We start from the raw sequence: 55,426 nt of genomic DNA on the forward strand, positions 1-55,426 counted from the left end.
AAGTTGGTAATACATTGCCACTTGCTAATATTCCGCTAGGTTCGATCATCCACAACATTGAATTGAACCCAGGTCAAGGAGGTTCAATTGCACGTTCTGCAGGAACATATGCGCAATTGTCAGCTCGTGACGGTAAGTATGCCATCATCAAATTGCCTTCAGGTGAGACTCGTATGATTTTATTGACTTGTGTTGCTACAATAGGTTCAGTATCTAATGCTGAGAAAGCAAACCAAGTATTAGGTAAAGCGGGTCGTAAACGTCACTTAGGTCGTCGTCCTCGCGTTCGTGGTGTTGCGATGAACCCAGTAGATCACCCTATGGGTGGTGGTGAAGGTCGTACTTCGGGAGGTCACCCACGCTCACGTACAGGTGTGTTAGCTAAAGGCTTTAAAACACGTTACAAGAAGAAAACATCGAATCGTTACATCATTGAGAGAAGGAAAAAATAATGGCTCGTTCAATTAAAAAAGGTCCTTATATCGATCACAACTTAGAAAGAAAAGTTCTTTCTATGAATGAAACAAACAAAAAATCAGTAATCAAAACTTGGTCTCGTAGATCAATGATTTCTCCTGATTTTGTTGGCCATACCTTCGCAGTGCACAACGGGAACAAATTTATTCCTGTGTATGTAACAGAAAATATGGTAGGTCACAAGCTTGGTGAATTTGCGCCTACGCGTACATTTAAAGGCCACGCAGAAAAGAAAAAATAATTAGGTAATGGAAGCAACAAAGAAACTTAAGAAGTCTGTCCTTATCAGACAGCGCAAAGAGCAGGAAAAAGCTCAAGTAGGAGGAGCTTCTACTGCCAAGTTATTGAACTGCCCTACTTCACCGCGTAAAATGCGGTTGGTGGTAGATCTTATCCGTGGTGAAAAAGTAGAGAACGCTCTTTATATCTTGAAACATTCAAGTAAAGAAGCTGCTGCACGTGTTGAAAAATTATTATTATCAGCTATTAAAAACTGGGAAGCTAGCAATGAAGGAGCTTCTTTAGAAGGCAGTGCTTTATTTGTAAAAGAGATATCTGTAGGTGGAGGCCGTCAATTGAAAAGATTACGTCCAGCGCCTCAAGGTCGCGGTTATAGAATTCGCAAGCGTTCAAATCACGTGACTTTGGTCGTAGATAGTTTAAACAACGTTAACAACTAATTTAGTATAAGAATGGGACAAAAGGCAAATCCAATAGGTAGCAGATTAGGTATCATCAAAGGATGGGATTCTAATTGGTTCGGAGGCAACAACTATTCTGATAAGTTAGTTGAGGACGAAAAAATCAGAAAATATCTTTCTGTACGTATCGCAAAAGGTGGCGTAGCAAAAGTTGTTATCGAAAGAACTTTAAAACGTATCACTGTTACTATCCATACTGCACGTCCAGGAATCGTTATCGGTAAAGGTGGTCAAGAGGTTGACAAGATTAAAGAAGAGTTGAAGAAATTGACGAAGAAAGACGTTCAAATCAATATCTTCGAGATCAAACGCCCTGAGTTAGATGCGAAATTGGTGGCAGAAGGCATTGCTAAACAACTTGAAGCTCGTATTTCATTCCGTCGCGCAATGAAAACAACAATTGCTTCAACAATGCGTATGGGTGCTGAAGGTATTAAAGTAATGTGTTCTGGTCGTTTAGGTGGTGCTGAAATGGCTCGTACTGAACAGTATAAAGAAGGAAGAACTCCTCTTCACACATTGCGTGCAGATATCGATTACGCATTAGCAGAAGCATTGACTACTTACGGTAAAATTGGTGTTAAGGTTTGGATATGTAAAGGTGAAGTTTACGGCAAACGTGACTTATCGCCTAATATCGGCCAAACATCTAACACAAAAACACGTACTGGCAACGAAGGCGGTGAACGTCGCGAACGCGATAATCGTAAAGGTGGTCGTGGTGGAAATAACCGTGGTGGAAATAATAACCGTGGTGGAAATAACCGTGGTGGTGCAAATAGAGGTTAATTAAGTTTAATAGATTACAACAAATGTCCGCCAACGGGCGGATTAAATAAAATACGAACATGTTACAGCCAAAAAGAACGAAGTTCAGAAAGATGCAGAAAGGCCGCATGAAAGGTAACGCTTCTCGTGGAGCGGAATTAGCTTTCGGTTCTTTCGGTATCAAATCGCTGGAGTCAGCATGGATCACTAGCCGTCAGATAGAGGCTGCACGTATCGCCGTTACACGTTTTATGAAACGTGAAGGTCAAGTGTGGATCCGTATCTTCCCTGATAAACCTGTTACGAAAAAACCTGCAGAGGTACGTATGGGTAAAGGTAAGGGTGCTCCAGAATACTGGGTAGCGGTAGTACGCCCAGGCCGTATGTTATTTGAAGCAGAAGGTGTGCCTTTGGAAGTTGCCAAAGAAGCATTACGTTTAGCTGCTCAAAAGCTGCCGGTTCAAACTAAGTTTGTTTTACGTAGAGATTACGTAGAAGCATAAAAATCGTTGGTAATGTCAATAGTTTAGCCTTGTGGCCGTTACCCACAAGGCTTCATATAAACAAAATTGATAACCCAGCACAAACTGAAATCAAATGAAAAATTCAGAAATCATCGAATTATCACAAGAGGAACTTACAGCTCGTCTTAAAGAAGAGAAAGCTGCTCTTAACAAGTTGAAATTTGCCCATGCTGTTTCTGCTATTGAGAACCCTAACGTAATCAAAGCTGCACGCAGAAATATCGCTCGTATCTCTACTGAGATTTCGAAACGTAAGGTCGCTGCAAAATCTGAAACAGCCGCTGAGGCACAATAAGTAAAGTCGAAATGGAAAGAAAATTAAGAAAAACAAGAATCGGCTTAGTAGTTAGCAACAAAATGGACAAATCTATTGTAGTGGCTGTTGAACGTAAAGTAAAGCACCCTATTTACGGTAAGTTTGTGAAAAAAACTACTAAATTTAAAGCTCATGACGAAACAAATACCTGCGGTATCGGCGATACGGTATTAATTATGGAAACTCGTCCGCTGAGTAAAACAAAGAACTGGAGATTAGTTGAAATTTTAGAAAGGGCTAAATAATGGTACAACAGGAATCAAGATTAAATGTAGCCGACAACTCAGGTGCTAAAGAAGTTTTAGTTATCCGTGTATTGGGCGGTACGCGTAAGCGTTATGCATCTATCGGTGATAAAATTGTTGTTACCGTAAAGAGCGCTTTACCTTCAGGAAACGTGAAAAAAGGTTCCGTTTCTAAAGCAGTAGTAGTTCGCACGAAAAAAGAAATTCGTCGTAAAGATGGTTCATATATTCGTTTCGACGATAATGCTGCAGTATTGTTAAATAATAACGATGAACCACGTGGAACACGTATTTTTGGCCCTGTGGCTCGTGAATTACGTGAAAAGCAGTTCATGAAAATCGTATCACTAGCACCGGAGGTTTTATAATTATGGCACAAAAAACAAAAACAACTCACAAAATCAAAATTAAAAAAGGTGATTTAGTGAAAGTTATCGCTGGTAACTCTAAAGGTAAGCAAGGAAAAGTATTGCAAGTTTTAGTGGACGCAAACAGAGCTGTCGTTGAAGGCGCTAACATCGTTAAAAAACACACTAAACCTAGCGCAGCTAATCCTAATGGAGGTATCATTGAGAAAGAAGCTGCTATCAACATTTCTAATTTGGCTTTAATCGACGCTAAAACAGGAGAAACTACTCGTATTGGTCGTAAAGTTAATGCAGAAGGAAAAATTGTTCGTTACGCAAAAAAATCAGGGGAGGAAATTAAATAATGACTTACGTACCAAGATTGAAAGCGAAATATGCGGAAGAAATCCGTACAGCGCTTAAAGAAAAATTCCAGTATAAAAGCGTTATGCAAGTTCCTAAACTGGAGAAAATTGTAGTATCCCAAGGTGTTGGTGCAGCTACTTCAGATAAAAAATTGATTGATAACTCTGTGTCTGAATTGACATTGATTACTGGTCAACAAGCTGTGCCTACAAAATCTAAAAAGGATATCTCTAACTTCAAATTGCGTAAAGGTATGCCAATTGGTGCGCGAGTAACATTGCGTGACAATAATATGTATGAGTTTTTAGATCGTTTGATTGCTGTTTCTTTACCTCGTATTCGTGACTTCCGTGGTATAAATGATAAAGGTTTCGACGGTAGAGGTAACTATAACCTAGGTATTACTGAACAGATTATTTTCCCGGAGATTAATATTGATAGAATCAATAAAATCCAAGGGATGGATATTACATTTGTAACTTCGGCTGGTACTGATGTTGAAGCGTTGGAATTATTGAAACAATTCGGTTTACCATTCAAAAATCAAAATTCAAACAACAATGGCTAAAGAAGGATTAAAAGCACGCGAAGTAAAGCGTCAGAAATTGGTAGCTAAATATGCGGATAAACGTGCGGCTCTAAAAGCTGCTGGTGATTATGCTGCATTAGATAAATTGCCAAAGAATGCTTCACCTGTACGTTTGCACAATCGTTGTAAGTTGACAGGTCGTCCTAAAGGATATATGCGTCAATTTGGTATCTCTCGTGTAACTTTCCGTGAGATGGCATTAGATGGTAAAATCCCGGGAGTGAAAAAAGCTTCTTGGTAATCAGAAAAAAAACTTTTACTTTTGCCCGGATAAACCCATAATAGGGTTTATCGGGTTTTTTCGTGTTGAAAAATTTTATACACAGACAATAGGTCCATTCTTAGGTTAGAAAAGGAAACCATTGTCATAATTTTATATATAATGAATACAGATCCAATAGCGGATTACCTTACACGAGTAAGGAATGCCATTAAGGCCAACCATAGGGTTGTTGAGATTCCTGCATCGAACCTAAAAAAAGAGATCACAAAAGTTCTTTTTGATAAAGGTTACATTGCTAATTACAAATTTGAGGAGACTGGTGTTCAAGGCTCTATTAAGGTAGCTTTGAAATATCATCCTATTAGCAAAATTCCGGCTATTCGCACATTGACACGTGTGAGTAAACCTGGTTTAAGAAAGTATGCAAGTGTTGATAATCTTCCTCGCGTTTTGAACGGTTTGGGTATAGCTATCTTGTCAACTTCTAAGGGAGTAATGACAGATAAGGAGGCCCGCCTACAAAATGTAGGTGGTGAGGTTTTATGTTACGTTTATTAATCTAGGTAAAAACACAAAGAAAAGATGTCAAGAATTGGAAAAGCGCCTATCGCTATTCCCTCGGGAGTATCGATAACTGTATCAGATAAAAATCTGGTAACAGTTAAAGGACCAAAAGGCGAATTAACACAGCAAGTAGATCGCGACATTACCGTTAAACAAGAAGAAGGTAATATCGTTGTAACACGTCCTACTGAACAAAAGAAACACAAAGCATTACACGGCCTATACCGTGCTTTAATCAATAACATGGTTGTTGGTGTTACAGAAGGTTATAAAACTACACAAGAATTAGTCGGTGTTGGTTATCGTGCTAGTAATACAGGTAACACACTTGAGTTAACTTTAGGTTTCTCTCACCAGATTGTTTTCGTATTGCCACAGGAAATTAAAGTAACTACAACTGCTGAAAAAGGTAAAAACCCAACGATCATTTTAGAATCTGCTGATAAGCAATTGATCGGTCAAGTTGCCGCAAAAATCCGTAGCTTCCGTAAGCCTGAGCCTTACAAAGGAAAAGGTGTTAAGTTTGCAGGTGAAGTATTAAGAAGAAAAGCAGGTAAATCAGCTAAAAAATAATAACCATGGCAGGAAATAAATCATCTCGCAGAGAGCGAATCAAAAAAGGAATAAGAAAAAACCTGACTGGATCAGTTGAGCGTCCACGGTTATCAGTTTTTAGAAGTAACAAAGGTATCTACGCACAAATTATCGATGATACAACTGGCAAAACTTTAGTTTCTGCTTCTTCAATTTCGAAAGAATTTGCTGCTTCTGGAACTAAAATCGAGCAGTCGAAAGCAGTGGGTAAATTGGTTGCAGAGAAAGCTGTAGCAGCAGGTATTAGCAAAGTAGTTTTTGACCGTAATGGGTACTTATACCATGGCCGTGTTCAATCATTGGCTGAAGGTGCTCGCGAAGGCGGTTTGGACTTTTAATCAATAAGAAGATGGCATTAAGCAATATAAAAAGAGTAAAATCAAGCGAAATTGAATTGAAAGATCGCTTAGTAAGCATCCAGCGTGTAGCTAAAGTTACTAAAGGTGGTCGTACCTTCAGTTTCTCTGCTATCGTCGTTGTCGGAGACGAGAACGGAATAGTAGGATACGGTCTTGGGAAAGCGAAAGAGGTAACTGAAGCTATTACCAAAGGTATCGATGATGCAAAGAAAAACTTAATTAAAGTTCCTATCATCAACGGTACAGTGCCTCACGAACAATATGGAAAATATTCCGGTGGTCGTGTATTGGTACAACCAGCAGTACATGGTACTGGAGTCCTTGCAGGCGGTGCAATGCGTGCGGTTTTGGAGAGTGCGGGTATCAAAGACGTATTGGCTAAGTCGTTAGGTTCATCTAACCCACATAATGTGGTTAAGGCAACTATCGATGCTTTAGGGAACCTACGTGATGCATATACGGTTGCTCAAAACCGCGGCGTCGATTTAAATAAAGTATTTAACGGTTAATTATCATGGCAAAAATTAAAATCACCCAGATAAAGAGCGTTATCGACAGAAGCGAGCGCCAAAAGAAAACTATTGAGGCTTTAGGTTTGAAACGTATCAACCACTCAGTAGAAGTTGAAGCTACACCTGCTATTATTGGTATGGTAAGAAAAGTGAATCACTTAGTAGCTATCGAAACTATTTAATATTGTAATGGAAAGAATTTTTGGATTCTTTCCATTTTATTAATTATTTTTTAATCGTTACGACCTGTTTAGTGAGAGCGAAGGCGTAACACAATTTCAAACAAAATGAATTTAAGTAATTTAAAACCAGCTAAAGGTTCTGTAAAAAGCAAAAAACGTATCGGTAGAGGTCAAGGTTCTGGACGTGGTGGTACATCCACTCGCGGTCATAAAGGAGCTGGTTCACGTTCTGGTACATCCACTAAAATCGGTTTCGAGGGTGGACAAATGCCATTACAACGTCGTGTGCCTAAATTTGGTTTCAAAAATATCAATCGTGTTGAGTATGTAGGTGTTAACTTAGATGTACTTCAAGCATTGGTGGAGAAACACAATTTGACTGTTGTCGATTTCGAAGCACTGCGTACACATGGCCTAGCTTCTAAAAATGACTTAATTAAAATTTTAGGTCGTGGCGAATTTTCTGCTAAAGTTGAGGTTAGCGCGCATGCATTTTCTTCTTCAGCACAAAAAGCTATCGAAGCTGCAGGTGGTTCTATCGTAAAACTTTAATATTACATGAAGAAACTAATCACAACCTTAACCAATATATGGAAAATTGAAGATTTACGTAATCGTATTATTACAACGTTACTACTTCTTCTAATCTACCGTATCGGTTGTCACGTGGTTTTACCAGGTGTTAACCCAGATGCATTGGCTACTAAGAGCAGCGACGGAAATAGCATATTGGATTTAATCAATATGTTTGCTGGGGGATCATTCTCTCGTTCGGCTATATTTGCTTTAGGCGTTATGCCTTACATTTCCGCATCGATCGTTGTTCAGTTATTGGGGATTGCGGTTCCTGCATTTCAAAAGATGCAAAAAGAGGGCGAGTCTGGTCGTAAAAAAATGAATCAGATTACACGTTATTTGACGTTAGCTATTACATTGGTTCAAGCGGTTGCTTATGTTAAAACACAAGTTCCAGCGGAAGCAAAAACACTTGCGGAACCTTTATTTACTGTTCTCTCTGCTATCGTTTTGACTGCGGGTACTTTGTTTGTGATGTGGCTTGGTGAAAAAATTACAGATAAGGGAATCGGTAATGGGATTTCTCTCATTATTATGGCGGGTATTATTGCCCAACTACCTGCTGGTATAGTGGCTGAATGGGGATCTAGGATGAGCCCAAGTGGTGGTGGTCCTATTCCATTGCTACTTGAATTTGTTGCCTTATTTTTTGTCGTCATTTTTGCTATTCTCGTTGTACAAGGTATACGTAAAGTTCCTGTACAATACGCAAAAAAGATCGTTGGAAATAAGCAAGTAGGAGGCGTTCGTCAATATATTCCGTTGAAAGTTAATGCAGCGGGTGTGATGCCTATCATTTTTGCGCAGGCTATTATGTTCTTACCAATGGCCTTATCTCAATTTTTTCCAAATTTACAGTCAGATTTTCTGACTTCGTTGAGTAATTATACTTCGGTAGCTTATAATGTAACATTTGCTGTATTAATTATTGCTTTTACATTTTTCTATACAGCTATTATGGTTAATCCTCAACAGATGTCTGAAGATATGAAGAAGAATGGCGGTTTTATACCGGGTGTAAAGCCAGGTTTTGATACCAATATTTTTATTGATAATGTTATTTCTAGAATCACTTTTCCTGGTGCAATATTCATAGCTGTTATAGCCATTATGCCGGCTTTGGCAGCTAAAGTTGGCGTAAATAACCAATTTGCACATTTTTATGGTGGTACTTCTTTATTGATTTTAGTTGGTGTTGTTTTAGATACACTTCAGCAGATTGAAAGTCATTTATTGATGCGTCATTACGATGGATTGATGAAGACAGGAAGAGTAAAAGGTCGTTCTACTGCAGCGACAGTTGAAGGAATAGATCAATCAGCAATTTAATAAATGTCTAAAGTTTATTATAAAACAGAAGATCAAATCGAGCAAATACGAGAGTCTGCAAATGTACTCTCGTTATTGCTTGGTGAAATAGCAAAGGAAATAAAACCCGGGATTACCACACTTTCCTTAGACAAGCTAGCTTACGACTTTATACACGATCATGGCGGCACTCCTGCATTTTTGAATTATCACGGATTTCCATATTCATTATGTATCTCTGTAAATGATCAGATTGTACATGGTTTTCCTAGTGATTATGTAATCAAGGAAGGTGATTTAGTTTCTGTTGACGGAGGGGTTAATTTGAATGGCTTTATAAGTGATTCTGCCTATACCTTTGGTATTGGCGAGATTTCTGATGAAGCAAAGCAGTTGTTGGAAGTCACAAAACAATCGTTGTTGAAAGGTGTGGAGCAAGCTATAGCTGGAAAACGCGTTGGGGATATCTCTTCTGCAATTCAGGAACATGTTGCACCTTACAATTATGGTATAGTCAGGGAATTGGTTGGTCATGGTGTTGGTCTTCACCTACATGAAAAGCCGGAGGTACCTAATTATGGAAAGCGTGGTGTAGGACCTAAACTTGAAACAGGGATTGTGATTTGTATCGAACCAATGATTAACGCAGGTAAAGCCGGAGTTAAGTTCTGGGACGATGGATGGACAGTAAGTACTATCGACGGTAAGTTATCTGCGCATTTTGAACAGATGGTTGCTATAAAAAAAGGTAAGCCCGATGTGCTCTTGAACTTTGAGCATGTAGAGAAAGTTTTGAATAAAAAGTAGTTGGTTTTCAATATTTTTGTTTATCTTTGCACTCCTGTTTGTGCGGGTAAAAATGTAAATTAAGTAAGAGCATATGGCTAAGCAAGCCTCAATAGAGCAAGACGGTATAATCAGAGAAGCGCTTTCGAATGCGATGTTTCGTGTGGAATTGGAGAATGGGCATGAAATTATCGCTCATATTTCTGGAAAAATGCGTATGCATTATATAAAAATTCTTCCAGGAGATAAAGTTAAGCTCGAAATGTCTCCCTATGATTTAACAAAGGGAAGGATTACTTATCGTTACAAATAGTAATCGAAGTGTTTTTCCGTAAATAGATTTTTAAAATATTATTACTATGAAAGTAAGAGCATCTATAAAAAAACGTAGCGCGGATTGTAAAATTATTCGTCGCAAAGGCAAAGTTTTTGTAATCAACAAAAAGAACCCTAAGTTTAAACAACGTCAAGGGTAAGTTTTAATTCACATAATAGCTTAAAATATTATATGGCAAGGATATCAGGTATAGATTTACCTAAAAACAAAAGAGGCGTTATAGGCCTTACGTATATATTCGGTATCGGTCGCACTACTGCTTCTTATATTTTAGAGAAAGCTGGTATTAGCGAAGATGTTAAGGTATCAGAATGGAATGATGATCAGTTAGCTGCGATTCGTACGATCATTAACGAAGAAGTTAAAGTTGAAGGAGCTTTGCGCTCTGAAGTTCAATTGAACATCAAACGTTTAATGGATATTGGTTGTTACCGTGGTTTACGTCACCGCAAGCATTTACCTGTTCGTGGTCAGCGCACTAAAAACAACTCGCGTACTCGTAAAGGTAAACGCAAAACAGTTGCAAACAAGAAAAAAGCTACTAAATAATAATTGAGAAATGGCTAAGAGTAAAAAAGTTACTAAAAAGCGTATCGTAGTTATTGAGCCTGTTGGTCAAGCTCATATCAACGCTACCTTTAACAACATTATCGTTACATTAACTAATAATCAAGGACAAACTATTTCATGGTCATCTGCTGGTAAAATGGGCTTTAGAGGTTCTAAAAAGAATACTCCTTATGCCGCAGGACAGGCAGCTAATGATTGCGGTAAAGTTGCATACGATTTAGGTTTACGCAAAGTTGAAGTTTTTGTAAAAGGTCCGGGAGCGGGACGTGAGTCTGCTATTCGTACATTACAAACTGTAGGTATTGATGTGACAACTATCAAGGATATCACTCCACTTCCTCACAACGGATGTCGTCCTCCAAAACGTAGAAGAGTTTAATAATAGTATTGTTTAAGATAAGATTCTCCAGCTATAGGCTGATAGATACTTCAAACAGAAAGAAAAATGGCAAGATATACAGGACCTAAGTCCAAAATAGCTCGTAAATTCAGAGAACCAATTTTTGGACCTGATAAAGCATTAGAAAAAAAGAATTATCCTCCAGGACAACATGGTCCATCAAAAAGAAGAGGTAAACAATCTGAATATGCAATTCAGTTGTTAGAAAAGCAAAAAGCGAAATATACTTACGGTGTATTAGAGCGTCAATTCCGTACGTTATTTGGAAAGGCGTCTGCTAAGCAAGGTATTACAGGTGAGAACTTCTTGAAGTTATTAGAAGCTCGTTTGGATAATGTTGTTTACCGTTTAGGTATCGCTTCAACTCGTGCAGCAGCGCGTCAGTTGGTATCACATAAGCATGTCACTGTTAACGGTGAAGTCGTTAATATTCCATCATATAGTCTACGTCCTGGTGACGTGATCGCAGTTCGTGAGCGTTCTAAATCATTGGAAGCAATTTCTTCTTCTGTCGAAGGACGGAAAATTAATAAATTCAGTTGGTTGGAATGGAATGCTAATGAATTACAAGGAACATTTGTTTCTTTCCCAGAGAGAGCGGATATTCCTGAAAACATTAAAGAGAATTTAATCGTAGAGTTGTACTCTAAATAAAATAAATAGTAGAAGTAAGCGATATCGAAAAGATATGGCTTGCTTCTACTATATTTTTACGTTATTAATAAAAACTTTTAAAAAGAAATAAATGGCAATTCTAGCATTTCAAAGACCGGATAAAGTTATCATGCAAAAATCAACAGATTTTGATGGTACTTTCGAATTTCGTCCATTAGAGCCAGGTTTTGGTGTAACTATTGGTAATGCTTTGCGCCGTATTTTATTGTCCTCCTTGGAAGGATATGCAATTACGTCGGTGAGGTTTTCAGGCGTTTCGCACGAATTCTCTACTATCAAAGGTGTTGTTGAAGACGTTACGGAGATTATCTTGAACTTGAAGCAAGTACGTTTCAAAAAGACAGGTGAGCAAGGTGATAGTGAGAAGATATTTGTTGTAATTAATGGTCAGGAGCAGTTTAAAGCTGGAGACGTTACTAAGTTTTCAAATAACTTTACAGTATTAAACCCTGATTTGGTTATCTGTAACATGGACAGTAGCGTTACCATTGAGGTCGAGTTATCGGTATCTAAAGGACGTGGTTATGTAAATGCTGAAGAAAATAAAGTTACTGACGGTCCAGTAGGTTTGATTGCTGTCGATTCTATCTACACACCTATTAAGAATGTAAAATATACCATTGAGAATTATCGTGTAGAACAAAAAACGGACTACGAGAAATTGTTGTTGGATATTTCTACTGATGGCTCTATTCATCCTGAGGAAGCTTTGAAAGAAGCTGCTAAAATCTTGATTCAACATTTCATGTTGTTCTCAGATGAGAATATGTTATTGGAGTCTCAAACGAAGGAAGAAACAAAAGTTGTGGACGAAGAGATCTTACATATGCGTAAGATTTTGAAAACTGAACTTGTGGATCTAGATTTGTCTGTTCGTGCTCTAAATTGCTTAAAAGCAGCTGACATTCGTACATTAGCTGAACTCGTGACATACGATGTTGCAGATATGTTGAAATTCCGCAACTTCGGTAAGAAGTCTTTGAGCGAGATCCAGGAATTGGTTAAGTCTAAAGGTTTATCTTTTGGTATGAACTTGACAAAATATAAACTTGACGAAGAATAAGTAATTAATAAAAACAATAAGCGACCTGTTGCATAATTCCCCAAAGTAGTAATAAGTTAAAATCGAGAATTTTCAATTTTAGCTTGTTATTTTAAGGACGGTATGCACAAAAAAAATAACAAAATGAGACACGGAAAAAAAGTAAACCACTTAGGCCGCACTGACAGTCACCGTAAGGCGATGTTAGCTAATATGGCGACTTCATTGATTAAACACAAACGAATTACGACAACTTTGGCTAAAGCAAAAGCTCTACGTACGTATGTGGAACCATTGATCACAAAATCTAAAAACGATACAACGCATTCTCGTCGTACGGTATTTGCTTACTTGAAAGATAAAGATGCTGTTACAATATTGTTTCGCGAAATTTCTGAAAAAGTTGCTACACGTCCAGGTGGATATACGCGTATTATCAAACTTGAGAATCGTTTAGGTGATAATGCAGAGATGGCGTTTATAGAACTGGTTGATTATAATGAAGTTTACGGTCAAACAGCGAAAACAGAAAAGAAAACTACTCGCCGTCGTGGTGGTGCTAAAAAGAAAGCATCAGACGTGGCAATCGAGGCTACTGATGAAGTAAAATCTGAAGAGGCTACTGTTATAGAAACAGAAAGCCCAGCTGAAGAAAAAAAGGAAGACTAGTTTATATAGTTCTCCAAATTAAAGAATCCTCGATGTTATCATCGGGGATTTTTTGTTTATCACTTATCTCACATTTTATTTTATTTTATTGACTTAATACACTGTCTCTTATTTATATTTGCGTACATATTTTTGCCTTTATACTATATTTTAATAAATGGACTTATTTAATGTTTATCCAATTAATCCCATAAATATTGTAAGAGCGGAGGGCTCGGCTATATGGGATGATCAAGATAATGAATATCTTGATTTGTATGGCGGTCATGCTGTAATTTCTATTGGTCATACGCATCCGCATTATGTTAAAACATTGACTAATCAACTTAATAGAATAGGTTTTTATTCTAATTCTATAGAGATACCTGTGCAGAAGCAGCTCGCTCGAAAATTAGGTCAGATTTCGGGAAAAGAAGATTATAGATTATTTCTGTGTAATTCCGGGGCTGAAGCTAATGAAAATGCTTTAAAATTAGCCTCTTTTCATAATGGAAGGAAGAAAATTATTTCATTTACTAAATCGTTTCACGGACGTACTTCGCTGGCGGTAGCAGCAACAGATAATCCATCGATTATTGCTCCTGTTAATGAAACGGATAATGTTATATTCCTACCATTTAATGATCAGGAAATGTTGGAAAAAGCCTTTAGTGAATTTGGAGAAGATATTTCTTCTGTTATTATAGAAGGGATACAAGGTGTTGGGGGGATTCGTGAGGCTTCAGTATCTTTCCTACGTGAGATACGTAGATTATGTGATAAGTACGGCGCTGTTTTTATAGCCGATTCAGTGCAGTGTGGATATGGGCGTACGGGAGATTTCTATTCCCACGATTATGCGGGTATCTCCGCGGATATTTACACGATGGCAAAAGGTATGGGGAATGGTTTTCCTATTGGTGGCATATCAATTTCTCCAAAGTTTTCAGCAAGTTTCGGTCTATTGGGTACTACATTTGGTGGAAATCATTTAGCTTGTGCTGCGGCATTGGCTGTGCTTGATGTTATAGAGAACGAAAACTTATTGGAAAATGCACGGCAAGTAGGTGCATATCTAATTGAGCAATTGCGCAGCTTTGACAAAGTAAAAGAAGTTAGAGGTAGGGGATTGATGATAGGTATTGAATTGCCAGAGGATTTAGCAAATGTAAAAAGGGAGCTTTTAACAAAAAATAAGATTTTTACAGGAGAAGCTAAACCCAACGTTATTCGGATTTTACCATCCTTAAATATCGATAAGAATATAGCAGATAGATTTTTAACAGCTTTCGAAGAAAGATTGAAAGCTTAATATAATATAGATGAAGAAGTTTTTTTCAGCGGCAGATGTTGATAATTTAAAAGATGTTGTAGAGGAGGCTTTGATGCTTAAATCTGCACCGTATGATTTTGAAAGCCTGGGTAAACACAAAACGTTAGGATTAGTGTTTTTGAATCCCAGTTTACGTACACGACTTAGTACGCAGAAAGCGGCGTTGAACCTCGGTATGAACGTTATGGTAATGAACATGGATAAAGACGGTTGGGCGTTGGAAACACAAGACGGTGTCGTAATGAATGGTACTACTGTCGAGCATATTCGAGAAGCAGCTGCAGTAATGGGGGAGTATTGTGATATTTTAGGTTTAAGGTCTTTTCCTAGTTTGAAAGATAAAGAGGCCGATTATAACGAAGATTTATTTAATAAATTTATAAATTTTTGTGGCGTTCCCGTAGTATCTCTAGAAAGTGCAACTCGTCATCCGTTGCAGAGCTTGACAGATTTGATTACGATTACAGAAAACAAAAATGTTGATAGACCTAAAGTCGTGCTAGCTTGGGCTCCCCATGTGAAGGCGTTGCCTCAGGCGGTGCCGAATTCATTTGCAGAATGGATGTGTAAAGCTCAGGAGCAGGGATTGGTAGACTTTACTATTGCACATCCTATGGGATATGAATTGAGTGAAGAGTTTACAAATGGAGCATATGTCACTGATAACTTGGAGGAAGCATTGCGTGAAGCCGACTTCGTGTATGTAAAGAATTGGTCATCTTATACGGAATATGGGCAAGTTTATTCAGTTGCTCAGAATTGGATGATGGATAACGAGAAGTTGAAGTTAACGAATGATGCGAAAGTTATGCATTGCTTGCCCGTTCGTCGGGATTTGGAATTGTCTTCTGAGATTTTAGATGGGCCAAATTCTTTGGTTATTAAAGAAGCTAGTAATAGAGTATGGGCAGCTCAGGTAGTCTTAAAAAGGATGTTAGAAAAATTATAATACTATATATGTATCGATGGGAAGTGTGTTAAATATAATTAAAATAGGTGGTAATGTAATTGATGATAAGGAACAGTTGCAGAATTTTTTAGAGAAATTTGCAGCTTTGCAGGGGAAGAAAATTCTTGTTCACGGAGGAGGTAAAATTGCTACACGTATAGCTGCTGGATTGGGAATTGAAGCTAAAATGGTGGACGGACGAAGGATTACAGATGAGTCTATGTTAGATGTGGTAACGATGGTTTATGCAGGTTTGACCAATAAAAATATCGTTGCTTCATTGCAGAAATTTGGTTGTGATGGACTAGGGGTGAGCGGTGCTGATGGTAATACGATAAAAGCTATAAAGCGCCCTGTAAAAGATATAGATTACGGTTACGTTGGAGATATTCTAGTAGATTCTGTTAATACATCAAGTGTGAAAAAATTTCTAGAAGCAGGATTTATTCCAGTTTTTTCTGCGATTACACACAACGGTTTGGGGCAGTTGTTAAATACAAATGCAGATACGATAGCCGCCGCGTTGGCAATTTCGCTTTCGAGAATTTACGAAACGCGTTTGATTTACTGTTTTGAAAAAAATGGCGTACTTCGTGACATTCAAGATCAACACTCTGTTATTAAGAAGTTGAAAAAACAAGATTTTGAGCTATTGAAGAAAGAAGGGGCAATATTTGAAGGGATGATTCCTAAATTGGAAAATGCGTTCCAAGCGATAGATAAAGGAGTGAAAAATGTTTTTATAGGAAATGCATTAAATCTCCATCTTTATCAACAGGGAGAGTTTGGGACGTGTTTGATGTCAAAATAATGATCGCACATGAGTAAAATAACAATTATTGGTAGTGGAAACATAGGTTTTTCATTGGCTAAAGGGTTGGTTAAATCTGGGCAGTATTTACCGTCTGAAATTACACTCACCCGTCGTAATATTACAGCATTGAAAGATGAGGCTGATTTAGGCTTTATCGTAAGTGATAGAAATTCAGAAGCGGTAGCAACCGCTGAAATTGTGGTTTTGGCAATATTGCCTCAGCAATTGCGAAAAGTTATGGAAGAGATTAAGTATGCTGTTCGCCCAGATCAAATCATCGTTTCTGTGATTTCTGGTGTGTCATGTATTGATATTAAATCTGTTTTAGGCCAAGATACAGTTGTTGTAAGAGCTATGCCTAATACGGCTATCGCTATTGGACAGTCGATGACTTGTATCGCGAGTGATGATGCTTCGGAAGAAAAAATTAGTGTGGTAGAACGTCTTTTTGAGACAGTAGGCTCTGTTGTAGTAATCCAAGAAGACTTAATGACTTCGGCAACTGCACTTTGTGCTTGTGGTATAGCCTTTTTCTTACGCGCTATTCGAGCAGCTTCGCAAGGTGGAGTTGAAATCGGTTTCCATGCACATGATGCATTGAAGATGGCAGTTCAGACTGCGAAAGGTGCTGCGGATTTATTGCTGCAGACACAAAATCATCCAGAGGGAGAGATTGATAAAGTGACGTCACCTAAAGGTTGTACTATTGCAGGATTAAATGAGATGGAGCACAACGGATTTAGTTCAGCTTTTATTAAGGGAATTAAACTATCTGCAAAAAAAGCCGGAGGACTTTATAATGATTAACGATGTTAAAAGACTGGGGGACGATGCAATAGAACTTTTAAGAAATCTGATAACTATCCCATCTTTTAGTCGAGAAGAAAACGGCACAGCAGATTTGTTGTGTCGTTTTTTGATAGAAAGAGGCGTTGATGTAGAAAGAGAAGGTAACAATGTCTGGGCATATAATAGGCATTTCGATACCGAAAAACCAACCATCTTACTCAATTCTCATCACGACACTGTTAAGCCTAATCCTGCTTACACCAAGGATCCATTTCTTGCTTTACAAGATGAAGGAAAGCTCTTTGGATTGGGGAGTAATGACGCTGGAGGATGTTTAGTTTCATTGATTGCTGCATTCCTGTATTATTATGAAACGGAGGAGCTTTGCTATAATCTTTGTCTGTTAGCTTCTGCTGAAGAGGAGATTTCAGGAAGAAACGGTATTGAGGAAGCTGTAAAACATCTTGTAAAATTGGATTTTGCTATTGTGGGAGAGCCAACTTTGTTGAACTTAGCTGTTGCTGAAAAGGGCTTGATGGTGCTCGACTGCGAAGCGAAGGGGGTGGCTGGTCATGCTGCTCGAGAAGAAGGCGATAATGCCATTTATAAGGCAATTGCAGCAATTGAGTGGTTTCGCAGTTTTAGCTTTCCTAGAGTTTCTTCATATTTAGGGCCGATTAAGATGTCGGTTACCATGATAAGTTCAGGTTCTCAGCATAATGTGGTGCCTGCATCTTGTATTTTTGTTGTCGATGTCCGGACAACCGATGTATATACGAATGAAGAAGTTCTTAATCTTATAGAAGAAAATGTACCTGTTCAAGTAAAAGCAAGGTCTACTAGGTTGAATTCCTCTAGTATTTCTTTGGAACATCCTATTGTACGTTCCGGAATTCAACTAGGTGCTAAAATTTATGGTAGTCCAACAATGAGTGACCAGGCATTATTATCTATTCCTTCTGTTAAAGTGGGGCCGGGAGATTCTGCCCGATCACATACCGCCGATGAATATATTTTCGTTGAAGAAATAAGAGAAGGTGTACGTTTTTATATCGATTTATTGCAAAACTTATTATAGTATAAAAAAAAGAGGAGCTTTTACTCCTCTTTTTTTTATACTATAAAGTTATTTGCCTTTTTATGCTTTCTTCCAACGAAATTATGGTTTCCGTTCGTTGAATACCTTTCAGTGCTTGTATATCTTCATTAAGAACTTTACGTAAATGCGCTGTATCTCGACATACAATTTTTGCAAACATACTGTATTGTCCAGTACAATAATGTAGTTCAACAACTTCTTTGATTTCTTGTAGTTGTTGAACTGCATCAGAATATTGAGATCCTTTTTCTAGATAGATTCCTAAAAAAGCAGTGATATCAAAACCCACTTTTTGTGGATTGATTATTAGCTCTGATCCTTTGATAATTCCTAGTTCTTCCATCTTTTTCATCCTAACATGGATGGTTCCCCCTGAAACTATTAGTTTTTTTGCTATTTCTGTGTATGGAATTGATGCGTTTTCCATTAAAGTAGACAAAATTTGTATGTCTAAATTGTCTAAATCGTAATTTAAATACTTTTTATCCATAAAAAATGGTTTTTTTGTGTGTTTTTCTTTGTGTTTATTGTAAAGTACATAAAAATCAAATAAAATTTGTAAATTTTTTATAAAAATCTTATGTTTGTATTAACAAAACGGGATAAAAGTTGAAAGTTTTGTTAAATAGCATGTTACTTCCCTCAAAATAACATAGGTTTATAATTGGTTAGCGTAGAAGCTCCTCGCCCGGGGAGCTTCTTCCTTTTTTAGCCGTGCCTATATAAGCCTGTTTTTTTTGCAAATTTTATTCTTTTGCAAAAATACTAACTATTTTCCGAATAAAATTTTATGATTTGTAAATTATAGAGGATATTTTGCGAATGTTTTATTTTTAATTCTGATGTTGTAGGCTTTATTATTCTCCTTAATTGTGTAACTTTAATATATTCTGATTGTATTTTGTGTATGGAAATTGAAGATGTTAAAATTTCGAGAAAAAAGCCGATTTATCCAGTTGGTGTCGGCTTAACTAAATATTTGCGTATTTACCAACGAGATGCAAAGTTTCCAATTTCTTATAAAGATCTTTTGGATTTTACAGAAACAGTGCCTGTAATGGATAAGAATGGGAATGATACTTTTTGGGAGACGCCATTGTATCCTCCTTATTTGCAAGATCGATTGTACGAAGGACTGAAAGTTGTTTATGCAATATTAAAGGCTTCGGGTAATACGAGGATAGTTCAACATAAAATCATAGATAGAATCGAATATTGTTCTTTTGGCAATACAAAGCCCTTTCGAATTCGTATTATAAATAGGCTTAATGACGTATATGATTATTTTTACATTAAACAAGCTGATGCATCTCGAATATATGGACTGGAGTTAGAAGAAATTTTATCACCTAATCAAGTAAACTACTTGGTGGATCGAGATACATTGGTTGAAGAACATATTGTAGGTATACCAGGTGATGTTTTTAGTAAAGGGGGGATAGATAATCCAGACTATAACCAAACCCGTATTGCTAAAGAGTTTGTTAAATTTAATGAACGTTGTATTATCTCGTTACTTGGAGATATGAGAGCTTATAATTTTGTTATGCAGATCACGCCTGACTTTGACGATTTTCAGTTTCGCATAAGGGCAATCGATTTCGATCAACAATTTTATGAAGGTAATCCTAAAGTATATATGCCCCAGTATTTTAAAGAGAATTTTCCATACGTAAAATTAGCTATGGAGCATTTGAATGAAAAAACTGTTTTGCAATATCAGCAAGAAGAAAGATCTTCGATCGTTCATAGAGTACGTAGTGAACGTCATAGGATTAAGGATTTACGTGATGCGTCTCAACTTCAAGTGTTGTCAAATCCGGAAAATATTGTGCGTTTGAGTCAAGGTTATGCACATTTCTACGATAATGAGGCATACTTTCAATGTAAAACGATGACAGATATTGTAGAGCTTAACGTTAAGAATGTTATCCGACAGGTTAAACTTTAACGGACTCTTTTTTTATTTTCTTTGACGAATGCTTCCCATCCAGAGTAACTCTTTGAATCTGATGAAATATTCTGTTGGAATGCATGGCATACGGCTACTGCTAGTCCGTCGGTAGCATCGAGAAATTCTGGTGTTTCATCAAAATTTAGAATAGTCTTTAACATCGCTGCGACCTGTTCCTTACTTGCATTGCCATTACCAGTCACCGACTGTTTTATTTTTCGCGGAGAGTATTCTGCTATAGGTATGTCAAAATTTAATGCTGCAGCCATCGCAACTCCTTGTGCACGGCCAAGTTTTAACATAACTTGTATGTTCTTACCATAGAAGGGGGCTTCCAAGGCCATGTAGTCTGGTTTGTATTCTTCAACTAGTGCCGATACTTTTTTGAAAATACGTTGAAGTTTTAGAGCTGGGTCGTCTAAGTGCCCCATTTTGATAACGCCGAGAGATACTAGAGAGAGTTTTTGACCATTTTGTTTTATAATACCATAACCCAATATTAAAGTTCCAGGATCTATCCCTAAAATGATTCTTTCTTTTGATTTCTCTCGCTGCATGGTGCAATATTACGATTTTAGAATCGAACCTTTATTACGATCTTCTCCGAAGATGAGGTATTTTCTCCTTCCGCCTTAGGTTAACATTTCGTTAAAAATTAGTAACATTGTGCTTTATTTTAAAATTGACGAAACAACACAAGAAATATTTGAATCTAGGGATTAAGCTCTTAATAGTAGGGCTTGCTACTTGGTTTATTTATTCTAAGGTCAGTAATCAAAAGAATCTTCTAGAATTTCAACATCTTATAAATGGTGTGCAGCCTCGAATTGTTCGTGTGGTGCTTGCTGCAGTTATACTGTTGATGTTGTTAAATTGGGGAGTGGAGATTATTAAATGGAAATTTCTTAGTAAAAAAATAGAAGAAATAAGTTGGTGGAAGGCTCTTTGTTCTGTTTTTTGTGGTTTGACTTGGGCTATTTTCACTCCAAACAGAATAGGTGAATATGGTGGGCGTGTTCTATTGCTGAAAACGGAAAATCGGGCGTCTGGAGCCGTTGCAATGGGGGTTGGGTTATTTGCGCAACTTGTTCTTACAAGCTTTTTTGGAGCATTAAGTATAGCTTGGTTCGTTTCTGAATTTTTGCCCACACCTCATACTGTCGAGTTTGGAATTTGGCTTTTGGCGATTATATACGCATTGATATTTTTGATATTTTATTTTAACGTTCAATGGGTTGACTATTTAGTGAGAAAATTTTCTTTTTTTGAACGCATAAGGCCTTTCTTTTCGATCCTAGAGGATTTTACGTCGTTAGAATTATTCAAAGTACTTCTTTTGTCTTTGGCGAGATTTTTAATTTTCACATCGCAGTATATCTTGTTGATGGTTATTTTTATTCCTGAAATGCCTTTCACGTCAATGGTTTTCATGATATTTATCCTATTCTTTATCCAATCAGCTGTTCCCTCGTTAGATATTTTTGATTTCAGTGTTCGTAGCTTCGTTGCAAGTAACTTATACAGTTATATCACTACGCAAGAGATAGCTGTTATGGCTATTGTATCTTGCATTTGGTTCGTTAATCTTATTTTGCCCGCAATTATTGGTTCTCTATTTGTCTTTAATGTAAATTATGTCGGTAGTAACAAGTCTTAATGTGTTTTTGATTTTGATGACCCTTTTGTACGTTGCTGTCGTGCTTTATATGCGTCGAGGCTGGTCTCAAATTTCTCTGTTCGCAAATCTAAAAACAGAATTAAAAACCACCGTATCTATACTGATTGCCGCAAGAAACGAAGAGGATAATATTAGGCGTACATTGGATTGTATTATTTCGCAAGATTTTCCTGCAGAGTTGTTAGAGGTAATTGTGGTGGATGACCATTCAACAGATCGTACAGCTGATATTGTAAGGACCTATGCCGATAGAGGAGTTAAATTGATCCAGCTTAACGAAGGAGATCAATTGAATTCATACAAAAAACTAGCGATTACAAAGGCGATTTCAATTGCAAAAGGAGAAATTATAGTGACCACGGATGCAGATTGTAGAATGGGAAATATGTGGTTAAGACATGTAGTGAGCTGTTTCGAAGAGACTGGGGCTTTTTTGGTATCATCACCTGTCGCTTACAGTGAGGAAAAAAGTTACTTTGAACGGATGCAATCACTTGAGTTTTTGTATCTGATTGGCTTAGGGGCTGCGGGTATTGGAAATAAGAATCCAACTACATGTAATGGCGCAAATCTAGCATATCGTAAAGATATCTTTTATGAGATGAAGGGGTTCACGGGAATAGATAATTTGGCATCTGGTGACGATGAATTGTTTCTGCATAAAGTAGCTGAAAGATACGCTGATAAAATAATGTTTTGTAAAGCAAAGGATGCAATTGTATATACAGACGCAAAACCTACTTTAGCGTCTTTTATCAGTCAGAGAAAAAGATGGGCGTCGAAAAGTACAAAATACAAAGATAGGCGCGTGGTATGGTTAGGTGTAAGTATTTGGCTTTTTAATTTAGCATTATTGGCTGGATTTCTTGTTTTTCTTCTTGATCTTCCCGAAGTGCATTGGTTTTTTTTAGTAGCATTGACTATAAAGATCCTTGCGGAATACCTTTTTATATATCCACTATGTTCCTTTGTTGGCCGGCCATCTCTGTCATGGAATCTTCCTATGCTTTCCATTACTCATGTTATCTACCTCGTATATATAGGTGTTATGGGAAATGTAGGGAAGTATGATTGGAAAGGAAGGAAAGTCAAATAATTAACCTTCGACTTTGTCTTTTAAAATTTCTTCTGTTTTCTTAACAATAGCTTCTATATCTAGTCCTTTGGTCTCAATTGGATCGAGGACTTCCCAGCTCATGGAAGTAAAAGGTCTTAAAGGAAACAGACCATATTCTACCATACGATAAGAACCTTTGATTGCAATGGGGACAACGAGAGCCTCAGGGTTCTTTTTTAATAACGTCGCTATCCCTCCCACAGAGAAAGGTTTCATTTTTCCCGTTTTAGTTCTGGTTCCTTCGGGAAATATGAATGCAGACCAATTTTGGTTTTTCATATTATTTGCCAGTCTTAATATTTCAGATATTGACTGTTTAGCATCTTTACGGTCGATGTTTGCAGCTCCCCCATGAAGAAGATTAAAAGATATACTTGGTATGCCAGCTTTTGCAAGCTCAATTTTAGAGATAAACTTGCCATGGAATCGACGTAAAAAGTAAATCAGTGGTGGAATGTCGTAAGTACTTTGGTGGTTGGCAACAAAAATAATTGGTCTGCCAGTAGGGATATTGCTGTTGTCAATAAAACGCGTGCGATTAAATAAAGTATAGTTGCATGCAACTAAGAGTCCATTCAATATATCCACACTTTTTTTATGTGCAGTGTATCCTCCCAATTTCAAACAAATCCATTGAATAGGATGGAAAAGTAGTAGAGAAATTGAAAAGCAGATATAAAATATAGGTGTCAGAATAAATCCAAGAAGCTTTCTCATTTTTTGAAATTTTGCAAATATACTATTAATTCCTGTGAAAATAGGTGGGCTTCGTTGTGTACGCTATATCACATATTCATCTCGTTAAAAGTTGAAAGAAGTAAAATTTATTGAGGTGCTAAAAGTCTGTTTTGTGTAAGAAATATCCATTCGGGAAATTTTGGACATTAAATTGCTTTTAGTTCCTTGTATTTTTTGTTTTAGAATTCTCCTTATGAGGTTGTTGATATTTATTTTTTTTGTGTTTCAATCTAGTGCTAGTATTGCGCAATTATTGACATATGACTCAAGGTTGAATATCAACAGTAGTAAAAATAGGAAATTGCAGACTCCAGTTCCACCATATGACTACGACACACTTAATGTAGCTTTCTTTAATGATTTTGATCAAACAAGACTTGTTGGAACCTTATCTGTACCAAGAGGTCAGGGGCGGTTTCCTGCAGTAGTACTGGTGACCGGGAGTGGACCTCAGGATCGTGATGAGACGATAGAAGGGCATAAGCCCTTTAAAGTAATAGCAGATTATTTGACAAAAAGAGGAATCATCGTACTTCGTTATGACGAACGTGGAATTGGAGCCTCAAGTGGAAATTACATTAATAGTAACATCGGCGATTTTAGCAAGGATGTTATTTCTGCTGTAGATTTTATTAGAAAGCAGCACAAAGTAGCAGTATCGAAAATTGGAGTAATAGGACATAGTGAAGGAGGGCTTATTGCTGAACTTATTGCTGGTCAAGGTTCCTCTAGCATTAATTTTATCGGATCATTAGCCGGCCCAGCTATTTCCGTTGATTCCTTGTTACTCATACAGGCCTATGAAATAGGTAAAGTATCGGGAATGAACAACAAGGAATTAAGTGAGGCTAGGAACATTAATCGAAGAAACTTTTCGATTATAAAAGGTAATTTAAATACAGAGCAGGCATACAGAAAGATTTTAGCAAATATGTATCCTATAATACCTAATCCCACTGTCGAACAGCGGGACGAGTTCAAAATGATGCTCCTGCCTAGTTTCAGGTATTTCATGCGTATCGATCCGGTACCTTTTATTCGTAAGATTGATATACCTGTATTTGCTGCATTTGGAACAAAGGATGTGCAAGTGCCATTTGCTGCTAATTTGGAAAGCTTGACGGATAATTTACCTTCAAATCGTTCTCATTTTTTTAAGGTGTATGAAGGACTTAATCATCTGTTTCAACATGCATCAAGTGGTGCTGTGAGTGAATATGCTGAAATTGAAGAAACATTTGCTCCTGAAGTTTTGCTGGATCTAGCGACTTGGATCAATCAATTGAAATGAGAGCAGAAAAGTGGTTTTTTTCTGCTCTCATTTTACGCTATTTTAGGGTGTCATTCCTGAGACAGGAAGAATCTTTCCGTTAAAGTATTTATGTCCATTTTGTGCGAATTCAGCAATATATCTTCCCATTTCAAAGGCAAGTGTAGCGGCTTTGAAGTCAGGAAAGGCAGCCTCAAACATTTCAGTTTGAGAAGATCCTAAAGCTAAACAGTTCACTTGAATATTTTGAGGCTTTAATTCCTCTGCAAGACATTCTGTCAAGGTAGCTAAGGCCCCTTTACTGGAAGAGTAGGCCGAGAGTCCAGAAAATTTAGATGCTCCTTGAAATCCCCCCATACTGCCGATATTCACAATGTGTCCACCATTTTTCATTAAGGGGACTACATGTTTAATCATGCTTACATGTCCCAGTAGGTTTGTTTGAAATATCTGTGCAAAATCCTCTATGGAAGTCTCCATAAATGATTTGTTAATTAAGACTCCTGCATTGTTAATGAGGATATCTACACTTTCAAATTTGGATTGTATGAAAGGAATTAAAGAATCCGCGTAGTTATCATAAACGATATCGAATTGCGCAGGATATAACTTTCCGCCATCGGGATTTAAAGAGGTAGAAATTTCATGAAGTTTACGTAGTTTGTCAGCGGAGCGTGCCAATGCAATCACGTTGTTCTCTTTTTTCGCAGTTAAATCGAGTACGCTTTCAAAGCCTATGCCACTGCTTGCCCCAGTAATAATTATGTTTGCCATTAATTTATTCGTTTTCTAATTCTTTTTCAACTTCCGTCGCAGAGGGGAGTCTATCTGTTCCAAGCCTTTGAGGTCTAAATATATAATAAATTCCTGAGGCAGCCACCAATAGAGATATGCTATAAAAAATCAAGCTGATTAATACAGCTAGATGTTGATCCAATTGAAAATAATCTGCGCCGAAAGTCATCAGGTACTCTCGAAGTCCGACGCCACCTAATATAGAGGGGACAATAGCAACCAGAGATGATAATAAGAAAATTAAAAGATAAGGAGAAAATTTTCCATCAAAATTCATCGCATATAGTATGCAAATTGCGGCGAGGGTCTGAAATCCTTGGACTGCCAATGCCTTCATATGTGTGAACAGAAATCTCGAAAGAAATGGTCTAAAGAACAGTCTCAAGAAATAGAGATATGATGCCGTTCCTATTGCTAGTACAGTTAGTGTAACGGAGTTTGGAATAGCCAATCGAGGCATGAATATAATGAGCATTCCGGTGATAATTGAGAGTGCCCATAAACCGCTCAATCGATCAAAAAAAACAGCACTAAGGATTTTTCGTCCCTTTATTGGATGGTTTTTCTTTAAAAAATAAATTTTGTAGCCATCTCCTCCGATGCCCCCCGGAAGAAAAAAGTTGTAAAGAAGACCTAGCTGATATAACCTTAAATTGTATCGCTCTGTGAGATTTAACCCTATTACTTTTAAAAAACTATTCAGGCGAGATGATGCAATGATTTGTGACACCGCGTAAGACACTAATGCCAATAACAAGAAAAATGGATTGGCCTCACTCAATGCCTCTTGAAGTTCCTTAAACGAGATGTTTTTGCAAACCCAATACAATGCGCCAAAAGTGATGGCCACTTTGAAGATATTTTTTGTAATCGACCAATATTTATTTTTTTTCATGGAATGAACTTAATTGTGATGTGCCAATCAAAATTCTATTGAAAAATAAGTAGAATCCTAGTGTAGAATAAAATAAGATATGCACAAACGAAGAAACCTGTTAATACCAATAACCAATTGTATTCCATTTTATTATATTTATGTTTTAAAACAAAAACCAAAAGAATAACAAAACAAAGTAATAATAAAACAGGGGCAATAATAGCGATAGAAGTTGTGAAAGACAAGCTTTGAGCCATTGCCTCCGGCTTGGTAAAATACAAAATGATCGGAAGCGCGATCAAGATGATCGTGATTCTAACAATAGCTTTTGCTATTATTTTGCTTATGGTATGATTTTTGGATAAACTCATCAAGGCAAAGTTTTATATTTGCGAAGATACTCAAAATAGAAAACTAAATTTTACATTATGCGAAAACATATCTTATCGGTATTCACTCTGTTTACATTAGTGATGTTATTAGCTTCTTGCGGTGCTCAAAAAAAATCATCGAGTGGAGCTGTCTCAACTTCCTCATCTGTAGCTGTAGACGGTCCATCCGCAGCGCAATGGCGAAGTGGGTTAAAAGGTAAATGGGTCCTGAATTCTGTAGATAGAGAGGATATACCAGGGTCATATACCATAAAAAATATCTTTGACGAAGCCCCTGTTGATTGCTTTGTAGGTAGCGTATGGACGCTCCCAGGAGGAAATTACCGCGGTAGTATAGCCTTTAATGCCTCTGGAACTCTTTGCGCGGATGGAGCTGTGAGAACAATCGTTTGGTCTGTATACGACGTCAAAACCGATGACCAACATCCACAATTTCAATTTAAGAAAATTTATTCAGGTGAGAAAGCTGCGAATGTAACAAGTGGATATCGCCTAAACCTTTCTTATAGTGATGGTCAATCCTTAGTTATGCGTATGCCTATTCCTTTGGATAACGGTACAGGTAATTTGGTGTTCAATTTCACCAAAGTACAAGATTAGACATATTCATTTTAGCACAACAAAAAATAAAAAGAACCGTCAACAGCGGTTCTTTTTATTTTACATGCATAACATAAAAAAGATTAGAAAAACCTAAATATTTATAAATTTGTCATACTATTCGATAATATGGATGCACAAAGAAAAAAAATAGCTTTTGTTACGGGGATTACAGGGCAAGATGGAGCATATCTGGCTGAGTTTTTACTTAAGAAAGGCTATGTAGTACATGGTTTAAAAAGACGTTCGTCGTTATTTAATACCGATCGGATTGACCACTTGTACCAAGATCCGCATGTAAGTCACCGTAATTTTATATTACATTATGGCGATTTAACGGATTCGAGTAATCTTATTCGTATTATTCAAGAAATTCAACCTGATGAAATCTATAATTTAGCCGCCCAATCACACGTTAAGGTCAGTTTTGATACCCCTGAATACACAGCAAATGCCGATGGTATAGGGACATTGCGTATCCTTGACGCAGTTCGTCTGTTGGGTTTGGGGCAAAAGACCCGTATCTATCAAGCTTCAACCTCAGAATTATATGGTTTAGTACAAGAGGTTCCTCAGAGTGAGGCAACCCCTTTTTATCCCCGTAGTCCTTATGCTGTTGCAAAATTATATGGCTATTGGATTACGGTAAACTATAGAGAAGCTTATAATATGTTCGCTTGTAATGGTATTTTATTCAACCATGAAAGCCCGGTTCGAGGCGAAACTTTTGTGACAAGAAAAATCACTAGAGCAGTTGCCAAAATTGCCTTAGGTCTTCAAGACAAGTTGTTTTTAGGGAACCTATCAGCACAAAGGGATTGGGGGCATGCGAAAGATTATGTAGAAGCCATGTGGTTAATTTTACAGCAAGAAATTGCAGAGGATTTTGTGATTGCTACAGGGATAACAACTACCGTTCGCGATTTTGTACGTATGGCCTTTGCAGAGGTCGGTGTTGAGGTAGAATTTAGTGGAAAAGACGAATCCGAAAAAGGTGTAATTATAGATCTTGATGAGAAGATCCTGAAGAACTTAAATATACCTATAGAAAATATTAAGTTGGGACAGACGGTGGTTAAAGTAGACCCACAATATTTCCGACCTACTGAGGTAGATTTATTAATCGGAGATCCAACAAAAGCGAAAACGAAGCTAGGATGGGAACCTAAGTACAGTTTATCTATGCTTGTGAAAGATATGGTAGATAGTGATTTAAAGCTCATGCAAAAGGAAGAATATTTAAGAAAAGCGGGATTCTCCAGTTTGAATTATTTTGAGTAAAAAAATAATTTAGTGTTGTAACGTTAATTGGAACAATTTTTGTTACTTTAACACACTATTAACAATTGTGTTACGTTGCCCCCTTAGATGACTAAAATGTACAAGCAAGAAGATATAGAGAAGGTAGATCAGACTTTTATTTCGGAAAGAAAACATCAAGAAGAGGACCTCCCCAAAAAAAATAATTCTAAGATTTATTTTTTTATCATTGCTATAACAGCATTGCTTGCTACGAATGTTTATTTCTATGTAAAGTTTAAATCCTCCGGTGAAAAGCTCTACACTTTAGCTCTTCAAAAACAAGATCTACAAATAGAGATTGATAGAATAGAGGCGGAACTTGACAATTTAGTCGCATTAAAAAATGTGCAAGCGGTTGACGCTTCTTTGGAATCTTCAGAAGAACGTGCCCGTACATTGATAAGCGAACTCCGAACAAAGTTAGATAACAAAACAATTACAGAAGAAGATATCGTATTAGCAAAGACAGAGGTATCTCGTTTAAAAGAGGATGTATCGGGACTGAGAGTAAGTTTAAATGAGTTGAAAATTAAAAATGATCTTTTGCAAAAGGAAAACCAAGTTCTTTCTAATCAGGTATCTTCTACAGGAAGGAAGGTCAATGACTTATCCAAAGAGAATAATTCATTAAAAAATAAAGTTTCTGTTGCATCAGCATTAAAAGTCTCAAATGTTCAAGTCAATGGGGTTTCCATCTCTAAAAAAGGAATAGTGGAGACAGAAGCTAAGGCCAGGAGGGTGGATCAACTGCAGATTTTGTTTTCTGTTGCCGATAATTCATTAGCAAAAGGTGGAAACAAAGAAGTTTTCGTCCGTATCATTGATCCCTCTGGAAATCTGTTCGGAGACGCAAACAATATTTTCTATGTTCACGGTGAAAAATTACAATACACTTTTAAGGACATTATTAATTTTACCAATAAAGGTGAGGAATACCAATTTCTTTGGCCATTAGATAAATTTAAAAAGGGAGCGTATACTGTGTTGCTTTATAACGATAATGCTATCATGGGAAGAGCTGGTGTTGTATTGAAATAAAAAAACAAATACAGAATAGATCCTTCCATTAAGCAACGGTTCATTGATAGGTATATTTCCTTTGTTGTCCAATTAATGCTATTGTTTTCTTCATTCCTGGTAAGCTTCTAGCTTTCGTAGAAAATGTTGCTAACAAAAATCAAGCGTTAAATCTCTCAAGAATACCTAAGCATGTCCGAGTTCTCTATAAATTGGTAACGTGATAATAAAAGTCGTACCCATATTAGCTTTGGTTATGAACTCAATCTTTCCACCAATACCAGTCACAGTTTGTTTAACAAAAGCTAGGCCCAATCCTGTTCCAGAACTCTTTGTCGTAAAGTTAGGTTTGAAGATATTTGGAATCACTTCTTCCGATATTCCATAACCATTATCCTGTATCAAGATTTGAACGTTTAGATTATCTTTATAGCTTACCTCCACATTTATTCTTGTTTTCTTACGGCCTATACTTGCTTCGATAGCATTCTTAAACAAATTATTAAAGGATCGCAATAGTTGGTCCCGATCACCCAATATATGGATAGATTTGTCATTTGTTTCATTAATCAGAACAATAACCGTACTCGATGAACTATTGAATAGATTCATAACCTCTAGTATCTTCTCAATTAAATTGATTTTCACGAGATTCGTTTCTGGCAATTTTGCGAAAGCAGAAAATTCTGTGGCTATTTTCGATAAGCTATCTATTTGTTCTACGATTGAGGTAGAAATACGAAAGAAGCGTTCGGAAAATCTTTCATCGTTTTCGTTATACGACCGAACAAGTTGTTGTATCCCAAGTTTCATGGGGGTTAATGGATTTTTTATTTCATGAGCAACCTGTTTAGCCATCTCTCGCCAGGCTTTCTCCCTTTCTGCATCACGCAATTGTTTGGCACTCTCTTCCAATTTAACCAACATGTAGTTGTACTCTTTAATGAGCATACCAATCTCATCATTCCGTTCCCAATATAAAGGCTCATTGATCTTATTTGATAATTGAGTGTCGGCTAATTTCTGTCTCACGATGTCAAGGGGTTTTGTAATCTTACTTGATACCGCTACAGCAATAAAACCAAAAAGAATAATAATGAAAGTATAAATGTTTAATATAGTATTTAATAAAAGATTCTTGCTCGCAATAGCGTCTTTCTCCGTCGTATAATAGGGAATGTTCAAGTAAGCAACCGTCTTATATTCCTCATTTTTTATAGAAGCATAAGCTGCGGAAAACCTGAAGTTTGAAATGCGTTCTTGTTCGTATGCTTCCGATTTTCGTAATACAGCGAGCTTATTTAATGCATCAGGATTAATATACTCTGAGATCAGTTTCAGGTCAAAGATACGCGGCTGAGATGAATACAAAAGCTTACCAGCCTTATTGTACAGATTAAAATTAGTCATTGTGGCGGGGGACATTTCTTTCAAAGTTTGAACAATCCCTTGTTCGAAATCATCTTTTGAGCTCCCAACAGTACTCTCTATTTTTTTTGTTATCTCCGAAATTTCCTTAAGTCTGTTAGCCGTTGTAGACTCCTCGATCTGCATATTTATACTTATAAATGCAATTGCGCCGGAGATAAGAATTCCCAAAAGTACAGAGAGTATGACAAGCGTTTGAATGCGCGTACTATACTGAATATTATTAAAAAGTAGGCGGAAGTGATATCGTATTCTGTTCCAGTGAAAGGATCTATCCGTAACTGTTTTTATCAGATAATTAATAAGGTTGAAGAGACAAAAGAAAATCAGAAGTATAATGAATACAATAGATCCTAATGCCAAATAATCCCAAGGAGTCGCGTTTTGCTTGCTGAGAATGATCGTGGTGTAAGGATCGGGTTTGTAAGCTAGATGAAGAAAATCATCATTCTCACGAATATTTAAATATTCCTTTAATTGATTAGGAATTTTAAAATCATTTTCCGGATAGTTATAAGTTCCGTACTGTGTGACCAGATTATTCCCTTTATATAATGCATAAGAGTTGTTTTGAAAAGCATCAAATTGCCAAGGAGTAGTTTTATTGTCCGATAATATTTCGGGGTACGGAAGTAGTGTGCTGTACGATAAATTTTTTAAATTGAGGTAAATATGGTAAAATTTATCTGGATTTTGCTCGTAGGGAATAGTTAAGTGCGTAAAATACTCATGTGTACCTAATTCACTACGTAGGCGGTAAAAATTAGATGTAAACGGTATCTTTATTGCACTTTTAATTACTTTCTCTCTATACTCTGCAGCTTTATCCATTGAGTAGGATTCCAAAGGCTTTCCTTCATTATTATAATAATAAGCTTGAAATTCAAACTTAGAAAGATATCCGCTGAGATAGCGCGTTTTAATATAATCTGTTATATAGGGAATATCAGCAATAGAGTCATTTAAGTCGAGAAGACGTTCTAGTTTATAGTCATTATTTATGTTTTTTTCCAAGTCGATAAATAGGGATACAGCATTTACATCGTCCTCAGCAAGTAGGTGGGAGATGGACTGTTTCATTCCATCAATCTTTTTAATTCTATTATAAAAATTGTATGAGATTACTGATATACTCGAAAGAAGTAAAATTGTAGAGATAAAGATAGATAAGCGGTAGGGAATAGAGAAGTTGTATGTTTTATATGTTCTTAAAAATATTAAAACGCCAAAAAGGATGCAAAAAAACACATTAAAACCTATAATTGCTGTTAATATAAGTGCTGTTACTAAACAAATCAACTCAATATTTAAAATTAGCGTAATATCTTTAAGGAAATAACGAATCATCTGTATGATTCCATCCACATACAAAATAAGTGCGGTTATATTAAAGCAAAATAACAAGATGCATAACCACCCGTAGAGTCCTAAATTAAGAATCTTAGTAAAGTCAATTTCATAGGTGGGAGAATGTGTAAGCAGTGTTCCTAAAAAATAATACATCACATAGGTTAGGAAATAGATTGAACCTATACCTATAAGAGATGCGATTATACTATAAATTCTATTTTGGATATTAAAAGGAACCCGCAAATATTTTTGGACGAATTTGACAAAGCAGATAAACCAAAATATGCTTGCTGTTGTCATCAGATAGGACCATATATTAGGCAGAAATTCATTATAAGCATAATATTTGGCATCAAAAAGCTCCAAGCTAGAATGCACAGAGAGCCAGTTAGATTTTAAGTCGATATAACGTACGGCTATCAAAACAGCGAAAAAAACGATAACAGCAGTCCAAGCCTTACCATTTTTTGCAAAGTGTAAACAGATGCTATTGACAAAGATGATCAAACAAATGATTGCTGCAACCCAGCAGAAAAACTGTAAATTGATGTAGATATTATCTTTCTTACCATCAATAAGTTTTACAGAGAAAAGGTAGCCGTTGTCTTTACTATAAATGTTGCGAATATTTTTGTTATCGTTATACTGTGCTATTTCGATATTATTTACATCTATGGATGTCAAAAAATTATTCGTCAGATAGCTGTTCGTGTTTTCGAAATTTCGCTTGATGGGCACGGCCGCAACAATCGAAATCCCATTTTTCAAATCCTTTTTTTTAACCAAGAAAGAACGGTTTTCCGATTGGAGATAGGACGTTTTATTACGAAGCCCTAAGTCGGTTATTGGAACATAGATATTCGTTGACCAGTGGATAATTTGATTATCGCGGTAGATGTATAAGAAAATTGCATCCTTGGCGATGGCATCTGTAATATTGGCAACTTGAACAGGGTATTTATCTACATTTTGGAACGTTTTTATCATCAAGTTATCTTCGAAAATCGCATCAATTCGATCTTCAAACTCGTGAATTTTAATTGTCAATTTTCGTTCATCCAACTGAAGCATATCTTCTTCGGTAATGGTAAAATGAATCGTGATCGCTGTACCAACCAAGGATAGGGTTAAAATCAGAAGAAGAAATCGAATCTTTGTAAGCATCTAAGTCCCTTTACGTAAAGTGTAAATATAAAAAAAGTCCTCGTTATTTATATCTAACGAGGACTCTTTGCATTGAATTATATTTACCTAGTTGTGCGTATGCACATCCTCTTCGCGGAAGAATTTAGCTGTAAAATATTCACGGTTCATACGTGCTATATTTGTCAGTTTAATACCTTTTGGACACTCGGCTTCACAGGCTCCAGTATTTGTACAGTTACCAAAACCTTCAGCATCCATTTGATCTACCATTGCTTGCGCTCTCTCATAGCGTTCAGTTTGTCCCTGAGGAAGCAAAGCAAATTGAGAAATCTTAGCTGAAACAAATAACATCGCAGATGCATTTTTACAAGCTGCTACACAAGCTCCACATCCAATACAAGTCGCTGCTTCAAAAGCTTCATCAGCAATACGTTTTGGAATTGGAATTGAGTTTGCATCAGGAACACCTCCCGTGTTGATGTTTACATAACCACCAGCTTGTTGTATACGATCGAAAGATGTACGATCAACAGCTAGATCTTTTAATACAGGGAAAGCCGCTGCTCTCCATGGTTCAATAACGATTGTCTGTCCATCATGAAAAGAACGCATGTGCAATTGACAAGTCGTAATTCCATATTTTGGTCCGTGAGGACGGCCGTTAATTACTAACGAACACATACCACAGATACCTTCGCGACAGTCGTGATCAAAGTAAATAGGATCTTCACCTTGGTGAGTAAGATCTTCGTTCACGATGTCAAGCATTTCAAGGAAAGACATATCATCAGCAATGTCTTTCGCTTGGATCGTTACGAATTGACCTTTGGATTTATCATTTTTTTGACGCCAAACCTTTAGCGTTAAATTCATATGTTGTGCCATGATAATATAGTTAAGTAATGGGACTGAACAGCTTAACCTGCTCAGCCAATATACTATTTATAACTTCTTTGTGTTAACTTAACGTTTTCGAAAACTAACTCTTCCTTATGTAGAACCTCAGCTTGATCTTCCCCCGCAAATTCCCATGCCGAAACATAGGTGAAGTTTTCATCATCACGTTTTGCTTCGCCTTCGTCAGTTTGAGACTCTAAGCGGAAGTGACCACCACAAGATTCACTACGGTTCAATGCATCATCAACCATAAGTTCGCCCAACTCAATAAAGTCAGCTACACGTCCCGCTTTTTCTAACGACATATTAAGTTCATCGTTTTCTCCCAAAACTTTCACATCGGTCCAAAATTCTTTCTTCAAATTTTGGATCAATTTTTTTGCTTCCGTTAATCCTTCAGCAGTACGTGCCATACCACAGTATTCCCACATAATTTTACCTAATTCTTTATGGATATCATCAATGGTTTTAGAACCTTTTAAACTAAGTAAAGTGTTGATTTTATCTTCAACTTCTTTACGAGTTTGCTCAAAAGCAGGATGGTTTTTATCTACAGGAGCAAAACTTCCAAGGTTAGCTAAATAGTCACCAACAGTAAAAGGAATAACAAAGTAACCATCCGACAGACCTTGCATCAAAGCTGATGCACCTAAACGGTTTGCGCCGTGATCTGAGAAGTTACATTCACCAAGAGCATAAAGACCAGGTACCGTAGTCATTAAGTTGTAGTCTACCCATACGCCACCCATTGTATAGTGAACTGCCGGATAAATACGCATCGGTTGCTCGTATGGATTTTCATCAGTTATTTGATAGTACATATCAAATAAATTTCCATATTTCGCCTCAACAGTATCCTTACCTAAGCGTTTGATCGCATCAGCAAAATCTAAGAACACAGCTACACCAGATTTACCAACACCACGCCCGTCATCAACCATCTCTTTTGCATTACGCGAAGCAACATCACGAGGAACCAAGTTACCGAATGACGGATATTTTCTTTCTAAGAAGTAATCACGATCATCTTCCTTAATTTCAGCAGGTTTTAATGTTCCTTTACGTAATTGTTCCGAAAGCTCCTTGGTTTTTGGCACCCATACACGACCGTCGTTACGTAAAGATTCAGACATTAACGTTAACTTCGATTGGTGATCACCTGTTACAGGGATACAAGTAGGGTGAATTTGCGTATAACAAGGGTTCGCAAAGTAAGCACCTCTTTTATGTGCACGCCAAGCCGCTGTAACATTACATCCCATTGCATTTGTAGAAAGGAAGAAAACGTTGCCATAGCCTCCTGTACAAAGAAGTACAGCATGACCTTCATGAGATTCGATTTTTCCAGTCACCATATCACGGGTAATAATACCACGTGCGTGTCCATCAATCTTTACCAAATCTAACATCTCATGGCGAGTGTAGGATTTTACTTTACCTTTTTTTATCTGACGATTTAATGCCGAGTAAGCACCTAATAACAATTGCTGCCCAGTTTGTCCACGTGCATAAAACGTACGCGAAACTTGAGCCCCACCAAATGAACGGTTATCTAATAATCCACCATATTCGCGAGCAAAAGGAACCCCTTGAGCAACACATTGATCGATAATATTTACAGATACTTCTGCTAAGCGGTAAACGTTTGCTTCACGAGCACGGTAGTCACCACCTTTAATCGTATCGTAAAATAAACGGAATACCGAGTCACCATCATTTTGATAGTTTTTCGCGGCATTAATACCTCCTTGTGCAGCGATAGAGTGCGCACGGCGTGGCGAATCCTGGTAACAAAATGTTTTTACATTGTAACCTAATTCTGCCAATGAAGCGGCGGCAGAAGCACCAGCCAAACCCGTACCCACAACAAGAATTGTGAATTTACGTTTGTTTGCTGGATTGACCAACTTCATTTCAAATTTATGTTTTGACCATTTCTCGGCTAATGGGCCTGCAGGTACTTTTGAATCTAACATATTTAAATACTTTATATTGATAAGATATACGGCGTATATCTTAAATATTATTTAATGAAATAAAAATATAACGGCATTAACGCAAAACCAATCGGGATAATCACACCGAAGCCCCATACACCAATAAATTTGATAATTGGAACATATTTTTTATGAGAAAATCCAATCGTCTGAAATGCAGATTGAAAACCGTGGATTAAGTGAAATGACAATGCTGCCATAGCCAATACATAAAGACCAACTAAGAAAGGATTTTCAAAAGCAAAATCTACTTGTTTGTAAAGATCACGTGCTTTAATTGTTTCAACCCCTTGATCTGTCGTTGATTGATAGTCAGTGAACTCGCTAGCTTCTAATACTTTTGATGTTGTGATTCCTGTAGATAGATCTGTCTGATACTCGATATAAGGAACTTGGTCATTGTGGTATTTCCACCAGAAATTCTGCATGTGTGTGGCAATGAAAACCAAAAGAACGGTTCCAAGAATACCCATGTTACGAGAGTTCCACTTGCTGTTTGCCTTGCCATCGTGTTGTGCGTAGCTTACAGGACGAGCCGCTTTGTTTTTAAGTGTTAAAACAAGCGCATAGACTGCGTGGATAATAATGGATGCATAAAGTAGGTAAGAAACCACTTTAATTGGGGTAAAATGCGTCATTAAATACGCGTAGTTGTTGAAGGCATAACCCTCATCATTTTTAAATAGTTGCAAGTTACCAATCAGGTGAACTATAAGGAACGTACATAGAAAAATCCCCGTTAAGCTCATGATTAGTTTTCTTCCCAGTGAAGAACTTAAAACTGGCTTTGAATTACTCATTATCCTTGATTTTTTATATTGATTCGCAAATCTATTTATTTGTTAACAGAAATCTGACAATAGTCAATAAAATCGAATAATTTAGAACAATTCTAATCAGAAAGGGCTATACAGTAATACTGCATAGCCCTTTTTTGACTTGATAGTTGATACTTATGTTTATAGGAAAGCGAAACCCACTCCTATAGTCCACATTCTAATTTTTTGGTTATCCAAACCACTTTCATTTAAGTTTGTTAAGCCATGTTCATAACGAAGGTCTACTGTAAGCTTGCTGATATCAAGACCAATACCACCTATGATACCTGTCGATGATTTTTTGTAACTGTCCCATTCCGTCGCTCTAGCGAAATCGATCTCGCCATCTTGAGCAAAAGAAAATACAGGCCCTGCTTGTACGCGGAAGCCTACTGGTCCTAATCCGATTTTTGTACCCAATAGAACAGGGACATCGAAGCTCTTAAAGGTTGCATCGCCACTTTCTCCATTATCAGTGAAGCCGACTTTTTTGCTAGCGTAATACGCTTCGGGTTGAATATGGAATCCTGCAATTCCAACCCTGCCCCAGGCACCTAACTGAAAACCCGTTTTCGTCTCCGAATTAAATAGTTTTCCCTCTGAACTTAAGCTTGAGAAGCCTAATGCTCCTTTTACACCTAGTTTGAAAGTTGGGAGCAATTGCGCTTGAGAAATGCCCACCGCCACAATCAAACAAATTAAAGTAAGTAGAGATTTTTTCATATGAAAAATATTTGTTTATTTTATTACATTACAATATTAACGTATTTATTTTAATAATTGATATATGAGTACACTAAAAATATCCGCAGAAGAGTGGGATATCTTGAAGATAAAATTGCATCGAAAATACAATCATTTGTCCCAAGAAGACTTAACTTACGTTCCAGGAGAAGAGGATCAACTTTTAGTAAAATTAGCCAAACGTCTTCGCCGCACAAAGGAGTATATTAGTTTTACCTTATTGAAGGAGATCGCTGATTTGTCTTCTAATCGCCTTTAAGAATGAGCGACTTGATTTCATGGTCAGACTTTGAGAAAGTCGAATTACGTGTGGGGACTATTGTCGAGGTGTTCGATTTCCCTAAAGCCCGCAAGCCCGCTTACCAATTGCATATCAGTTTTGGTCCAGCTATCGGCGTGCTTAAGTCTAGCGCACAGGTTACGTACCATTACACAAAAGAAGAGTTAATAGGACGACAAATAGTGGCCGTTGTCAATTTTCCCAAGAAGCAAATTGCCGATTTTATGTCGGAGTGTTTGGTAACAGGCTTTGCCGATGAAGAAGGACATATCGTATTGACGAGTGTGGAGCGTTTACTGCCTGATGGCGCAAAGTTGATGTAGATGAAAATATACCATTTTGAAGATGCAGAGCTTCCGATGTCTCCCAAAGATATCGATGTAGTCTATATGCAGGAGGCGTTGAAGCTTGCAAAAAAAGCTTTTGAAGAAGATGAGGTGCCTATTGGTGCTATCGTGGTGAGTCAAGGTAAGATTATTGGAAAGGGATATAATTTAACAGAGCGGTTACATGATGTGACAGCACATGCCGAAATGCAGGCATTTACTGCAGCCTCGAATTATATGGGAGGCAAATATTTAAAAGATTGTACACTTTATGTCACGGTAGAACCCTGTGTAATGTGTGCTGGAGCATCCTACTGGACACAAATTTCAAGGGTGGTATTCGGAGCTGTGGACGATAAGCGAGGCGCTTCTAAATTCGGAAGACTGTATCACCCCAAAACAGAAGTTGTCTCCGGAGTTTTGGAGCAAGATTGCGCCGATTTGATAAAATCATTTTTTCGTAATAAAAGGTAAGAAAATAAAGAATTTCACAGTTTCTTAAAACGGAAGCTACGGTGAAATTGTTATATTCGTGTTCTTAATTTATTAATAACAAAAATAGTATATTATGGCATTTGAATTAGAAGCATTACCATACGCTAGTGACGCGTTGGAACCACACATTGATAAAGATACCATGGAGATCCACCATGATCGTCACCACCAAGCTTATGTTGATAATTTAAACAAAGCAATCGCAGGTACAGATGCTGAAAGTTTATCATTAGAAGAGATTAACAAAAATATTTCTAAATATCCAGCAGCTGTTCGTAACAACGGTGGAGGACACTTTAACCACAAATTATTTTGGTCGATCCTTGGACCTAACGCAGGTGGTGAGCCTACAGGTGAACTAGCTGAAGCTATCGCAAGCACTTTTGGCTCTTTCGCAGAACTTAAAACACAGTTGCAAAATGCAGGTGCTACACGTTTTGGTTCAGGTTGGGCTTGGCTTGTTGTTAAAGCAGATGGGCAACTAGCTGTTACTTCTACTCCTAATCAGGATAATCCGTTGATGGATGTTGCAGAAGTAAAAGGAACGCCAATCTTAGGTATAGACGTTTGGGAACACGCTTATTATTTGAAATATCAAAATAAACGCCCAGCTTACTTAGATGCAGTGTTTAACGTGATCAACTGGGATGCAGTTGCACAACGTTTCCAAGAAGCGAAGTAATTAAAAAATTAATATTGTAGGTTTCTACAATCTGCGCGTCATTGCTTTCAATAGATTGTTATAAAAACGTTAAGCGCTTTTATGATTCTGGTGGTAAGCGATGACGCGTTTCTATTCAGACGCATATGATAACTAATGTAAAATCTAAAGCCTTGACCTTTCTTTTCGGCTTATTCCTGTTTTCGGCCTGCGCACAGCCCACTACTAAAAAAGAGGTAAAAGAAGAGACATTGTTAAATCTGCTGCCAGAACGCAGTACCTCATCAACTGATACCGCAATTTTTGGAGCCGGTTGTTTTTGGTGTGTAGAGGCACAGTTTGCTTCGTTGAATGGGGTAAATACCGTCACTTCTGGGTATTCTGGCGGTGCGAAAGCTAATCCTACATATAGCCAAGTATCGTCTGGCCGCAGCGGACATGCAGAAGTAATTGAAGTAATATATGATACGTCTAAGATCTCTTATGACGAACTCTTGGAAGCATTTTTTTTATCGCACGATCCTACGCAACTCGATCGGCAAGGTAATGATATTGGTCCGCAATATCGCTCCGTTATTTTTGCCCATTCAAAGGAACAGTATAAAAAAGCATCATACTATATTAACCAGTTAAATGCAGAAGATGTCTATAAAGGTAAAATTGTAACGAGAATTGAGCCTTTTAAAGCATTTTATAAAGCTGAAGATTACCATCAACAATATTACGATAAGAATGGGGGAGAACCTTATTGTGTTTATGTGATCAAACCCAAAATGGAAAAATTTCGAAAGGTTTTTAAGGACCGATTGAAAAAGTAAAAAAGAGGAATTAATAAAAAAGGGCACCAGTGGCGCCCCTTTTACAGCATATAATTAAACCTAATATTAGCCCTCTAATATATTTTGTTGATCTAAATCAACTCCATTTACTTCTGCTCTGATTTTAGTTTCTAGTTCGTCGCTCAAATCGGGATTATCAAGCAATAAAGATTTTACTGCATCACGTCCTTGCCCTAATTTAGTATCGCCATAACTAAACCAAGATCCAGACTTTTTAATGATACCATATTCTACACCTAAATCTATAATCTCTCCCACTTTTGATATTCCTTCGCCGAACATAATATCGAATTCTGCAATTCGGAAAGGAGGAGCCACTTTATTCTTAACAATTTTAACTTTTACACGGTTTCCAGATACTTCATCAGAATCTTTAATTTGTGAGGTACGACGAATATCTAAACGGACGGAAGCGTAGAATTTAAGTGCATTTCCTCCCGTGGTTGTTTCTGGATTACCAAACATAACACCAATTTTTTCGCGAAGTTGGTTGATGAAAATACAACAACAATTCGTTTTAGAGATTGTTCCTGTTAATTTTCTCAAAGCTTGGGACATTAAACGAGCTTGAAGCCCCATTTTAGAATCGCCCATTTCGCCTTCAATTTCACCCTTAGGAACAAGTGCAGCAACAGAATCGATAACTATTACATCGATCGCGCCTGAGCGGATAAGGTTGTCTGCAATCTCAAGAGCCTGTTCTCCATTATCAGGCTGAGAAATTAATAGATTTTCAACGTCTACACCTAATTTCTGAGCGTAGTATTTATCAAAAGCATGCTCCGCATCGATTACAGCCGCAATGCCCCCTTTTTTCTGAGCCTCTGCTACGATATGTGTAGCAAGCGTCGTTTTTCCAGAAGATTCTGGACCATAGATTTCAATAATACGGCCTTTAGGCACCCCGCCAATACCTAAAGCAATATCTAACCCAAGTGATCCTGTCGAAATAGCTTCAATAGGTTCTACTGCAGAATCTCCAAGTTTCATAATAGTACCTTTTCCGTACGATTTCTCTAGTTTATCTAAAGTAAGCTGTAAAGCTTTTAATTTATCTGAGTTGCTCATATTTTTAGTATTAAGTATTCAAAAGTAAGATTTAAATTTGATTTCCAAAAATTATTTTACTAATATTATTAGTCTTTTATTTGCTTGGCTTTATAGTTCTTCTCAAAGTACTGGCAGAAATAAGTGATAGGGCATTCTTCGCACTTCGGACGTCTGGCGAGGCAGATATAACGACCATGTAAAATAAGCCAATGGTGTGCAATTGCAATAGTTTCTTTGGGGAGATATTTTACAAGTTGTTTTTCTACAGCGAGTGGGGTTGTTGCTCTACTCGTCAACCCAAGCCGGTTACTGACCCGAAATACATGTGTATCCACTGCCATTGCCGGGTTATTGTAAACAACTGAGGAGATAACATTAGCCGTTTTTCGTCCTACACCAGGCAATTTTACTAATTCCTCCACTTTCTCGGGAACAATACCGTCAAACTCTGTGATGAGTTTTTGAGCCATGCCCACTAGATGTTTTGCTTTGTTATTCGGATAACTTACCGAACGTATATAAGTGAAGACTTCATCGGAATCACTAGCCGCAAGTGATAGTGCATCAGGGAAACGTTCAAATAAAGCTGGGGTAACCTGATTTATCCGTTTATCTGTACACTGTGCAGAAAGAATTACAGCGACCAATAGTTCGAAAGGGTTACTGTAATTTAATTCGGTCTGTGCGTCGGGACTATGAGTAGAAAAATACTTGACAAATTCTTGATACCTCTCTTTTTTTAACATAAACAAAGATATTCAAAACTCTCTTTAAAAAACAAAGTCTCTAATTTTAATTAGAGACTTTGCCATTTTACTTTGTTAAGCTTTTTGAGTAATTTAAAATATTCTCAATGCTGCGTGGGCTAGGATCTTTTACCAATCTTTTGAAATTGGATTTTAAGTTTTCTTCAAATATTTCATCTATTTTATCCACCATAGCCACCTCTGCTTCACTTAAACTAGTATCATGTTCATGTTTTGTAAAGTATTCTACCATAAGCGTTTTATTTAAATAAGTACATATAAAACGTAAGATAGAAATTTATATTATATAATATTTAACATTTTTTTACTTTTTCCCTTGAACATATTTGTCAGCCTCTTCAATGGCCTTTTTTGCATTGACGATTCCTCCGGTTACACTGATCTCATCCAAATACACTTTTTTACTAGCACCGTCAACCTGTATCTTGACTTTTTCATCTACTTTTGTCACAGACTTTAAGATAATATCTTTAACTTCTTTGGCCGTAAGTGTTGGATAATAGGAACGAATAAGCGCAGCTAATCCAGCAACTACAGGGGAAGCCATACTGGTGCCATCCTGTTCTTTGTAAGTGGATTCTGGCATTGTTGAATTTATTTTTACACCAGGCGCAAAAACATCGACGGATTTATAGCCAAAATTGGAAAAACTGGCTAATAAACCATCATCCAATCCCGAAGAAGTAGCTCCCACAGTAATCCAGTTGGTAGCTTCGCCGACGATTGCGTCCAAACTATCTGTATAATATTTCATCGGATAATTTTTGACGATATCGTTATCTTTTGAATCATTTCCAGCAGCGTGAATCAATAGTACATCGTGATCTTCTGCATATTTTACGGCTTCATCTACAGCTTTTTTGTTATAAGCATAACCCTTACCAAAGCTCATGTTAAGAACCTTTGCACCATTGTCTACCGCATATCTTATACCGTTTGCTACATCCTTGTCGCGCTCATCGCCGTCGGGGACAATGCGTACTCCCATAATCTTGACATTGTTCGCTACGCCATTAATACCGATACCGTTATCCCTTTTTGCGCCAATAATTCCAGCTACATGTGTTCCATGGTCTGCGTCAGGACCTTTAATGTCTGCGTTTCCATAAAAATGTTCTGTTGCGTCGTCGTAATGATCGCCAACTATGCTGCGTGGGTCGTAACTTTTGTTCAAATGATATTCAGCTTGTGCATGAAAATAGGCCGCCCCCTCTTCAAGATCCTTATAGAATTCGAGAAAAGGTGTGTTGTCCAGTTCTCTTTTTGCCATACGAATCGCTATTTTCTGGCGCTCGGAATTTGGACTGTAGCCATCAATATCCGCCTTGGTAATATCCTTTGGATCTTTCCCAATCTTTTTAATCATAACGTCCATCTCCTCTTTTAACCTCCCATAGTTCAAATTGCCAAAATTAGCTTGGTCTGATTTGCTGGTGTAGTCATTTACCATCTTTTGATAGGCGACAAATTCCCGTCGTTCAGCTTCGCTTAGCGCAGTTGACGGCAAAACAGAGATATATTTTGGTTCATAAATACGAATAAGACGCGTTACTTCCAGATTATCATAGTGTACATTCTCCCCATTCGCGTTACCTAGAAAATTCCAACCATATACATCATCGCTATAACCATTGTTGTCATCATCTTTACCATTTCCCGCTATTTCTTTCGGATTTTTCCACATGACATCTTTCAGGTCTTCATGATTGTAATCTACGCCACCATCTAATACACCAACTATTACAGGTGTTGATTTTCTTCCCTGTAGTAATTCGTATGCCTTTTCTGTACTAATTCCACGTACGCCATCCGCTTGGTAGTCCAGATTGTACCAGTTTGGCGGATTTGTTTTTTTTGATTGAGCCCCACCGAAAAAAGGAAGGATACTCATGCCCACGAGGGCATAAAGTTTTAGTGTTCCAATCATATGTTTTTGTTTCAGTCAATAACAAATATAGTGCAAGTCCTGTGCAGTTGTTGTTAAAAAAAGATAAATCAATATACTTTTTACATTAACTTTATTACTAAAACCTACTTATTATGTTTAAAAATTGGAACTATATCATTATTATTGGTGCTATGGCAATAGCATGTTCTGATAACACGGAAAAACAGTTGACCAATTGGCCAACGATAACACCGCCCGTAGCGGAGAAAAAAATCTATACGAGGATCATTCACGGAGATACAGTACAAGATGATTATTTTTGGATGAATGATTATTTTAAGAAAGGGCCTGACTCAACCCAAGTAATAGCCTATTTAGAAGAAGAAAACAACTACACACAAGGCATGTTGAAAGATACAGAGCCTTTGCAGACGTCTCTCTTCCATGAGATGAAAAGTCGTATCAAAGAAAAGGATGAGTCTGTTCCCTACCTGAAAGACGGATACTATTATTATACACGCACAGAAGAAGGAAATCAATATTATAAGTATTGTCGTAAAAAGGGGAGTTTAGATGCCTCTGAAGAGATCCTCTTGGATGTTGATCTCATGGCTAAAGGCCATCCTTATTATGCTGTAGAAGGATTTTCGGTAAGTCCAGATAACAAATTGTTAGCATTTGGCGTTGATACGGTTTCTAGAAGAGAATATACTATTCACATCAAAAATTTGGAAACAGGCGAGCTTCTTTCCGATAGAATTGACCGCACAGAAGGGGAGGCTATTTGGGCAAACGATAGCAAAACATTCTTTTATACCTCGAAGAACGCATTAACGTTGCTGAGTGAAAAAATAAAGAGACATACACTAGGCACAGCCAGTAAAGCGGATGTGTTAGTCTACGAGGAGAAAGATAACAGTAATTATATCGGAGTAGGTAAATCAAAAAATGATAAATATGTCATGATCTATTCCGAAGGAACTTTGTCTTCGGAGGTTTTCATCCTAGATGCCAATACACCCTTTGGGAAATTTAAAACCTTTCAACCGCGTAGAAAAGATGTGCTTTATTCCATTACAGCATTGGAAGATCGTTTTTTAATCCTAACGAATGATGAAGCAAAAAACTTTAAGGTTATGGAATGTCCCTTAAATAATACAACAAGAGATCATTGGAAAGATTTTATACCACATCGTGCCGATGTCCTTGTTTCTGGGATAGACGAATTTCGGGATTTTATAGTTGTTGCGGAACGTAAAGATGGGTTGACACAACTTGCGGTTCGTTCGTTAAAAGATAGTAGACAGCACTATCTTGATTTTGGGGAAGCTACCTATACAGTTTATCCTGGAGCAAATTTAGAATACGATACAGATATTGTACGTTACGGGTACACCTCTCTCGTTACTCCTTCCTCTACTTTTGATTACAATATGCAAACCAAGGAGAAAGAGCTAAAAAAACAGCAAGAAGTTCTCGGAGGTTATGATCCAAATGACTATGCTAGCGAACGGTTGTTTGCGACATCAGTGGACGGGACAAAAATTCCTATTTCTATTGTGTATAAGAAAGGCTACGAAAAGAATGGTAAATCCCCTCTCTTACTTTATGCATATGGATCCTACGGGCTATCCATGGATCCATCATTCAATCCCTCCCGTCTAAGTTTGTTAAATAGAGGTTTTGCTTATGCTATTGCACATATTCGTGGAGGAGAGGAGATGGGACGGCAATGGTACGAGGATGGAAAAATGATGAAAAAGAAAAATACTTTTACAGACTTTATAGACTGTGGAAAATATTTGATAGCAGAGAAGTATACTAGTCCTGGACATCTGTATGCACAAGGTGGCAGTGCGGGAGGTTTGTTAATGGGCGCAGTGGCAAATATGGCTCCAGATTTATGGAGAGGCATTATTGCACAAGTTCCTTTCGTTGATGTGGTTAATACGATGTTGGATGAAACAATACCATTGACAACCAATGAATATGATGAGTGGGGAAATCCCAATCAAAAGCAGGCCTATGGCTATATGAAATCGTATTCTCCATACGAAAATGTGGAGGCAAAAGAGTATCCAAATATACTTGTGACAACAGGGTTACACGATAGTCAAGTACAATATTTTGAACCGGCTAAGTGGGTGGCAAAATTAAGAGCAAGCAAAAAAGGTACAAATATTATTCTATTAAAAACAGATATGGACTATGGTCATGGCGGTGCTTCAGGACGATTTGACTACCTTAAAGATATCGCTTTAAATTATGCATTTCTGTTTAAATTAGAAGGAATCAGTAAATAATAATATCGTAATTCTCCATAAACAATAAAGGCTTGGAACTCCAAGCCTTTATTGTTTATGGGTAGAATCTAACTGATTCTCTCTTTCTATTTCTCGGGCGTCAATCTGATGTTGACGGTAATTTTGTAAGGCTACTTTACTAGCTTTCTGAGAGACTATAATACCAATAATAGCAATTATGGTAACAACTGTTAACCCCCAGGCATATTTCTTTTTGTCCTGTTTAACTAACCAGTACATCACAAATATATAAGGGACTGCAAAAAATATGTAAAAGATAATACTAGGACCAACCATTTCTGTTCTGATTTAAACTCTGTTGCAAAACTACACAAATAGATAGACTTAAAAAATTTCCTTCTGTTTCTGACATGAAGTTTACAAGTTTTGAACCTTTTAGCCAAAAAGCCGTCCTATTAGTATATTGACGATAACGGAGATAGGTTAATGTTTTTTTAATAAAAAAACTACAGCATTATTGCATAAAAGAAAAAAATATTTTTTTACTTTTGCGCAGTCTATAGATTGAAAGACAGTGAAATGAAATACGTGAATACATATATGGAACTACCTGTCCTGCTTCGGAAAAAGCAGGCGATGGAATTTCTATATGCAAAGCATTCGTTCAGCTGTCCAATCTTACGATTCCGACGACCTATTCTGCCTCGAGCTTGATTCGGAGGCAGGCTACTTCCATTCTTGATAATCATCCAGCTCGGTGGTTCCTCAATTGTTAATTAATCAGATTTTTTGCAACACAGCAGTGTAAATTAGGTCAACATCTTAGATGACACTTTCAGATTTTTCAATTATTCCTGCCAACTCCTTACATGTTGGTTATGCAGAGGCTATTTGTGACGAAATGTTTGAGTCCGCAAAAGCACGCGGAACGGGAATCGCACGTCGTAAACCGGAATACGTAGCAAAAAAAATGGAGGAAGGTAAAGCGGTGATTGCCCTGCATAAAGATGGGCGTTGGGCCGGATTCTGTTATATCGAAACCTGGGGCCACGGAGATTATGTAGCCAACTCTGGACTTATCGTAAACCCTGAATTTAGGAAGGTCGGTTTAGCCAAAGCCATCAAAAAACGGGTGTTCGAATTGTCTAGAGAAAAATATCCTCATTCAAAGATATTTGGTCTCACTACAGGCCTTGCTGTTATGAAGATCAATTCTGATTTAGGATATGAGCCTGTGACTTATTCAGAACTAACCCAAGACGAAGAGTTTTGGAAAGGCTGCAAATCTTGTGTAAACTACGATATTTTAATCAGTAAGGACAGAAAGAATTGTATGTGTACAGCCATGTTGTGGGATCCCGTTGAAAAGGAACGTGCGTTGAAAGAAAAGATTCAACGTCGGGCGGAGGCAAAAGAGAGATTAGATCGTATTGTGAAAAAACAGTCACTCCTCAAACGTATTGAAGCAAAATTATGGAAATCTTCCAAGAAGTTTGTCGCATCAGTATTTCCTGTTGGAACGGGAGCCGTTAAAGGAATATAATTTGTAAATTTGAAGCTAAACATTAGCAAGCATAATTAATTTTTAAGATGAAAAAAGTAGTATTAGCGTTTAGCGGTGGTTTAGATACATCATTCTGTTGTATCTATCTATCGAAAGATTTAGGTTTAGAAGTACATTCAGTCGTTGTCAATACTGGTGGCTTTTCAGATGAAGAGCTAAAGGCAATTGAACAACGTGCTTATGACTTAGGTGTGAAATCGCATAGTGCGATCGATGAAACCGAAGATTATTACCAAGATACTATTAAATATTTGATTTTTGGCAACGTCTTGAAGAATGCGACTTATCCCTTGTCAGTTTCTGCAGAACGCGTATGCCAAGCTACTGCTATTGCTAATTACGCAAATAAAATCGGTGCTGAGTGCGTAGCTCATGGTTCTACAGGCGCTGGTAACGATCAAGTTCGCTTTGATATGATTTTCAATACGCTGATTCCAGGTGTTGAAATCATCACACCTATACGGGATTTAAAGCTTTCGCGTGAAGATGAAATCTCTTATTTGGCAAAACATGGTGTTGAAATAAATGCAGAGAAAGCAAAATACTCCATTAATAAAGGCCTTTGGGGAACTTCGGTAGGAGGGGCTGAAACACTTACCTCAAACCAATACCTGCCGGAAACAGCATGGCCAACACAGGTTTCATCAACAGAACCACAACGTATAACGATTGATTTTGTAAAAGGAGAGCCTGTGGGCTTGAATGGACAAGAGATCGGCGCTGTAAAAGTTATTCAGCAATTGCAAGAAATTGCCCAACCTTATGGTATTGGTCGTGATATACATGTGGGCGATACCATCATTGGAATTAAAGGTCGGGTAGGATTCGAAGCAGCAGGTCCCCTTATTTTGATTAAGGCCCACCATACCTTGGAAAAACACACCCTCACAAAATGGCAATTATCTTGGAAAGATCAGATTGCAGGTTTTTACGGTAATTATATGCATGAGGGACAAATGCATGATCCTGTCATGCGAGATATTGAAGCTTTCCTTGCTTCATCTCAACAAACAGTGACTGGCCGTGTTATAGTCGAGTTGCATCCTTACCGTTTTGTGATTATTGGCGTAGAATCGGAGCATGATTTGATGTCAAATAAATTTGGTAGTTACGGCGAAATGAATAAAGGATATACAGGGGACGATGTCAAAGGTTTTGCAAAGATTTTTGGAAATCAAACGATAATTTGGCATAAAGTAAACGAAAAATAAACATGATCGAAAGAATTGCTGCGGATCGTTTAGCCGATATCCTACCTCTTTTTGCTGCTTATCGTGTTTTCTATAAGTATGAGCCGGATCTGGATCGTGAACAGCAATTCCTACACGAACGTTTATCCAATCAAGAATCCGTAATTTTTGCCGCATTCGAGGAAGGCAGGGCTGTAGGTTTTACACAGTTGTATCCAAAATATTCATCCGGACGAATGGAAAAAAACTGGATCTTGAATGACCTATTTGTTGATCCTCCAGCGCGGGGAAAAGGTGTAGCAACACAGCTGATCCATGCTGTAATGGATTTTGCAAAGGAGAAATCGGCTACTTTTGTTCAATTAGAAACACAAGTAAATAATGTCGTTGCACAGAAACTTTACAAAAAAATAGGGTTTCAATTGCAAGATCCGGATACAGAATTTTTGATTTTTAAGAAAGTTGTATAAACGCCTTTTAAGGCATAAAGAGAGAAATCTGATCAGATTTCTCTCTTTATTTTACAAGACTTAATCTAACACTATTATTTATGAAGAAAGTAAAAGTTGGGGTAGTGGGATCTGCCGGTTATACAGGAGGAGAGCTACTTCGGATTTTGATCTACCATCCTTATGTAGAAATTGTATTCGCTAATTCTGCTTCAAATGCAGGAAACAAAATCTATGAGGTGCATAACGATCTTTTTGGTGATACAGATCTTGAGTTTTCATCTATTTTTCATTCCGATATCGATGTTTTGTTTCTATGTGTCGGTCATGGTGATGCACGCAAGTTTTTAGAATCGAATGCGATAGCTCCTTCCGTTAAAATCATAGATCTTTCTCAGGATTACAGACTAAAGGATAATGCAACGTATGCTAATAAAGAGTTCGTTTACGGTTTGCCTGAGCTCAACAGGGAGGCAATACGTCAAGCGCATTACGTCGCTAACCCAGGATGTTTTGCAACGAACATACAGTTAGCGCTACTTCCCTTGGCCGCAAATGGGTTGTTGTCGAATGCCATTCACGTGAATGCGACGACAGGTTCTACTGGTGCGGGACAAAAACCTGGCGCTACAACGCATTTCTCCTGGCGGAATAACAACCTTTCGGCTTATAAATCATTCGAACATCAACATCTGCAAGAAATATCAGAATCACTGAATCAACTTCAGGATGGATTTCTACCAAATTCGGAAAAATCATTGTTAGCACGTGCCGCAGAGAAAATTCATTTTGTACCGCAAAGAGGTGATTTTACACGAGGCATATTTTCCGCAATTTATATAAAAACAGCTATTTCAGAGGAAGAGGCATATGCGATTTACGATGCTTATTATCAAGAACATCCATTCACGTGGGTCAGTCGAGCTAATATAGATCTCAAGCAAGTCGTAAATACAAATAAGAGTATTATTCATTTAGAAAAACACGGCGATCAATTGCTTATATTAAATGCGACTGATAATTTGTTAAAGGGGGCTTCAGGTCAAGCCGTCCAAAATATGAACCTCATGTTTGATTTAGATGAGCGTCTCGGTCTAAATCTCAAAAGTGTCGGATTTTAAGATATACAAAAAAGGCTGCATGATGCAGCCTTTTTTGTATGTATCGGACCTTTTATTCAGCCACTAAATTTATTTTTCGTTCAACAGAGACATTGTCACCAGTGATTGCTTTGCCATCTTTATCAACTAACCACAGTTTAACCGTAGTTTCTCCCAAAGGCAAGTTTAGAATTTCATAAGGAACCCATTGGTCTAAAGTAAATTCCTGACCATTGATATCTGCTTTAACTTTATTTCCATCGGCAGCTAATGTGCCATTAGCGATGAAGAAGTCAAGTAGAAGAGATTTTACATCTTCTCCTTTATACTCTCCCTTCGGACGGCTGTAAAAAAGAGATAACTCCGTTGGTGCTGGTAGCTCTTCTATTTTACCATCAGAAGTCACTTTAAACTTAACTAATTTCGCAGCATCTGCAGTTTTAATAGATTCATGAAATGAGCGAGATAAAAAAGACATCAAGTAATGCTCCGAATTTAAGGCAACCGTCACACTGTGCTCGGGCTTATAAAGGGCAGCATAGGGGGTATTATCTAATATAAAATGAATGTGCTGTCCTTCATGAGAATTTGCCATATGGTGCTCATGCTCGGTCTGCGCTGTAAGTTCAAAATTACTTACGGCATATTTTACCGTAACCTTTGCCGAATCCGTTCCTACTTTTTCCGAGCTAATCGAAGAAATTTTCAATGTAGCTCCTGGAAATTCTTTCGAATGTTTCAGTGGTGTAACAGATATTGCGCCAACGCTGTCAGCGAGAGCTGTAGAATCTTGTGTTTGCCCATCACTGTTGTTCGTACTTTGATTACATGAAACAAGTGTTGCGGTCAAGGTAAGCATAGCTAAAGTAGCTTTCAATGTATTCATTTTCGTATTTTTATGTTAACGATGTTATTTGTTTACCAGTCATTGAACAAATAGAATATGAAAAAGTTTTGTCTTTATTGAAAGACAATATCTAGTGCATGCTTAATTGCTTGGATAGTGATGTCAAGATCTTCCGTCGTATGTGCATCGGATATAAAGCCTACCTCATATCCAGATGGACCAAAATAGATGCCTTGATTGAGCAAAGCTCTATGCATAATCTTATAGCTTTCCATGGACTTAGGATCTATTTCTTCTGCCGTTTTAATACTTGTCTTATCTGTAAATGCGAACCAAAAGATAGAACCAATTGTGAAAATTTGAACCACATAGCCCTTTTCTTTGATATAGTTTTCTAATGTCTGAACGAAACCTCGTGTCTTCAGTTCTTGTTTTTCATAGAACCCTTCCTGTGCCAATAAGGTCAGTGCCGCAATTCCGGCAGCCATTGCTACAGGATTTCCTGAAAGAGTGCCCGCCTGATATACACCACCATCAGGTGAAATCTCCGCCATCAGTTCTTTCGATGCACCGTAAGCCCCCACAGGCATACCCCCACCAATGATTTTGCCATAGGTAATGATATCTGGTTGTATACCGTAGTAATGTGCAGCTCCTTGAAAACCTAAACGAAATCCCGTTATCACCTCATCAAAAATCAATAGGGAGCCATGATCTTTTGTTATTTTGCGCAAGAAATTCACATAGGCAGGATCTTGAATCAATAAGCCATTATTCGCAGGTACCCCCTCAATAATGACAGCCGCGATTTGATTGTCGAAGGTTTTAAATACTTCTTCAAGTGCTTTTGTATCATTCAATCCAATGACAATCGTTTCGTCAGCAAACGATTTAGGTACACCGGCCGACGATGTTTCTCCAAAAGTAACCAAGCCCGAACCTGCTTTTACCAATAAAGAATCGGAGTGTCCGTGGTAACATCCTTCGAATTTGACAATCTTATCTCGTTTGGTATAACCACGTGCTAATCGGATTGCTGACATGACTGCCTCCGTGCCCGAGCTCACAAAACGCAGCTTTTCAATATACTTGTTTTTACTTAGGATGAGATCGGCAAGCTGATTCTCCAACCGAGTAGGAGCACCAAAACTTAGACCATTCGGAAGCTGCTTAATAACAGCTTCGCGAATTTCATCATTATTATGTCCAAGAATGAGTGGACCCCAAGAACAACAAAAATCGATGAATTCGTTTCCATCAGCATCCCATATTCTAGATTTATCTCCTCGTTCGATAAAGAGAGGGGTGCCATATACCGATTTAAATGCGCGAACCGGAGAATTTACACCACCAGGGAAAAAGTTCTTCGCTGTTTCAAAAAGCGCTGCTGATTTTTCACGTGAAATATCTTGAAATTGTATTGCCATAATAGTATGCTTCTGCTCTTTACTGTTTTTAGTAATTATCCTTTTAACCAACCTTTTTCTAAAACTTCCTTGGCATGATAGGTGAGGATGGACGTTGCTCCTGCACGACGGAAGCTCATTAAAGTCTCCATAATTGCCCTTTCTTCGTGAAGCCAGCCGTTTTGTATGGCAGCCTTTAACATCGCATATTCTCCAGACACATTGTATGCAGCTATGGGCAAATCGAAATTATCGTGAAGTAATTTGATAATATCTAGGTAAGGTAAACCGGGTTTCACCATAAGGAAATCGGCCCCTTCTTCCATATCAAGTTGCGCTTCAATGAGTGCTTCCTTCGTATTCGCTGGATTCATCTGATAGGTTTTTTTATCACCCGCTTTAGGTGCTGAATTCAACGCATCACGAAATGGTCCGTAGAAAGCAGATGCATATTTTGCTGTGTAAGACATCAAGGATACATGCTTGAAGCCGTGGGAATCGAGCAATTCCCTGATGTATCCAATACGTCCATCCATCATATCGGAAGGTGCTATAATATCAGCCCCAGCTTCAGCGTGTGCTAAAGACATCTTACCCAATACTTCTAATGTTTCGTCATTTAGAATAACACCATTTTCCACAATGCCGTCATGCCCATCTGAGCTATATGGATCCATCGCTACATCCGTAACAACACAGGCTTCTGGAAAATTTTTCTTGACTTCCTCAATGGCACGCAAATAAAGACTGTCTTTCTTATAACTGATAGTTGCGTATTTATCCTTGAGCGACTCTTCGATATTTGGAAATAAATCGAAAGCCTTCAATCCCAATTTTAAGCATGATTCCACCTCACGAAGTAAGTTGTCTATGGAATAACGGTAAATCCCTGGCATGGACGACACCTCTGTCTTCTGTTGTTGCCCTTCCACGATAAACAAGGGAAATATGAGGTTTGCAGCAGACAGATGATTTTCTTGTATCATGTCTCGAATAACTGCTGATTTTCTATTTCTTCTTGGACGCTGTAACATAATTATATGTGCTTATTTAAATAAAAGGGAGCCTGAAAAGCTCCCTTGGATATGCTAATAATCTAATCCGAATATGGCTTCTGCCAATCCAATTTCATCAGGTGTAAAAGGAAGGGTATAGGAAAGTCCCATCGCTTCGATTGACTTTGCAGTAGAAAGGCCTATACAAATGATTTTTTGCCCCGGATCTACTAAATTATCGCGAAAATAGGCTTCAACATTACTTGGGCTAGTAAATATCAAAACATCCGCGTTAGACTTGTTTACTTCTGCCTCAAGTACAGTTTCGTAAATAGGCATGTCTATAACTGTTGTATTCGCTGTCAACGCCTGTTGGATAGACATTAACGAATCTTTTGCACGAGGAATAAAGACTGTTTGTCCGTCGACAAGTTTCGCAAACTCTTTCGCAATATCTTCTGTTTTTATTCCAAGATTATCGCCAGAAAAGTCTGCTATACGATCATATTTTCTTAATGCATCTTCAGAACCTCGGCCTAGAACCGCCAGTTTTGTCTTCTTAAGAATTAAAGGGTCTAATTTAAAGAAATGATCTATAGCATTTTTGCTATTAAAGAAAATCCAATCTGCGCGTTTTAAAATGAAAGAATCTAGCTTATTAATAATAGGGTAAATCCGAATTAATGATCGCGCATCGATGAGGATTTCATGTTTATTTAAATAGCGGGCTAAATAGGAACTCTCATCCAATTCGCGCGTAATGAATACACTGCTTGGAAGTTTGCGGTCGCTTTGAAATTTTGAAAAGATACGGTCTGCCATACCATCCGTTGTATCCGAATGTACATATAAACGGTCTGGGAAATCTTCGTTATCTTTTGCAATAGATGTCCATGCCTCAAATTTTCCTTCATTAGTTTCACGACAGTAACATCCTAGTGGAGCGTGACAACCAGCATCAAACATGTTTAATACTTTTCGTTCAACTTGAATGGTTGCAGCTACCTTTGTATCATGGATCGCTTGTAATACGGTAAACAGTTCCGAATCATTCTCCCGGATTTGTATGGCTAATACACCTTGTGCAGGCGC

67 protein-coding genes (2 of these 67 running past the window's edge) are annotated in these 55,426 nt (G+C 37.6%); 48 read left to right on the forward strand and 19 right to left on the reverse strand.

The window, feature by feature from the left end:
* The 31 genes from rplB to ACSZOX_RS14400 form a co-directional block, all read left to right on the forward strand.
* Positions 1-452, forward strand: the 3' portion of a protein-coding gene (gene rplB, locus ACSZOX_RS14250; protein ID WP_437920719.1) for a 50S ribosomal protein L2. The gene continues 376 nt to the left of window position 1, outside the view; the window shows 452 of its 828 coding nt (coding positions 377-828); its start codon lies beyond the left edge, outside the window; it ends in the stop codon at positions 450-452.
* Positions 452-718 (forward strand): 30S ribosomal protein S19, encoded by a 267-nt coding sequence (gene rpsS, locus ACSZOX_RS14255; RefSeq protein ID WP_037498931.1) that lies wholly within the window; start codon positions 452-454, stop codon positions 716-718. The genes rplB and rpsS overlap by 1 nt, the downstream gene beginning before the upstream one ends.
* A gap of 7 nt (positions 719-725) precedes the next feature.
* Positions 726-1,157 carry a 50S ribosomal protein L22 gene (gene rplV / locus ACSZOX_RS14260; protein ID WP_437920720.1) on the forward strand — a complete coding sequence of 144 codons (432 nt, stop codon included), beginning with the start codon at positions 726-728 and terminating at the stop codon, positions 1,155-1,157.
* Positions 1,158-1,169: 12 nt separating this feature from the next.
* The gene (rpsC, locus tag ACSZOX_RS14265; RefSeq protein ID WP_437920722.1) at positions 1,170-1,967 is read left to right on the forward strand and encodes a 30S ribosomal protein S3; all 798 of its coding nucleotides are present in this window, start codon (positions 1,170-1,172) and stop codon (positions 1,965-1,967) included.
* 59 nt (positions 1,968-2,026) lie between these two features.
* Positions 2,027-2,449 carry a 50S ribosomal protein L16 gene (gene rplP, locus ACSZOX_RS14270; protein WP_437920723.1) on the forward strand — a complete coding sequence of 141 codons (423 nt, stop codon included), beginning with the start codon at positions 2,027-2,029 and terminating at the stop codon, positions 2,447-2,449.
* Between the two features lie 94 nt (positions 2,450-2,543).
* A complete protein-coding gene (gene rpmC, locus ACSZOX_RS14275; protein WP_437920725.1) occupies positions 2,544-2,765 on the forward strand; it encodes a 50S ribosomal protein L29 in 222 nt (73 codons plus the stop codon).
* Positions 2,766-2,776: 11 nt separating this feature from the next.
* The gene (gene rpsQ, locus ACSZOX_RS14280) at positions 2,777-3,031 is read left to right on the forward strand and encodes a 30S ribosomal protein S17 (RefSeq protein WP_136900226.1); all 255 of its coding nucleotides are present in this window, start codon (positions 2,777-2,779) and stop codon (positions 3,029-3,031) included.
* Positions 3,031-3,399 carry a 50S ribosomal protein L14 gene (gene rplN / locus ACSZOX_RS14285; RefSeq protein ID WP_002997484.1) on the forward strand — a complete coding sequence of 123 codons (369 nt, stop codon included), beginning with the start codon at positions 3,031-3,033 and terminating at the stop codon, positions 3,397-3,399. Before rpsQ ends, rplN begins: the two co-directional genes overlap by 1 nt.
* Before the next feature lie 2 nt (positions 3,400-3,401).
* On the forward strand, positions 3,402-3,743 hold the full coding sequence (gene rplX, locus ACSZOX_RS14290) for a 50S ribosomal protein L24 (protein WP_437920728.1): 342 nt from the start codon (positions 3,402-3,404) through the stop codon (positions 3,741-3,743).
* Positions 3,743-4,312, forward strand: a complete 570-nt coding sequence (gene rplE / locus ACSZOX_RS14295) for a 50S ribosomal protein L5 (protein WP_437920730.1) — start codon at positions 3,743-3,745, stop codon at positions 4,310-4,312. The genes rplX and rplE overlap by 1 nt, the downstream gene beginning before the upstream one ends.
* Positions 4,305-4,574 carry a 30S ribosomal protein S14 gene (gene rpsN / locus ACSZOX_RS14300; protein WP_196935492.1) on the forward strand — a complete coding sequence of 90 codons (270 nt, stop codon included), beginning with the start codon at positions 4,305-4,307 and terminating at the stop codon, positions 4,572-4,574. The genes rplE and rpsN overlap by 8 nt, the downstream gene beginning before the upstream one ends.
* 141 nt (positions 4,575-4,715) lie before the next feature.
* Entirely contained in the window at positions 4,716-5,114 is a 399-nt protein-coding gene (rpsH, locus tag ACSZOX_RS14305; RefSeq protein ID WP_437920732.1) for a 30S ribosomal protein S8, read from the forward strand.
* 24 nt (positions 5,115-5,138) lie between these two features.
* A complete protein-coding gene (gene rplF, locus ACSZOX_RS14310; protein ID WP_437920734.1) occupies positions 5,139-5,693 on the forward strand; it encodes a 50S ribosomal protein L6 in 555 nt (184 codons plus the stop codon).
* Positions 5,694-5,698: 5 nt separating this feature from the next.
* A complete protein-coding gene (gene rplR / locus ACSZOX_RS14315) occupies positions 5,699-6,052 on the forward strand; it encodes a 50S ribosomal protein L18 (protein WP_437920736.1) in 354 nt (117 codons plus the stop codon).
* Between the two features lie 11 nt (positions 6,053-6,063).
* Positions 6,064-6,582: a 30S ribosomal protein S5 gene (gene rpsE, locus ACSZOX_RS14320; protein ID WP_189626671.1), complete on the forward strand. Its 519-nt coding sequence runs from the start codon at positions 6,064-6,066 to the stop codon at positions 6,580-6,582.
* 5 nt (positions 6,583-6,587) lie between these two features.
* Positions 6,588-6,767: a 50S ribosomal protein L30 gene (gene rpmD / locus ACSZOX_RS14325; RefSeq protein ID WP_045753985.1), complete on the forward strand. Its 180-nt coding sequence runs from the start codon at positions 6,588-6,590 to the stop codon at positions 6,765-6,767.
* 105 nt (positions 6,768-6,872) lie between these two features.
* Complete coding sequence (gene rplO / locus ACSZOX_RS14330; protein WP_437920739.1) at positions 6,873-7,319, forward strand: 50S ribosomal protein L15; 447 nt, start codon at positions 6,873-6,875, stop codon at positions 7,317-7,319.
* Between the two features lie 6 nt (positions 7,320-7,325).
* Positions 7,326-8,672: a preprotein translocase subunit SecY gene (secY, locus tag ACSZOX_RS14335; protein WP_437920741.1), complete on the forward strand. Its 1,347-nt coding sequence runs from the start codon at positions 7,326-7,328 to the stop codon at positions 8,670-8,672.
* A gap of 3 nt (positions 8,673-8,675) precedes the next feature.
* Complete coding sequence (map, locus tag ACSZOX_RS14340) at positions 8,676-9,458, forward strand: type I methionyl aminopeptidase (protein WP_437920743.1); 783 nt, start codon at positions 8,676-8,678, stop codon at positions 9,456-9,458.
* 73 nt (positions 9,459-9,531) lie between these two features.
* Positions 9,532-9,750: a translation initiation factor IF-1 gene (infA, locus tag ACSZOX_RS14345; RefSeq protein WP_002997456.1), complete on the forward strand. Its 219-nt coding sequence runs from the start codon at positions 9,532-9,534 to the stop codon at positions 9,748-9,750.
* 46 nt (positions 9,751-9,796) lie between these two features.
* The gene (ykgO, locus tag ACSZOX_RS14350) at positions 9,797-9,913 is read left to right on the forward strand and encodes a type B 50S ribosomal protein L36 (RefSeq protein ID WP_013665024.1); all 117 of its coding nucleotides are present in this window, start codon (positions 9,797-9,799) and stop codon (positions 9,911-9,913) included.
* Between the two features lie 32 nt (positions 9,914-9,945).
* Positions 9,946-10,323 (forward strand): 30S ribosomal protein S13, encoded by a 378-nt coding sequence (gene rpsM, locus ACSZOX_RS14355; protein ID WP_437920747.1) that lies wholly within the window; start codon positions 9,946-9,948, stop codon positions 10,321-10,323.
* 10 nt (positions 10,324-10,333) lie between these two features.
* Positions 10,334-10,723, forward strand: coding sequence for a 30S ribosomal protein S11 (gene rpsK, locus ACSZOX_RS14360; RefSeq protein WP_274268071.1), 390 nt, complete (start codon positions 10,334-10,336; stop codon positions 10,721-10,723).
* A gap of 66 nt (positions 10,724-10,789) precedes the next feature.
* Entirely contained in the window at positions 10,790-11,398 is a 609-nt protein-coding gene (gene rpsD / locus ACSZOX_RS14365) for a 30S ribosomal protein S4 (RefSeq protein WP_437920749.1), read from the forward strand.
* Positions 11,399-11,489: 91 nt separating this feature from the next.
* On the forward strand, positions 11,490-12,482 hold the full coding sequence (locus ACSZOX_RS14370; RefSeq protein WP_437920750.1) for a DNA-directed RNA polymerase subunit alpha: 993 nt from the start codon (positions 11,490-11,492) through the stop codon (positions 12,480-12,482).
* 123 nt (positions 12,483-12,605) lie between these two features.
* Positions 12,606-13,130 (forward strand): 50S ribosomal protein L17, encoded by a 525-nt coding sequence (gene rplQ, locus ACSZOX_RS14375; RefSeq protein ID WP_437920751.1) that lies wholly within the window; start codon positions 12,606-12,608, stop codon positions 13,128-13,130.
* A 157-nt stretch (positions 13,131-13,287) separates the two neighbouring features.
* On the forward strand, positions 13,288-14,421 hold the full coding sequence (locus ACSZOX_RS14380) for an aspartate aminotransferase family protein (RefSeq protein ID WP_437920752.1): 1,134 nt from the start codon (positions 13,288-13,290) through the stop codon (positions 14,419-14,421).
* 10 nt (positions 14,422-14,431) lie between these two features.
* Complete coding sequence (locus ACSZOX_RS14385) at positions 14,432-15,391, forward strand: acetylornithine carbamoyltransferase (RefSeq protein WP_437920753.1); 960 nt, start codon at positions 14,432-14,434, stop codon at positions 15,389-15,391.
* A gap of 16 nt (positions 15,392-15,407) precedes the next feature.
* A complete protein-coding gene (argB, locus tag ACSZOX_RS14390) occupies positions 15,408-16,202 on the forward strand; it encodes an acetylglutamate kinase (RefSeq protein WP_437920754.1) in 795 nt (264 codons plus the stop codon).
* A 9-nt stretch (positions 16,203-16,211) separates the two neighbouring features.
* Entirely contained in the window at positions 16,212-17,012 is an 801-nt protein-coding gene (gene proC / locus ACSZOX_RS14395) for a pyrroline-5-carboxylate reductase (protein ID WP_437920755.1), read from the forward strand.
* Positions 17,005-18,072: a M20 family metallo-hydrolase gene (locus ACSZOX_RS14400; RefSeq protein WP_437920756.1), complete on the forward strand. Its 1,068-nt coding sequence runs from the start codon at positions 17,005-17,007 to the stop codon at positions 18,070-18,072. Before proC ends, ACSZOX_RS14400 begins: the two co-directional genes overlap by 8 nt.
* A gap of 40 nt (positions 18,073-18,112) precedes the next feature.
* On the opposite strand, the gene ACSZOX_RS14405 is transcribed toward ACSZOX_RS14400, so the two are convergent.
* Positions 18,113-18,583, reverse strand: coding sequence for an Lrp/AsnC ligand binding domain-containing protein (locus tag ACSZOX_RS14405; RefSeq protein WP_437920757.1), 471 nt, complete (start codon positions 18,581-18,583; stop codon positions 18,113-18,115).
* Between the two features lie 417 nt (positions 18,584-19,000).
* Here ACSZOX_RS14405 and ACSZOX_RS14410 point away from each other — a divergent pair, with 417 nt between their 5' ends.
* Positions 19,001-20,044: a hypothetical protein gene (locus tag ACSZOX_RS14410; protein ID WP_437920758.1), complete on the forward strand. Its 1,044-nt coding sequence runs from the start codon at positions 19,001-19,003 to the stop codon at positions 20,042-20,044.
* On the opposite strand, the gene ruvC is transcribed toward ACSZOX_RS14410, so the two are convergent.
* Positions 20,041-20,604, reverse strand: a complete 564-nt coding sequence (gene ruvC / locus ACSZOX_RS14415) for a crossover junction endodeoxyribonuclease RuvC (RefSeq protein ID WP_437920759.1) — start codon at positions 20,602-20,604, stop codon at positions 20,041-20,043. The genes ACSZOX_RS14410 and ruvC overlap by 4 nt on opposite strands.
* A 125-nt stretch (positions 20,605-20,729) precedes the next feature.
* On the opposite strand from ruvC, the gene ACSZOX_RS14420 reads away from it, so the two are divergent.
* Together ACSZOX_RS14420 and ACSZOX_RS14425 are read left to right on the forward strand one after the other, a co-directional pair.
* Positions 20,730-21,704 carry a hypothetical protein gene (locus tag ACSZOX_RS14420; RefSeq protein ID WP_437920760.1) on the forward strand — a complete coding sequence of 325 codons (975 nt, stop codon included), beginning with the start codon at positions 20,730-20,732 and terminating at the stop codon, positions 21,702-21,704.
* The gene (locus ACSZOX_RS14425) at positions 21,682-22,821 is read left to right on the forward strand and encodes a glycosyltransferase family 2 protein (protein WP_437920761.1); all 1,140 of its coding nucleotides are present in this window, start codon (positions 21,682-21,684) and stop codon (positions 22,819-22,821) included. The genes ACSZOX_RS14420 and ACSZOX_RS14425 overlap by 23 nt, the downstream gene beginning before the upstream one ends.
* On the opposite strand, the gene ACSZOX_RS14430 is transcribed toward ACSZOX_RS14425, so the two are convergent.
* On the reverse strand, positions 22,822-23,559 hold the full coding sequence (locus ACSZOX_RS14430; RefSeq protein ID WP_437920762.1) for a lysophospholipid acyltransferase family protein: 738 nt from the start codon (positions 23,557-23,559) through the stop codon (positions 22,822-22,824). It lies immediately after the preceding gene.
* Positions 23,560-23,773: 214 nt separating this feature from the next.
* Here ACSZOX_RS14430 and ACSZOX_RS14435 point away from each other — a divergent pair, with 214 nt between their 5' ends.
* The gene (locus tag ACSZOX_RS14435; protein WP_437920763.1) at positions 23,774-24,871 is read left to right on the forward strand and encodes an alpha/beta hydrolase family protein; all 1,098 of its coding nucleotides are present in this window, start codon (positions 23,774-23,776) and stop codon (positions 24,869-24,871) included.
* Positions 24,872-24,913: 42 nt separating this feature from the next.
* Here the strand turns inward: ACSZOX_RS14435 and ACSZOX_RS14440 are convergent, their stop codons facing one another.
* On the reverse strand, positions 24,914-25,624 hold the full coding sequence (locus tag ACSZOX_RS14440) for an SDR family NAD(P)-dependent oxidoreductase (RefSeq protein WP_437920764.1): 711 nt from the start codon (positions 25,622-25,624) through the stop codon (positions 24,914-24,916).
* A gap of 4 nt (positions 25,625-25,628) precedes the next feature.
* Positions 25,629-26,540 (reverse strand): lysylphosphatidylglycerol synthase transmembrane domain-containing protein, encoded by a 912-nt coding sequence (locus ACSZOX_RS14445; RefSeq protein ID WP_437920765.1) that lies wholly within the window; start codon positions 26,538-26,540, stop codon positions 25,629-25,631.
* A 410-nt stretch (positions 26,541-26,950) separates the two neighbouring features.
* Here ACSZOX_RS14445 and ACSZOX_RS14450 point away from each other — a divergent pair, with 410 nt between their 5' ends.
* The 3 genes from ACSZOX_RS14450 (at position 26,951) to ACSZOX_RS14460 (ending at position 29,854) form a co-directional block, all read left to right on the forward strand.
* Complete coding sequence (locus ACSZOX_RS14450; protein ID WP_437920766.1) at positions 26,951-27,514, forward strand: lipocalin family protein; 564 nt, start codon at positions 26,951-26,953, stop codon at positions 27,512-27,514.
* A 129-nt stretch (positions 27,515-27,643) separates the two neighbouring features.
* A complete protein-coding gene (gmd, locus tag ACSZOX_RS14455; RefSeq protein ID WP_437920767.1) occupies positions 27,644-28,795 on the forward strand; it encodes a GDP-mannose 4,6-dehydratase in 1,152 nt (383 codons plus the stop codon).
* Between the two features lie 96 nt (positions 28,796-28,891).
* On the forward strand, positions 28,892-29,854 hold the full coding sequence (locus ACSZOX_RS14460) for a hypothetical protein (RefSeq protein WP_437920768.1): 963 nt from the start codon (positions 28,892-28,894) through the stop codon (positions 29,852-29,854).
* 165 nt (positions 29,855-30,019) lie between these two features.
* Here ACSZOX_RS14460 and ACSZOX_RS14465 read toward each other — a convergent pair whose 3' ends face one another.
* The 5 genes from ACSZOX_RS14465 to ACSZOX_RS14485 form a co-directional block, all read right to left on the reverse strand.
* On the reverse strand, positions 30,020-33,775 hold the full coding sequence (locus tag ACSZOX_RS14465; protein WP_437920769.1) for an ATP-binding protein: 3,756 nt from the start codon (positions 33,773-33,775) through the stop codon (positions 30,020-30,022).
* Between the two features lie 87 nt (positions 33,776-33,862).
* Positions 33,863-34,642 carry a succinate dehydrogenase/fumarate reductase iron-sulfur subunit gene (locus tag ACSZOX_RS14470; protein ID WP_437920770.1) on the reverse strand — a complete coding sequence of 260 codons (780 nt, stop codon included), beginning with the start codon at positions 34,640-34,642 and terminating at the stop codon, positions 33,863-33,865.
* A gap of 53 nt (positions 34,643-34,695) precedes the next feature.
* A complete protein-coding gene (locus ACSZOX_RS14475) occupies positions 34,696-36,630 on the reverse strand; it encodes a fumarate reductase/succinate dehydrogenase flavoprotein subunit (protein ID WP_437920771.1) in 1,935 nt (644 codons plus the stop codon).
* Positions 36,631-36,677: 47 nt separating this feature from the next.
* The gene (locus ACSZOX_RS14480; RefSeq protein WP_437920772.1) at positions 36,678-37,451 is read right to left on the reverse strand and encodes a succinate dehydrogenase cytochrome b subunit; all 774 of its coding nucleotides are present in this window, start codon (positions 37,449-37,451) and stop codon (positions 36,678-36,680) included.
* A gap of 159 nt (positions 37,452-37,610) precedes the next feature.
* Positions 37,611-38,192, reverse strand: coding sequence for an outer membrane beta-barrel protein (locus ACSZOX_RS14485; RefSeq protein ID WP_437920773.1), 582 nt, complete (start codon positions 38,190-38,192; stop codon positions 37,611-37,613).
* A gap of 64 nt (positions 38,193-38,256) precedes the next feature.
* Here ACSZOX_RS14485 and ACSZOX_RS14490 point away from each other — a divergent pair, with 64 nt between their 5' ends.
* From ACSZOX_RS14490 to msrA, 5 genes are all read left to right on the forward strand, one after another.
* Positions 38,257-38,472 (forward strand): hypothetical protein, encoded by a 216-nt coding sequence (locus ACSZOX_RS14490; protein ID WP_437920774.1) that lies wholly within the window; start codon positions 38,257-38,259, stop codon positions 38,470-38,472.
* A 2-nt stretch (positions 38,473-38,474) separates the two neighbouring features.
* On the forward strand, positions 38,475-38,816 hold the full coding sequence (locus tag ACSZOX_RS14495; protein WP_437920775.1) for a tRNA-binding protein: 342 nt from the start codon (positions 38,475-38,477) through the stop codon (positions 38,814-38,816).
* Positions 38,817-39,293 carry a nucleoside deaminase gene (locus ACSZOX_RS14500; RefSeq protein ID WP_437920776.1) on the forward strand — a complete coding sequence of 159 codons (477 nt, stop codon included), beginning with the start codon at positions 38,817-38,819 and terminating at the stop codon, positions 39,291-39,293.
* Between the two features lie 94 nt (positions 39,294-39,387).
* Positions 39,388-39,996 (forward strand): superoxide dismutase, encoded by a 609-nt coding sequence (locus ACSZOX_RS14505; protein ID WP_437920777.1) that lies wholly within the window; start codon positions 39,388-39,390, stop codon positions 39,994-39,996.
* Between the two features lie 125 nt (positions 39,997-40,121).
* Entirely contained in the window at positions 40,122-40,793 is a 672-nt protein-coding gene (msrA, locus tag ACSZOX_RS14510; RefSeq protein WP_437920779.1) for a peptide-methionine (S)-S-oxide reductase MsrA, read from the forward strand.
* A gap of 66 nt (positions 40,794-40,859) precedes the next feature.
* On the opposite strand, the gene recA is transcribed toward msrA, so the two are convergent.
* From recA to ACSZOX_RS14530, 4 genes are all read right to left on the reverse strand, one after another.
* Positions 40,860-41,882, reverse strand: a complete 1,023-nt coding sequence (gene recA / locus ACSZOX_RS14515; protein ID WP_437920780.1) for a recombinase RecA — start codon at positions 41,880-41,882, stop codon at positions 40,860-40,862.
* Between the two features lie 68 nt (positions 41,883-41,950).
* Complete coding sequence (nth, locus tag ACSZOX_RS14520) at positions 41,951-42,610, reverse strand: endonuclease III (RefSeq protein WP_437920781.1); 660 nt, start codon at positions 42,608-42,610, stop codon at positions 41,951-41,953.
* Positions 42,611-42,677: 67 nt separating this feature from the next.
* A complete protein-coding gene (locus ACSZOX_RS14525) occupies positions 42,678-42,863 on the reverse strand; it encodes a hypothetical protein (protein ID WP_437920782.1) in 186 nt (61 codons plus the stop codon).
* A gap of 72 nt (positions 42,864-42,935) precedes the next feature.
* Positions 42,936-44,558 (reverse strand): S8 family peptidase, encoded by a 1,623-nt coding sequence (locus ACSZOX_RS14530; RefSeq protein WP_437920783.1) that lies wholly within the window; start codon positions 44,556-44,558, stop codon positions 42,936-42,938.
* A gap of 113 nt (positions 44,559-44,671) precedes the next feature.
* Here ACSZOX_RS14530 and ACSZOX_RS14535 point away from each other — a divergent pair, with 113 nt between their 5' ends.
* Complete coding sequence (locus tag ACSZOX_RS14535) at positions 44,672-46,822, forward strand: S9 family peptidase (RefSeq protein WP_437920784.1); 2,151 nt, start codon at positions 44,672-44,674, stop codon at positions 46,820-46,822.
* Between the two features lie 48 nt (positions 46,823-46,870).
* On the opposite strand, the gene ACSZOX_RS14540 is transcribed toward ACSZOX_RS14535, so the two are convergent.
* Positions 46,871-47,062 carry a hypothetical protein gene (locus ACSZOX_RS14540; protein WP_437920785.1) on the reverse strand — a complete coding sequence of 64 codons (192 nt, stop codon included), beginning with the start codon at positions 47,060-47,062 and terminating at the stop codon, positions 46,871-46,873.
* Positions 47,063-47,609: 547 nt separating this feature from the next.
* On the opposite strand from ACSZOX_RS14540, the gene ACSZOX_RS14545 reads away from it, so the two are divergent.
* From ACSZOX_RS14545 to argC, 4 genes are all read left to right on the forward strand, one after another.
* Positions 47,610-48,326, forward strand: a complete 717-nt coding sequence (locus ACSZOX_RS14545; RefSeq protein ID WP_437920786.1) for a GNAT family N-acetyltransferase — start codon at positions 47,610-47,612, stop codon at positions 48,324-48,326.
* 47 nt (positions 48,327-48,373) lie between these two features.
* Positions 48,374-49,558, forward strand: a complete 1,185-nt coding sequence (argG, locus tag ACSZOX_RS14550; RefSeq protein WP_437920787.1) for an argininosuccinate synthase — start codon at positions 48,374-48,376, stop codon at positions 49,556-49,558.
* A 2-nt stretch (positions 49,559-49,560) separates the two neighbouring features.
* The gene (locus ACSZOX_RS14555) at positions 49,561-50,007 is read left to right on the forward strand and encodes a GNAT family N-acetyltransferase (RefSeq protein WP_437920788.1); all 447 of its coding nucleotides are present in this window, start codon (positions 49,561-49,563) and stop codon (positions 50,005-50,007) included.
* 80 nt (positions 50,008-50,087) lie between these two features.
* Positions 50,088-51,107, forward strand: a complete 1,020-nt coding sequence (gene argC, locus ACSZOX_RS14560) for an N-acetyl-gamma-glutamyl-phosphate reductase (protein WP_437920789.1) — start codon at positions 50,088-50,090, stop codon at positions 51,105-51,107.
* A gap of 52 nt (positions 51,108-51,159) precedes the next feature.
* Here argC and ACSZOX_RS14565 read toward each other — a convergent pair whose 3' ends face one another.
* The 4 genes from ACSZOX_RS14565 to hemC all read right to left on the reverse strand — a co-directional run.
* Complete coding sequence (locus ACSZOX_RS14565) at positions 51,160-51,972, reverse strand: hypothetical protein (protein ID WP_437920790.1); 813 nt, start codon at positions 51,970-51,972, stop codon at positions 51,160-51,162.
* Positions 51,973-52,046: 74 nt separating this feature from the next.
* Positions 52,047-53,360, reverse strand: a complete 1,314-nt coding sequence (gene hemL / locus ACSZOX_RS14570; protein WP_437920791.1) for a glutamate-1-semialdehyde 2,1-aminomutase — start codon at positions 53,358-53,360, stop codon at positions 52,047-52,049.
* Between the two features lie 35 nt (positions 53,361-53,395).
* The gene (gene hemB, locus ACSZOX_RS14575; protein ID WP_437920792.1) at positions 53,396-54,373 is read right to left on the reverse strand and encodes a porphobilinogen synthase; all 978 of its coding nucleotides are present in this window, start codon (positions 54,371-54,373) and stop codon (positions 53,396-53,398) included.
* A gap of 54 nt (positions 54,374-54,427) precedes the next feature.
* Positions 54,428-55,426 carry the 3' portion of a hydroxymethylbilane synthase gene (gene hemC, locus ACSZOX_RS14580; RefSeq protein WP_437920793.1) on the reverse strand. The gene runs 591 nt beyond the window's last position, so 999 of the gene's 1,590 nt are visible here — the last part of the coding sequence; its start codon lies off the right edge, out of view; its stop codon occupies positions 54,428-54,430.

Source organism: Sphingobacterium sp. LRF_L2, assembly GCF_965644235.1.
Taxonomy (GTDB): domain Bacteria; phylum Bacteroidota; class Bacteroidia; order Sphingobacteriales; family Sphingobacteriaceae; genus Sphingobacterium.

Excerpts from the sequence above, each read along its gene's own strand:
- rpmD (WP_045753985.1), top strand. The coding sequence starts at position 6,588 with ATGGCAAAAATTAAAATCACCCAGATAAAGAGCGTTATCGACAGAAGC.
- hemB (WP_437920792.1), bottom strand. The coding sequence starts at position 54,373 with ATGTTACAGCGTCCAAGAAGAAATAGAAAATCAGCAGTTATTCGAGAC.
- ACSZOX_RS14530 (WP_437920783.1), bottom strand. The coding sequence starts at position 44,558 with ATGATTGGAACACTAAAACTTTATGCCCTCGTGGGCATGAGTATCCTT.
- ACSZOX_RS14525 (WP_437920782.1), bottom strand. The coding sequence starts at position 42,863 with ATGGTAGAATACTTTACAAAACATGAACATGATACTAGTTTAAGTGAA.
- gmd (WP_437920767.1), top strand. The coding sequence starts at position 27,644 with ATGGATGCACAAAGAAAAAAAATAGCTTTTGTTACGGGGATTACAGGG.
- argG (WP_437920787.1), top strand. The coding sequence starts at position 48,374 with ATGAAAAAAGTAGTATTAGCGTTTAGCGGTGGTTTAGATACATCATTC.
- ACSZOX_RS14470 (WP_437920770.1), bottom strand. The coding sequence starts at position 34,642 with ATGGCACAACATATGAATTTAACGCTAAAGGTTTGGCGTCAAAAAAAT.
- proC (WP_437920755.1), top strand. The coding sequence starts at position 16,212 with ATGAGTAAAATAACAATTATTGGTAGTGGAAACATAGGTTTTTCATTG.
- ACSZOX_RS14465 (WP_437920769.1), bottom strand. The coding sequence starts at position 33,775 with ATGCTTACAAAGATTCGATTTCTTCTTCTGATTTTAACCCTATCCTTG.
- hemL (WP_437920791.1), bottom strand. The coding sequence starts at position 53,360 with ATGGCAATACAATTTCAAGATATTTCACGTGAAAAATCAGCAGCGCTT.
- rpsE (WP_189626671.1), top strand. The coding sequence starts at position 6,064 with ATGGCATTAAGCAATATAAAAAGAGTAAAATCAAGCGAAATTGAATTG.
- rpsQ (WP_136900226.1), top strand. The coding sequence starts at position 2,777 with ATGGAAAGAAAATTAAGAAAAACAAGAATCGGCTTAGTAGTTAGCAAC.
- ACSZOX_RS14370 (WP_437920750.1), top strand. The coding sequence starts at position 11,490 with ATGGCAATTCTAGCATTTCAAAGACCGGATAAAGTTATCATGCAAAAA.
- ykgO (WP_013665024.1), top strand. The coding sequence starts at position 9,797 with ATGAAAGTAAGAGCATCTATAAAAAAACGTAGCGCGGATTGTAAAATT.
- ACSZOX_RS14565 (WP_437920790.1), bottom strand. The coding sequence starts at position 51,972 with ATGAATACATTGAAAGCTACTTTAGCTATGCTTACCTTGACCGCAACA.
- ACSZOX_RS14480 (WP_437920772.1), bottom strand. The coding sequence starts at position 37,451 with ATGAGTAATTCAAAGCCAGTTTTAAGTTCTTCACTGGGAAGAAAACTA.
- rplP (WP_437920723.1), top strand. The coding sequence starts at position 2,027 with ATGTTACAGCCAAAAAGAACGAAGTTCAGAAAGATGCAGAAAGGCCGC.
- ACSZOX_RS14495 (WP_437920775.1), top strand. The coding sequence starts at position 38,475 with ATGAGCGACTTGATTTCATGGTCAGACTTTGAGAAAGTCGAATTACGT.
- rplV (WP_437920720.1), top strand. The coding sequence starts at position 726 with ATGGAAGCAACAAAGAAACTTAAGAAGTCTGTCCTTATCAGACAGCGC.
- rpsK (WP_274268071.1), top strand. The coding sequence starts at position 10,334 with ATGGCTAAGAGTAAAAAAGTTACTAAAAAGCGTATCGTAGTTATTGAG.
- rplQ (WP_437920751.1), top strand. The coding sequence starts at position 12,606 with ATGAGACACGGAAAAAAAGTAAACCACTTAGGCCGCACTGACAGTCAC.
- rplE (WP_437920730.1), top strand. The coding sequence starts at position 3,743 with ATGACTTACGTACCAAGATTGAAAGCGAAATATGCGGAAGAAATCCGT.
- rplN (WP_002997484.1), top strand. The coding sequence starts at position 3,031 with ATGGTACAACAGGAATCAAGATTAAATGTAGCCGACAACTCAGGTGCT.
- infA (WP_002997456.1), top strand. The coding sequence starts at position 9,532 with ATGGCTAAGCAAGCCTCAATAGAGCAAGACGGTATAATCAGAGAAGCG.
- rpsN (WP_196935492.1), top strand. The coding sequence starts at position 4,305 with ATGGCTAAAGAAGGATTAAAAGCACGCGAAGTAAAGCGTCAGAAATTG.
- rplX (WP_437920728.1), top strand. The coding sequence starts at position 3,402 with ATGGCACAAAAAACAAAAACAACTCACAAAATCAAAATTAAAAAAGGT.
- ACSZOX_RS14435 (WP_437920763.1), top strand. The coding sequence starts at position 23,774 with ATGAGGTTGTTGATATTTATTTTTTTTGTGTTTCAATCTAGTGCTAGT.
- ACSZOX_RS14400 (WP_437920756.1), top strand. The coding sequence starts at position 17,005 with ATGATTAACGATGTTAAAAGACTGGGGGACGATGCAATAGAACTTTTA.
- ACSZOX_RS14405 (WP_437920757.1), bottom strand. The coding sequence starts at position 18,583 with ATGGATAAAAAGTATTTAAATTACGATTTAGACAATTTAGACATACAA.
- map (WP_437920743.1), top strand. The coding sequence starts at position 8,676 with ATGTCTAAAGTTTATTATAAAACAGAAGATCAAATCGAGCAAATACGA.
- ACSZOX_RS14490 (WP_437920774.1), top strand. The coding sequence starts at position 38,257 with ATGAGTACACTAAAAATATCCGCAGAAGAGTGGGATATCTTGAAGATA.
- ACSZOX_RS14425 (WP_437920761.1), top strand. The coding sequence starts at position 21,682 with ATGTCGGTAGTAACAAGTCTTAATGTGTTTTTGATTTTGATGACCCTT.
- ACSZOX_RS14380 (WP_437920752.1), top strand. The coding sequence starts at position 13,288 with ATGGACTTATTTAATGTTTATCCAATTAATCCCATAAATATTGTAAGA.
- ACSZOX_RS14505 (WP_437920777.1), top strand. The coding sequence starts at position 39,388 with ATGGCATTTGAATTAGAAGCATTACCATACGCTAGTGACGCGTTGGAA.
- ACSZOX_RS14440 (WP_437920764.1), bottom strand. The coding sequence starts at position 25,624 with ATGGCAAACATAATTATTACTGGGGCAAGCAGTGGCATAGGCTTTGAA.
- ACSZOX_RS14445 (WP_437920765.1), bottom strand. The coding sequence starts at position 26,540 with ATGAAAAAAAATAAATATTGGTCGATTACAAAAAATATCTTCAAAGTG.
- ACSZOX_RS14545 (WP_437920786.1), top strand. The coding sequence starts at position 47,610 with ATGACACTTTCAGATTTTTCAATTATTCCTGCCAACTCCTTACATGTT.
- rpsM (WP_437920747.1), top strand. The coding sequence starts at position 9,946 with ATGGCAAGGATATCAGGTATAGATTTACCTAAAAACAAAAGAGGCGTT.
- recA (WP_437920780.1), bottom strand. The coding sequence starts at position 41,882 with ATGAGCAACTCAGATAAATTAAAAGCTTTACAGCTTACTTTAGATAAA.
- rpsC (WP_437920722.1), top strand. The coding sequence starts at position 1,170 with ATGGGACAAAAGGCAAATCCAATAGGTAGCAGATTAGGTATCATCAAA.
- ruvC (WP_437920759.1), bottom strand. The coding sequence starts at position 20,604 with ATGCAGCGAGAGAAATCAAAAGAAAGAATCATTTTAGGGATAGATCCT.
- rplO (WP_437920739.1), top strand. The coding sequence starts at position 6,873 with ATGAATTTAAGTAATTTAAAACCAGCTAAAGGTTCTGTAAAAAGCAAA.
- rpsS (WP_037498931.1), top strand. The coding sequence starts at position 452 with ATGGCTCGTTCAATTAAAAAAGGTCCTTATATCGATCACAACTTAGAA.
- ACSZOX_RS14540 (WP_437920785.1), bottom strand. The coding sequence starts at position 47,062 with ATGTACTGGTTAGTTAAACAGGACAAAAAGAAATATGCCTGGGGGTTA.
- ACSZOX_RS14410 (WP_437920758.1), top strand. The coding sequence starts at position 19,001 with ATGGAAATTGAAGATGTTAAAATTTCGAGAAAAAAGCCGATTTATCCA.
- ACSZOX_RS14555 (WP_437920788.1), top strand. The coding sequence starts at position 49,561 with ATGATCGAAAGAATTGCTGCGGATCGTTTAGCCGATATCCTACCTCTT.
- rpsD (WP_437920749.1), top strand. The coding sequence starts at position 10,790 with ATGGCAAGATATACAGGACCTAAGTCCAAAATAGCTCGTAAATTCAGA.
- rplF (WP_437920734.1), top strand. The coding sequence starts at position 5,139 with ATGTCAAGAATTGGAAAAGCGCCTATCGCTATTCCCTCGGGAGTATCG.
- ACSZOX_RS14475 (WP_437920771.1), bottom strand. The coding sequence starts at position 36,630 with ATGTTAGATTCAAAAGTACCTGCAGGCCCATTAGCCGAGAAATGGTCA.
- argB (WP_437920754.1), top strand. The coding sequence starts at position 15,408 with ATGGGAAGTGTGTTAAATATAATTAAAATAGGTGGTAATGTAATTGAT.
- msrA (WP_437920779.1), top strand. The coding sequence starts at position 40,122 with ATGATAACTAATGTAAAATCTAAAGCCTTGACCTTTCTTTTCGGCTTA.
- ACSZOX_RS14460 (WP_437920768.1), top strand. The coding sequence starts at position 28,892 with ATGTACAAGCAAGAAGATATAGAGAAGGTAGATCAGACTTTTATTTCG.
- ACSZOX_RS14500 (WP_437920776.1), top strand. The coding sequence starts at position 38,817 with ATGAAAATATACCATTTTGAAGATGCAGAGCTTCCGATGTCTCCCAAA.
- rplR (WP_437920736.1), top strand. The coding sequence starts at position 5,699 with ATGGCAGGAAATAAATCATCTCGCAGAGAGCGAATCAAAAAAGGAATA.
- ACSZOX_RS14385 (WP_437920753.1), top strand. The coding sequence starts at position 14,432 with ATGAAGAAGTTTTTTTCAGCGGCAGATGTTGATAATTTAAAAGATGTT.
- nth (WP_437920781.1), bottom strand. The coding sequence starts at position 42,610 with ATGTTAAAAAAAGAGAGGTATCAAGAATTTGTCAAGTATTTTTCTACT.
- ACSZOX_RS14535 (WP_437920784.1), top strand. The coding sequence starts at position 44,672 with ATGTTTAAAAATTGGAACTATATCATTATTATTGGTGCTATGGCAATA.
- rpmC (WP_437920725.1), top strand. The coding sequence starts at position 2,544 with ATGAAAAATTCAGAAATCATCGAATTATCACAAGAGGAACTTACAGCT.
- ACSZOX_RS14430 (WP_437920762.1), bottom strand. The coding sequence starts at position 23,559 with ATGAGAAAGCTTCTTGGATTTATTCTGACACCTATATTTTATATCTGC.
- argC (WP_437920789.1), top strand. The coding sequence starts at position 50,088 with ATGAAGAAAGTAAAAGTTGGGGTAGTGGGATCTGCCGGTTATACAGGA.
- ACSZOX_RS14485 (WP_437920773.1), bottom strand. The coding sequence starts at position 38,192 with ATGAAAAAATCTCTACTTACTTTAATTTGTTTGATTGTGGCGGTGGGC.
- rpsH (WP_437920732.1), top strand. The coding sequence starts at position 4,716 with ATGAATACAGATCCAATAGCGGATTACCTTACACGAGTAAGGAATGCC.
- secY (WP_437920741.1), top strand. The coding sequence starts at position 7,326 with ATGAAGAAACTAATCACAACCTTAACCAATATATGGAAAATTGAAGAT.
- ACSZOX_RS14450 (WP_437920766.1), top strand. The coding sequence starts at position 26,951 with ATGCGAAAACATATCTTATCGGTATTCACTCTGTTTACATTAGTGATG.